This window comes from Streptococcus mitis, from assembly GCF_002860865.1.
In the GTDB taxonomy this organism is placed as follows: Bacteria; Bacillota; Bacilli; order Lactobacillales; family Streptococcaceae; genus Streptococcus; species Streptococcus mitis_AT.
Genome location: NZ_PKIE01000005.1, coordinates 1 through 57014, shown reverse-complemented (window position 1 = coordinate 57014; position 57014 = coordinate 1). Strand labels below are relative to the sequence as shown.

At 40.0% G+C, this 57014-nt stretch carries 56 protein-coding genes, 2 tRNA genes, 1 pseudogene, 1 riboswitch and 2 other annotated features; of the genes and pseudogenes, 21 read left to right on the top strand and 38 right to left on the bottom strand.

The genetic code is table 11. The features are described from left to right. The first annotated feature begins 185 nt into the window (after positions 1 to 185). From queC to queF, 4 genes are read left to right on the top strand one after another with little or no spacing between them, the layout of a single operon-like run. Positions 186 to 839, top strand: coding sequence for a 7-cyano-7-deazaguanine synthase QueC (gene queC, locus CYK18_RS07930; protein WP_023937251.1), 654 nt, complete (start codon positions 186 to 188; stop codon positions 837 to 839). After that, positions 839 to 1282, top strand: coding sequence for a 6-carboxytetrahydropterin synthase QueD (gene queD, locus CYK18_RS07925; RefSeq protein ID WP_000464573.1), 444 nt, complete (start codon positions 839 to 841; stop codon positions 1280 to 1282). The genes queC and queD overlap by 1 nt, the downstream gene beginning before the upstream one ends. Further along, positions 1275 to 1991, top strand: a complete 717-nt coding sequence (gene queE / locus CYK18_RS10845) for a 7-carboxy-7-deazaguanine synthase QueE (RefSeq protein ID WP_180948033.1) — start codon at positions 1275 to 1277, stop codon at positions 1989 to 1991. The genes queD and queE overlap by 8 nt, the downstream gene beginning before the upstream one ends. Positions 1992 to 2009: 18 nt before the next feature. Next, entirely contained in the window at positions 2010 to 2501 is a 492-nt protein-coding gene (gene queF, locus CYK18_RS10840) for a preQ(1) synthase (RefSeq protein WP_180948032.1), read from the top strand. A 254-nt stretch (positions 2502 to 2755) separates the two neighbouring features. On the opposite strand, the gene CYK18_RS07915 is transcribed toward queF, so the two are convergent. The 3 genes and pseudogenes from CYK18_RS07915 to CYK18_RS07905 all read right to left on the bottom strand — a co-directional run bounded on the left by CYK18_RS07915 (position 2756) and on the right by CYK18_RS07905 (position 4664). Continuing rightward, positions 2756 to 3424, bottom strand: coding sequence for an MIP/aquaporin family protein (locus CYK18_RS07915; protein ID WP_101786020.1), 669 nt, complete (start codon positions 3422 to 3424; stop codon positions 2756 to 2758). 105 nt (positions 3425 to 3529) lie between these two features. After that, positions 3530 to 4320, bottom strand: a pseudogene (locus tag CYK18_RS07910) (DUF2785 domain-containing protein). A gap of 11 nt (positions 4321 to 4331) precedes the next feature. After that, entirely contained in the window at positions 4332 to 4664 is a 333-nt protein-coding gene (locus CYK18_RS07905; RefSeq protein WP_033676499.1) for a winged helix-turn-helix transcriptional regulator, read from the bottom strand. 150 nt (positions 4665 to 4814) lie between these two features. Between CYK18_RS07905 and CYK18_RS07900 the strand changes: the two genes are divergently transcribed. Beyond that, positions 4815 to 5204, top strand: coding sequence for a nuclear transport factor 2 family protein (locus CYK18_RS07900; RefSeq protein WP_101786018.1), 390 nt, complete (start codon positions 4815 to 4817; stop codon positions 5202 to 5204). A gap of 168 nt (positions 5205 to 5372) precedes the next feature. Here the strand turns inward: CYK18_RS07900 and pepF are convergent, their stop codons facing one another. The 5 genes from pepF to CYK18_RS07875 form a co-directional block, all read right to left on the bottom strand. Next, positions 5373 to 7169 carry an oligoendopeptidase F gene (gene pepF, locus CYK18_RS07895; RefSeq protein ID WP_049551723.1) on the bottom strand — a complete coding sequence of 599 codons (1797 nt, stop codon included), beginning with the start codon at positions 7167 to 7169 and terminating at the stop codon, positions 5373 to 5375. Positions 7170 to 7179: 10 nt separating this feature from the next. Continuing rightward, a complete protein-coding gene (locus CYK18_RS07890) occupies positions 7180 to 7932 on the bottom strand; it encodes a 16S rRNA (uracil(1498)-N(3))-methyltransferase (protein WP_049551724.1) in 753 nt (250 codons plus the stop codon). Between the two features lies 1 nt (position 7933). Then, positions 7934 to 8884 (bottom strand): 50S ribosomal protein L11 methyltransferase, encoded by a 951-nt coding sequence (gene prmA / locus CYK18_RS07885; RefSeq protein ID WP_101786069.1) that lies wholly within the window; start codon positions 8882 to 8884, stop codon positions 7934 to 7936. A gap of 137 nt (positions 8885 to 9021) precedes the next feature. Further along, positions 9022 to 9450, bottom strand: a complete 429-nt coding sequence (locus CYK18_RS07880; RefSeq protein ID WP_045605870.1) for an NUDIX hydrolase — start codon at positions 9448 to 9450, stop codon at positions 9022 to 9024. Between the two features lie 9 nt (positions 9451 to 9459). Next, entirely contained in the window at positions 9460 to 9930 is a 471-nt protein-coding gene (locus CYK18_RS07875) for a DUF3013 family protein (protein WP_000257122.1), read from the bottom strand. A gap of 115 nt (positions 9931 to 10045) precedes the next feature. Between CYK18_RS07875 and CYK18_RS07870 the strand changes: the two genes are divergently transcribed. Next, positions 10046 to 11317 (top strand): replication-associated recombination protein A, encoded by a 1272-nt coding sequence (locus CYK18_RS07870; protein ID WP_101786016.1) that lies wholly within the window; start codon positions 10046 to 10048, stop codon positions 11315 to 11317. Positions 11318 to 11581: 264 nt separating this feature from the next. Continuing rightward, a tRNA-Lys gene (locus tag CYK18_RS07865) sits at positions 11582 to 11654 on the top strand. A 50-nt stretch (positions 11655 to 11704) separates the two neighbouring features. On the opposite strand, the gene CYK18_RS07860 is transcribed toward CYK18_RS07865, so the two are convergent. From CYK18_RS07860 to CYK18_RS07830, 7 genes are all read right to left on the bottom strand, one after another. Beyond that, positions 11705 to 12799, bottom strand: coding sequence for a tyrosine-type recombinase/integrase (locus tag CYK18_RS07860; protein WP_257960176.1), 1095 nt, complete (start codon positions 12797 to 12799; stop codon positions 11705 to 11707). A 90-nt stretch (positions 12800 to 12889) separates the two neighbouring features. Further along, a complete protein-coding gene (locus tag CYK18_RS07855; protein ID WP_101786014.1) occupies positions 12890 to 13222 on the bottom strand; it encodes a DUF771 domain-containing protein in 333 nt (110 codons plus the stop codon). A 1-nt stretch (position 13223) separates the two neighbouring features. Then, complete coding sequence (locus CYK18_RS07850; RefSeq protein WP_101786012.1) at positions 13224 to 14480, bottom strand: replication initiation factor domain-containing protein; 1257 nt, start codon at positions 14478 to 14480, stop codon at positions 13224 to 13226. Between the two features lie 110 nt (positions 14481 to 14590). Continuing rightward, positions 14591 to 15331 (bottom strand): type IV secretory system conjugative DNA transfer family protein, encoded by a 741-nt coding sequence (locus CYK18_RS07845; RefSeq protein WP_180948031.1) that lies wholly within the window; start codon positions 15329 to 15331, stop codon positions 14591 to 14593. Further along, positions 15315 to 15965: a hypothetical protein gene (locus CYK18_RS07840; protein WP_101786008.1), complete on the bottom strand. Its 651-nt coding sequence runs from the start codon at positions 15963 to 15965 to the stop codon at positions 15315 to 15317. The genes CYK18_RS07845 and CYK18_RS07840 overlap by 17 nt, the downstream gene beginning before the upstream one ends. 10 nt (positions 15966 to 15975) lie before the next feature. After that, positions 15976 to 16272, bottom strand: a complete 297-nt coding sequence (locus tag CYK18_RS07835; RefSeq protein ID WP_101786006.1) for a hypothetical protein — start codon at positions 16270 to 16272, stop codon at positions 15976 to 15978. 168 nt (positions 16273 to 16440) lie between these two features. Then, positions 16441 to 16872, bottom strand: a complete 432-nt coding sequence (locus CYK18_RS07830) for a sigma-70 RNA polymerase sigma factor region 4 domain-containing protein (protein WP_101786004.1) — start codon at positions 16870 to 16872, stop codon at positions 16441 to 16443. A 342-nt stretch (positions 16873 to 17214) separates the two neighbouring features. Between CYK18_RS07830 and CYK18_RS07825 the strand changes: the two genes are divergently transcribed. After that, entirely contained in the window at positions 17215 to 18252 is a 1038-nt protein-coding gene (locus CYK18_RS07825; protein ID WP_101786003.1) for a hypothetical protein, read from the top strand. Positions 18253 to 18445: 193 nt separating this feature from the next. On the opposite strand, the gene CYK18_RS07820 is transcribed toward CYK18_RS07825, so the two are convergent. After that, a complete protein-coding gene (locus tag CYK18_RS07820) occupies positions 18446 to 21115 on the bottom strand; it encodes an SEC10/PgrA surface exclusion domain-containing protein (RefSeq protein ID WP_180948030.1) in 2670 nt (889 codons plus the stop codon). A gap of 142 nt (positions 21116 to 21257) precedes the next feature. Between CYK18_RS07820 and CYK18_RS07815 the strand changes: the two genes are divergently transcribed. The 3 genes from CYK18_RS07815 (at position 21258) to CYK18_RS07805 (ending at position 22722) form a co-directional block, all read left to right on the top strand. Next, positions 21258 to 21593, top strand: a complete 336-nt coding sequence (locus CYK18_RS07815) for a helix-turn-helix domain-containing protein (RefSeq protein ID WP_101786067.1) — start codon at positions 21258 to 21260, stop codon at positions 21591 to 21593. Between the two features lie 478 nt (positions 21594 to 22071). Next, on the top strand, positions 22072 to 22587 hold the full coding sequence (locus CYK18_RS07810) for a DUF308 domain-containing protein (protein ID WP_000672739.1): 516 nt from the start codon (positions 22072 to 22074) through the stop codon (positions 22585 to 22587). Positions 22588 to 22649: 62 nt separating this feature from the next. Then, positions 22650 to 22722, top strand: a tRNA-Lys gene (locus CYK18_RS07805). A gap of 140 nt (positions 22723 to 22862) precedes the next feature. On the opposite strand, the gene CYK18_RS07800 is transcribed toward CYK18_RS07805, so the two are convergent. Beyond that, complete coding sequence (locus CYK18_RS07800) at positions 22863 to 23951, bottom strand: AI-2E family transporter (protein WP_049551477.1); 1089 nt, start codon at positions 23949 to 23951, stop codon at positions 22863 to 22865. Positions 23952 to 23960: 9 nt separating this feature from the next. Then, entirely contained in the window at positions 23961 to 25250 is a 1290-nt protein-coding gene (locus tag CYK18_RS07795) for a membrane protein (protein WP_001062783.1), read from the bottom strand. Positions 25251 to 26053: 803 nt separating this feature from the next. On the opposite strand from CYK18_RS07795, the gene CYK18_RS07785 reads away from it, so the two are divergent. From CYK18_RS07785 to CYK18_RS07765, 5 genes are all read left to right on the top strand, one after another. Beyond that, positions 26054 to 27199 carry a low temperature requirement protein A gene (locus CYK18_RS07785; protein ID WP_049551728.1) on the top strand — a complete coding sequence of 382 codons (1146 nt, stop codon included), beginning with the start codon at positions 26054 to 26056 and terminating at the stop codon, positions 27197 to 27199. 542 nt (positions 27200 to 27741) lie between these two features. Beyond that, positions 27742 to 28173: an Rrf2 family transcriptional regulator gene (locus CYK18_RS07780; RefSeq protein WP_000379854.1), complete on the top strand. Its 432-nt coding sequence runs from the start codon at positions 27742 to 27744 to the stop codon at positions 28171 to 28173. A gap of 91 nt (positions 28174 to 28264) precedes the next feature. Beyond that, positions 28265 to 29269, top strand: a complete 1005-nt coding sequence (locus tag CYK18_RS07775; RefSeq protein WP_101785999.1) for an NADP-dependent oxidoreductase — start codon at positions 28265 to 28267, stop codon at positions 29267 to 29269. Between the two features lie 13 nt (positions 29270 to 29282). Beyond that, positions 29283 to 30119, top strand: a complete 837-nt coding sequence (locus tag CYK18_RS07770) for an alpha/beta fold hydrolase (RefSeq protein ID WP_101785997.1) — start codon at positions 29283 to 29285, stop codon at positions 30117 to 30119. A 1-nt stretch (position 30120) separates the two neighbouring features. Then, positions 30121 to 30999, top strand: coding sequence for an SDR family NAD(P)-dependent oxidoreductase (locus CYK18_RS07765; RefSeq protein ID WP_101785995.1), 879 nt, complete (start codon positions 30121 to 30123; stop codon positions 30997 to 30999). Between the two features lie 64 nt (positions 31000 to 31063). On the opposite strand, the gene CYK18_RS07760 is transcribed toward CYK18_RS07765, so the two are convergent. The 6 genes from CYK18_RS07760 to CYK18_RS07735 form a co-directional block, all read right to left on the bottom strand. Next, on the bottom strand, positions 31064 to 32383 hold the full coding sequence (locus tag CYK18_RS07760; protein ID WP_101785993.1) for a glycoside hydrolase family 32 protein: 1320 nt from the start codon (positions 32381 to 32383) through the stop codon (positions 31064 to 31066). Between the two features lie 9 nt (positions 32384 to 32392). After that, the gene (locus CYK18_RS07755; protein ID WP_101785991.1) at positions 32393 to 34009 is read right to left on the bottom strand and encodes an ABC transporter substrate-binding protein; all 1617 of its coding nucleotides are present in this window, start codon (positions 34007 to 34009) and stop codon (positions 32393 to 32395) included. Positions 34010 to 34037: 28 nt separating this feature from the next. After that, the gene (locus tag CYK18_RS07750; RefSeq protein WP_101785990.1) at positions 34038 to 34928 is read right to left on the bottom strand and encodes a carbohydrate ABC transporter permease; all 891 of its coding nucleotides are present in this window, start codon (positions 34926 to 34928) and stop codon (positions 34038 to 34040) included. A 10-nt stretch (positions 34929 to 34938) separates the two neighbouring features. Further along, positions 34939 to 35856 (bottom strand): ABC transporter permease, encoded by a 918-nt coding sequence (locus tag CYK18_RS07745; RefSeq protein ID WP_045605839.1) that lies wholly within the window; start codon positions 35854 to 35856, stop codon positions 34939 to 34941. Positions 35857 to 36008: 152 nt separating this feature from the next. Continuing rightward, positions 36009 to 37010: a LacI family DNA-binding transcriptional regulator gene (locus tag CYK18_RS07740; protein WP_101785988.1), complete on the bottom strand. Its 1002-nt coding sequence runs from the start codon at positions 37008 to 37010 to the stop codon at positions 36009 to 36011. A gap of 179 nt (positions 37011 to 37189) precedes the next feature. After that, complete coding sequence (locus CYK18_RS07735; RefSeq protein WP_101785986.1) at positions 37190 to 37645, bottom strand: GNAT family N-acetyltransferase; 456 nt, start codon at positions 37643 to 37645, stop codon at positions 37190 to 37192. A 69-nt stretch (positions 37646 to 37714) separates the two neighbouring features. Here CYK18_RS07735 and CYK18_RS07730 point away from each other — a divergent pair, with 69 nt between their 5' ends. Further along, on the top strand, positions 37715 to 38374 hold the full coding sequence (locus tag CYK18_RS07730) for a prepilin peptidase (RefSeq protein ID WP_101785984.1): 660 nt from the start codon (positions 37715 to 37717) through the stop codon (positions 38372 to 38374). Here the strand turns inward: CYK18_RS07730 and trpA are convergent. The 14 genes from trpA to CYK18_RS07655 all read right to left on the bottom strand — a co-directional run bounded on the left by trpA (position 38346) and on the right by CYK18_RS07655 (position 53208). Beyond that, complete coding sequence (gene trpA, locus CYK18_RS07725) at positions 38346 to 39122, bottom strand: tryptophan synthase subunit alpha (protein ID WP_101785982.1); 777 nt, start codon at positions 39120 to 39122, stop codon at positions 38346 to 38348. The two genes, CYK18_RS07730 and trpA, sit on opposite strands and share 29 nt — an antisense overlap. Continuing rightward, entirely contained in the window at positions 39115 to 40338 is a 1224-nt protein-coding gene (gene trpB, locus CYK18_RS07720) for a tryptophan synthase subunit beta (RefSeq protein WP_101785980.1), read from the bottom strand. Before trpB (CYK18_RS07720) ends, trpA begins: the two co-directional genes overlap by 8 nt. Beyond that, entirely contained in the window at positions 40316 to 40915 is a 600-nt protein-coding gene (locus CYK18_RS07715) for a phosphoribosylanthranilate isomerase (protein ID WP_101785978.1), read from the bottom strand. Before CYK18_RS07715 ends, trpB (CYK18_RS07720) begins: the two co-directional genes overlap by 23 nt. Continuing rightward, entirely contained in the window at positions 40902 to 41669 is a 768-nt protein-coding gene (trpC, locus tag CYK18_RS07710) for an indole-3-glycerol phosphate synthase TrpC (protein WP_101785976.1), read from the bottom strand. The genes CYK18_RS07715 and trpC overlap by 14 nt, the downstream gene beginning before the upstream one ends. Then, a complete protein-coding gene (gene trpD / locus CYK18_RS07705) occupies positions 41666 to 42670 on the bottom strand; it encodes an anthranilate phosphoribosyltransferase (RefSeq protein ID WP_101785974.1) in 1005 nt (334 codons plus the stop codon). Before trpD ends, trpC begins: the two co-directional genes overlap by 4 nt. A 10-nt stretch (positions 42671 to 42680) precedes the next feature. Next, the gene (locus CYK18_RS07700) at positions 42681 to 43247 is read right to left on the bottom strand and encodes an aminodeoxychorismate/anthranilate synthase component II (RefSeq protein WP_101785972.1); all 567 of its coding nucleotides are present in this window, start codon (positions 43245 to 43247) and stop codon (positions 42681 to 42683) included. Beyond that, positions 43244 to 44605, bottom strand: a complete 1362-nt coding sequence (gene trpE / locus CYK18_RS07695) for an anthranilate synthase component I (protein WP_101785970.1) — start codon at positions 44603 to 44605, stop codon at positions 43244 to 43246. The genes CYK18_RS07700 and trpE overlap by 4 nt, the downstream gene beginning before the upstream one ends. Before the next feature lie 71 nt (positions 44606 to 44676). Then, positions 44677 to 44902, bottom strand: a binding site (T-box leader). Next, positions 44899 to 46077 (bottom strand): tryptophan synthase subunit beta, encoded by a 1179-nt coding sequence (trpB, locus tag CYK18_RS07690; RefSeq protein ID WP_101785968.1) that lies wholly within the window; start codon positions 46075 to 46077, stop codon positions 44899 to 44901. Its footprint overlaps the feature before it by 4 nt. 161 nt (positions 46078 to 46238) lie before the next feature. After that, positions 46239 to 46464, bottom strand: a binding site (T-box leader). Between the two features lie 40 nt (positions 46465 to 46504). Next, entirely contained in the window at positions 46505 to 47734 is a 1230-nt protein-coding gene (locus CYK18_RS07680; protein ID WP_180948028.1) for a DegT/DnrJ/EryC1/StrS family aminotransferase, read from the bottom strand. Positions 47735 to 47776: 42 nt separating this feature from the next. Beyond that, on the bottom strand, positions 47777 to 48469 hold the full coding sequence (locus CYK18_RS07675; RefSeq protein WP_101785962.1) for a sugar transferase: 693 nt from the start codon (positions 48467 to 48469) through the stop codon (positions 47777 to 47779). Positions 48470 to 48588: 119 nt separating this feature from the next. Beyond that, entirely contained in the window at positions 48589 to 50331 is a 1743-nt protein-coding gene (locus tag CYK18_RS07670) for an ABC transporter ATP-binding protein (protein ID WP_101785960.1), read from the bottom strand. Beyond that, positions 50321 to 52066 (bottom strand): ABC transporter ATP-binding protein, encoded by a 1746-nt coding sequence (locus tag CYK18_RS07665; RefSeq protein WP_101785959.1) that lies wholly within the window; start codon positions 52064 to 52066, stop codon positions 50321 to 50323. Before CYK18_RS07665 ends, CYK18_RS07670 begins: the two co-directional genes overlap by 11 nt. Positions 52067 to 52120: 54 nt before the next feature. Further along, positions 52121 to 52756, bottom strand: coding sequence for a DUF421 domain-containing protein (locus CYK18_RS07660; protein WP_000174447.1), 636 nt, complete (start codon positions 52754 to 52756; stop codon positions 52121 to 52123). Further along, complete coding sequence (locus CYK18_RS07655; RefSeq protein WP_000675328.1) at positions 52753 to 53208, bottom strand: DUF3290 family protein; 456 nt, start codon at positions 53206 to 53208, stop codon at positions 52753 to 52755. Before CYK18_RS07655 ends, CYK18_RS07660 begins: the two co-directional genes overlap by 4 nt. A 133-nt stretch (positions 53209 to 53341) precedes the next feature. On the opposite strand from CYK18_RS07655, the gene CYK18_RS07650 reads away from it, so the two are divergent. The 4 genes from CYK18_RS07650 to CYK18_RS07635 all read left to right on the top strand — a co-directional run bounded on the left by CYK18_RS07650 (position 53342) and on the right by CYK18_RS07635 (position 56868). Further along, positions 53342 to 54169 carry an exodeoxyribonuclease III gene (locus CYK18_RS07650; protein WP_101785957.1) on the top strand — a complete coding sequence of 276 codons (828 nt, stop codon included), beginning with the start codon at positions 53342 to 53344 and terminating at the stop codon, positions 54167 to 54169. An 11-nt stretch (positions 54170 to 54180) separates the two neighbouring features. Next, positions 54181 to 54567 carry a bleomycin resistance protein gene (locus tag CYK18_RS07645; protein WP_101785955.1) on the top strand — a complete coding sequence of 129 codons (387 nt, stop codon included), beginning with the start codon at positions 54181 to 54183 and terminating at the stop codon, positions 54565 to 54567. Positions 54568 to 54799: 232 nt separating this feature from the next. Next, positions 54800 to 54895, top strand: a riboswitch (purine riboswitch). A gap of 129 nt (positions 54896 to 55024) precedes the next feature. Beyond that, entirely contained in the window at positions 55025 to 55606 is a 582-nt protein-coding gene (locus CYK18_RS07640) for a xanthine phosphoribosyltransferase (protein WP_101785953.1), read from the top strand. After that, entirely contained in the window at positions 55606 to 56868 is a 1263-nt protein-coding gene (locus CYK18_RS07635) for a nucleobase:cation symporter-2 family protein (RefSeq protein ID WP_101785951.1), read from the top strand. The genes CYK18_RS07640 and CYK18_RS07635 overlap by 1 nt, the downstream gene beginning before the upstream one ends. The last annotated feature ends 146 nt before the right edge of the window (positions 56869 to 57014 follow it).

The window sequence follows — 57014 nt, the reverse complement described above, 5'->3', positions numbered from 1 at the left end:
GTACTTGCTTTGGTCTCTTTTTTCTTGCCCTTTGCCATTTTTCAAAAAATATGCTAGACTATAGGTAGAATATTACGATGTTTGGGACACGCCATCGCTAAAAAAAACCTCGATTTGGTATTTTTTAGCTCCCTCATGGGAGCTTTTTGCGTGCTCTAAACATTTCCCATTTTGGAAGGAGTACTATGAAACGTCAATCAGCCTTGGTCGTCTTTAGTGGCGGTCAAGATTCTACAACCTGCCTCTTTTGGGCTAAAGAACACTATGAAACGGTCGAAGCCGTTACCTTTGCCTACGGCCAACGCCATCATCTCGAAATTCAAGTTGCTAGAGAAATCGCTAAGGAACAGGGGATTCGTCATCATATCCTAGATATGTCTCTGCTGGGACAAATAACTGAAAATGCCCTGACCTCTGATATGGAGATCGAGCAAAAAGAGGGAGAGGTTCCCAATACCTTTGTTGACGGTCGCAACCACCTCTTTCTATCCTTTGCGGCAGTTCTTGCTAAGCAACGAGGTATTAAAGATATCGTGACAGGTGTCTGCGAGACAGACTTCTCAGGCTACCCCGATTGTCGAGATGTCTTTGTCAAATCCCTTAATGTTACCCTCAATCTTGCCATGGATTACGACTTTGTTATCCAAACACCTCTCATGTGGCTGGACAAGGCTGAAACTTGGGAATTAGCCGACCAACTCGGTGCTTTTGACTATGTTCGTGAAAAGACCTTAACCTGCTACAACGGAATTATCGGGAGCGGCTGTGGAGATTGCCCAGCCTGCCACCTACGTCAACATGGTTTAGATGTTTATCTCTCACAGAAAGGAGAGGCCTAATGTTTTTTGCACCCAAAGAAATCAAACAGGAGACTGGAGAGTCTCTGGTCTACAATCCTCACAGAACCTTGGTATCAAAAGAATTTACCTTCGATGCTGCCCACCACCTCTTTCACTATGAGGGAAAATGTAAGTCCCTGCACGGCCACACCTATCATCTGCAGATTGCTGTCAGTGGATTTTTAGATGAACGTGGCATGACCTACGATTTCGGAGACATCAAAGCGATCTACAAGAACTACTTAGAGCCCCACTTGGACCATCGTTATCTCAATGAGACTCTGCCTTATATGAACACGACTGCTGAAAATATGGTTTACTGGATTTTCCAAACCATGAACCAAGAGTTACCAGACGAACGTGGTCTCCGTTTGGAATACGTTCGCCTCTATGAGACTCCGACTGCCTTTGCGGAGTTTAGACGGGAGTGGTTAGATGACTAGGGAACGTGTCCTCAAACTACCAGTTCTAGAAATTTTTGGCCCAACCTTTCAAGGCGAAGGCCGTGCAATCGGGCAGAAAACCATGTTTGTCCGCACTGCTGGTTGCGACTACCACTGCGACTGGTGCGATTCTGCCTTTACTTGGGATGGTTCTGAAAAGCCAACTCGTATGACTGCTGACGAGGTCATTGCTGCCTTGGATAAATTGGGGAGCTACGACTATGTCACCCTGTCTGGGGGAAATCCTGCTATCCTAGCAGCCAACATGGCTGAGCTCGTCACTAAACTCAAGGAACGTGGTGTCACTCTAGCTGTTGAGACCCAAGGCTCCCGCTGGCAAAATTGGTTGAAAGACATCGACCAAGTCACCCTGAGTCCCAAACCTCCTTCATCCAAGATGGAAGTCAACTTTGAGACCCTGGACTTTATCGTTTCCCAACTTGATCCAGACAAGATCACCTTTAAAATTCCTGTCTTTGATGATGCTGATTTGGCCTTTGCCAAAGGGATTCAAGAGCGCTACCAACCAGATGTCCTTTTCTTATCGGCTGGAAACCCTGAGCCCAAGGCTAGAGGTAATATTGTCCAAGACCAACTAGACCGACTCAAAGAACTTTGGGAACGCATCGCTACTGACGATAGCTGGGGCAATGTCCGCGTCCTTCCTCAACTCCATACCCTCCTCTACGATAATCAACGTGGTGTTTAAGATTAGAAAGAAAAAATCATGTCACATCAAGAAGAAATGAAAAACCTAAGCCTGCTAGGCAACAAAGAAACCAACTACATTTTCGAATATCAACCAGAAGTCCTCGAATCCTTTGACAATCGTCATGTGGAAAATGACTATTTTATCAAATTTAACTGCCCTGAATTTACCTCACTTTGCCCAATCACTGCTCAACCAGACTTTGCGACGATTTATATTTCCTACATCCCTGACAAGCTCTGTGTCGAGTCAAAATCCCTCAAACTCTACCTCTTTAGTTACCGAAATCACGGAGATTTCCACGAAAACTGTATCAACACCATCGGGAAAGACTTGGTCAACTTGCTAGATCCTCGCTATTTAGAAGTCTGGGGAAAATTCACCCCTCGCGGTGGCATCTCAATTGACCCCTACTACAACTACGGTAAGCCAGGAACTAAGTATGAAGGCTTGGCAGAACAACGCCTCTTCCAACACGACCTTTATCCAGAGAAAATTGACAACCGTTAAACTCAAACTCAATGAAAATCAAATAGCAAACTAGGAAGCTAGCCGCAGGTTGCTCAAAGCACTGCTTTGAGGTTATAGACAAGACTGACGAAGTCAGCTCAAAACATGGTTTTGAGGTTGTAGATGAAACTGACGAAGTCAGTAACCATACCTACGGCAAGGTGAAGCTGACGTGGTTTGAAGAAATTTTAGAAGAGTATCATACGAAAAAGCCCTGTTCCTCAAGATGAGGAGCAAGGCTTTTTGAGTTTCAATTATTCTTCTGTTCCAAGACAGTTTTTAGCAACAAGTGCTGCAAGAACACCACCAACGATTGGGGCAAGGATGAAAATCCATACTTGTTGAAGGGCTGCACCACCTACAAAGACAGCTGGTGCCAAGCTACGAGCTGGGTTAACTGAAAGTCCAGTAATATTCAATCCAACAAGGATCATAGCCATCAATGACAAACCAATTACCAAACCAGCGATCGCGCCATTGCCCTTGCTTGCTGATGTTACAGTCATGATAACCAAGACAAACAAGAAGGTTGCGATTGTTTCAAACAAGAAACCACCAAAGACAGTTACACCGTTTGCCAAGGCATTTTCACCAAGACTTGCAGTTGACATACCTGAATTTGCCAAGAGGAAGAAGACAGCGCCAGAAGCGATGAAAGCTCCAACAACTTGTCCAAGGATGTAGTTTACAAGCTCAGAAGATGACAAACGTTTGTTAACAAACATAGCGATAGAAACAGCTGGGTTCAAGTGAGCACCTGAAACAGTTCCGATTGAGTAGGCTGCAACTACGATTGCCAAACCGAAGGCAAAGGCGATTCCTAGGTGACCAAGACCTTCAACACCATTTCCAAAAACAACAGCTCCTGTCCCAACGAACACAAGCATGAAAGTACCGATTAATTCAGCAACAAATTTTTTCATTTTCTTTCTCCTTTTTTCAAAAACTAGATACTAGTCTATCAAAAGAGGGAAAGGGTTTCAAGAAAATTGATTGGAAAGTTTTTTGAAAATCTGACTCGCTTTTTCTTAGTATTGAAAAGATTGGATAGCTTCTTTCAAGTCATCTTGTAAACTATTTCTCTGGTCAAGTTGGACATAGACTTCCAACAGACAGGACTTAAAGTTGGAAAATTTATAAAAATCTTCCCTTTCTTCTATCAGAAAGTCAACAGCTTTTATCCAAGAAGTCACTTGCTCTTGCTCCAACTTCCCTTGTAAAATCGGTTCATAAAGCACTCTGGCTAAACTCCAATCCTCATCATCTGTAAAGCGAATCGAAACTCTTTTAAATAGTTGGCCAAGTATCTCAAATACTTCATGAACTCTGTTTTTAGGAAAGTTTGGATGACAAACCACCTCTGTCAGTAAATCGGCTCCATGTGCAAAAGCATGAACCCAACCATACTGACTTGAAAAACCCGTTGTATCCTTTTCTTTTGAAAGATAATACAAACCTTGATTTAAAAGGACATTACGAATTCCTGCATTTAATTCCTGATAAAAAATCGATTGCTGATTGGCATCCGCAGACAAGAGATTTGCATAAATAAGCGCCCTAAAGAACGTTCAAGTGTTGACAAGCCTACCTTATCAATCTCTTTGTCTAGTCCTCCATCAGATGAAATCCCCTCAGCAATGAAATAAAATTGTTCCTGTGTAAATAGCTCTTCCTGAATCCCTCTAGCAAAGCTTGTAAAAACAAGATCATCGCGAATTTCTGGAGAAGGATCTCCCAAATGATCAAGCAAATACTGGATTTCCTCCTGATGATAACTTGGTTTTTCTTCTGCTATTTTTCTAAGTAACTCTTGATACATGGTCAATACCTCTACATTTCTAGCAACTTGATATAATCTAGACCCCATTTCTCGACAGCATCTAAAACAACTCTGAATTCCTGCCCCACTTCAGTTAAGCTGTACTCAACTCGTGGTGGAACTTCGGCATAGACCTTTCGTTGAACAATCTTATCCTTTTCTAATTGACGGAGATGACGGGTCAAAATAGTTTGAGTAATCCCAGGCAATAATCTCTGCAATTCTTTAAATCGTTTAGTACCCGTACTCAACTGATAAATGATTACCAGTGCCCATTTCCCCGTTAAAACCCTCTGCGTTGTCGCAAATGGACAAATACCATACTCACTCACTTTATTTGTCATAAAATATCTTCTTTCTATTTTTTTAAAAAAATTTATCTTTTAGTATCAATAAAAGTACCACTTTTGATACTAGCTATCAAAAAAGTGTCTACTTGTTTTTTTGTTTGTAACTGTTACAATTATATCATAAAAAAGAAATGGAGAATATATATGTCAACAAACTTAGAAATTTTCAATGCTTATAACCAAGCTTTAATTGCTGGTGACTTTCCTGGTGTCTTTGAAACTATGGCAGACGATATTGTCTGGCATCAACCTGGTAATCATAGTATATCTGGTTCAGTTGTTGGTAAGGACAAGCTAGGAACTCACCTGGCTACATTTGCTGAGAAAACTAATGGAACCTTTAAGGTGATAACAAATTGGGTTTCTGACAATAAGGATTTAATCGCAGCTAATGTTACTTTTCTTGGAACACGGGCTGATGGTACTGAACTCAATATGAACGGGATTGACCTCTTCCGTATTGAAGACGGAAAAATCAAAGAAGTTTGGCTCTTCTCTTCAGATCAAGCTGAAGAAGATATCTTTTGGGGATAATTAAAGAGGCAGAGACAAAAAATTCTGATTTTAGGAATTCTTTATTATAAATTTTTAAAATCGATAGATTAGAAAAAAAGCGAACAAGACAGAATTCTGAGTTTCAGATAACTCGTTTTGTTCGCTTTTTATATTTAAGGTTAGACTTTTGTTCCAGACTCTTTTAATTTACTCTCCCAACTGGGCACTGTAGGCGATGATCTGATCAACTGTGTCAGACAAGAATTGGATGGTATCACGGAGTGGTTTATCTGTTGAAATATCAGCACCGATAATCATAGCTGACTCAAGTGGTGTCTTGCTACCACCTGATTTGAGGAGATTGAGCCAATCTTCAGCTCCAGTTTCTGAATGTTTCAGATGAAGGTAACCTGCAGTCGAAATCACAAGTCCAGCTGAGTAGGTGTAACTATACAAGCCCATATAATAGTGAGCTTGGCGCATCCAAGTCAAAGCTGCATCGTCGTCGATTTCAATGGCATCGCCCCAAAAATCTGTCAAAACTTCCTTCATAATGCTGTTGAGCTTGCTTGCTCCAAAGGTCTCCCCTTCTTCAATCAGTGTATAAACCTTGCGCTGGAAGGCTGCTTCTAATAGGTGAGTGATAAAATTATGGAAATATGTATCTGTCAAACGGTGAGCCAAAGCGAAGCGTTTTTGACGTGGGTCGTCAGATTGGTGCTCCAAGTAGTCACTGAGGAGTAATTCATTGAAGGTTGACGGTGCTTCAACATAGTAGGTCGACATGTGGGCATTAAAGTAGCTTTGGTGATTGTCTGAAAAGATGAATTGACCAGAATGCCCGATTTCATGAATCAAGGTATAGACATCGCTCAAACGGCCTGTCCAGCTCATGAGAACATAAGGATGCACGCGATATGGATCCGCCGCATAACCGCCAGAATCCTTGCCACTGTTAGCAGCAAAGTCCACCCAGCGCTCTTCTTGATAGCGAGCAACTTCCTGACAATATTCTTGCCCCAAAGGTTCTACCGATTTCATGACCAAGTCATAGGCATCGTCAATAGTCACTGCAGGATTGAGGGCGCTATCCAAGTCCAATTTCCAATCTGCAAAGGTCATCTTTTCAAGACCATTTACCTTGGCAACATGCTTGAGGTATCTCTGAGCAACTGGCGCAAAATCCTTCATGATAAGGTCAATCTGACGATCAAACATGGCACGGTCCACTTCTTGCTCAGCTAAAAGATAGTCAAAGACGGAGTCATATCCCTTCATATCTGCCAATAGTTTTTCAGACTTGACTTGGGCTAGATAGGCCGCTGCAGCCGTATTTTGGTGCTTACGAAGACCTTCTGAGAAGGAACGGAAGGATTTCTCACGAACCTCAGCATCCTCATGATTTTGGTAGAAATTTTCATAGGTGACAAAGCTGTTTTTGTAGGTTTTACCATGAGCTTCAAAGTCAGCCATTTCAAAGTCCCCAGCACGCATCTTAGTATAAATATCCTGCGGACTGTAGAAAACTTCACCGAGATTGGTCAATGCCTTCTCCACATCAGCCCCTAGGTAATGAGCTTTTTTGATTTTTGCCTGACGAATAGCTGCCGTCAAATGAGGCAATTTACCCAAACGGTCCAAGACTTCCTTATCAGATGCCACCAAGGCATCGTCAAAGAAGGTCAGAGCTACGCTGGCGTCTGTTTCAAATTCCATCCCAGCTTGGGCAATGTTGGCAAATTCGTCATTGCTATAATCTGTCGTCTGAGGCATAAAACCATAGTTTCCAATATGGCTCATCTGAATGTAGATTTGCTCCAATTCCGCAAAGGCCTTTTCAAAATCCTCAAAAGTATAAAGATTGCCCTTATAGTCACGGCTAAACTGGTTGATGTCTTCGCGAGCTTTCTCGATTGCACGCAAGAAATCCTCACGGTCTTGGTATAGGGCTGTTAAATCCCAAAGTTCCTTCTCTGGAAATTCTGAACGGTGTTTTTGTTCCATTTTCTTCCTCTTATTTCTCTAATTCTAATAAAACACTAAGGGCTGATAAAGCGTAAAGTGGTGCTGTTTCTGCTCGCAAAATACGAGGACCAAGTCCTGCTAAGACTGATCCCTTAGCTTCGAAACTCTCAATTTCTGCAGGTGACAGACCACCTTCTGGACCAAAGATAAAGAGCAGTTTAGCTCCTGTTTCAAGACCAGTGACCGCTTGTAAGAGCGCAGCGGCTTCTCCTTCTTTGGCCGACTCTTCATAGGCTACTATGATACGGTCAAATTGGTCAAGTTGGTCAAGTTGGGCTAGAAAGTCTGCTTTTTTCTCAAAAAGCTTGATACTTGGAACAACATTACGCTTGCTTTGTTCTGCTGCTCCAAGGGCGATTTTTTCTAGTTTTTCAACCTTTTTGCCCAATTTCTTGCCATCCCACTTGGCAACCGACCAGTCGGCAGGAAAGGCCCAGATTTGGCTAGCACCCAGTTCGGTTACTTTTTGAGCGATGAACTCCAGCTTGTCCCCCTTGGGAAAGCCAGATGCGATGGTCACCTGGACTGGCAGTTCCACATTGTCATCTAGTTCTTCTACCAATTCAAACTGACGAGCTTCCACATCCAGCACGCGCGCCAATCGCTTAATCCCATCATCAAAGACTAAGGTAACCTCATCATCTTCTTTCAGGCGCATGACCTGAAACATATGCTTGCTGGTCTCCTTGTCCTCGATAGTGACAGGAGAGACTGCACTGCCTTTGACAAAATACTGTTGCATGCTAGCCTCCAATCACACCGGAAATATCCTTGGTTTTCTTAAAGACACAGGCATTCCATTCCCCTTGAACCATGTGAGTTTCGAGGAAAAATCCAGCTGACTCAGCTGACTCTCGCACCATGTCCCACTTGTCCTTGATAATCCCACTCATGATGAGATAGCCTTCATCCTTGACCAAGCGGTAAGCATCCTCCGTCAGATGAATAAGGATATCCGCCAAGATATTAGCCACGATGACATCTGCTTCAATCTCAACACCCTTGAGCAAGTCTCCAGCAGCTACATGGATATTTTCCATACCAGGGTTGAGTTCAATATTTTCCTGAGCAACACGAACTGCCACATCATCTAGATCATAGGCGAAAATTTCCTTAGCACCAAGTAGCGAGCTAGCAATAGAGAGGACGCCTGATCCAGTCCCCACATCTAGCACTGTTTCCCCACCACGAAGAATCTGTTCCAAGGCAAAGAGGCTCATCTTAGTTGTTGGATGCGTCCCAGTACCAAACGCCATACCTGGATCCAGCTTGATAATCTTTTCTCCCGCAGTCGCCTCATAGTCTGTCCAAGACGGCACGATGGTCAAGTCATGAGTGATACGAGCGGGTTCATAGTATTTCTTCCAATTGTCAGCCCAATCTTCCTCAGCCAAGGCAGTTGTCCCCATCTTGACCTCTCCCAAATCCATAAAATCTGTCAATTCTGCTAAGCGAGCCTGCAAGTCCGCCTCAACCACTGCTACATCAACCGTGTCAGGGTAGTAGGCAGTCACTACAATTTCTTCTTGCTGCTCGACCTCTGGGAAAATCTCACCAAAGCGGTCAACATTTCCCACATAGTCCATGCTGTCTTCAATCGCAACACCTTGCGCTCCCAGCTCAATCAAGAGATTGGAAACCAACTCCTCTCCCTCACGCTTAACCGTTACTTTTAACTCTTGCCATGTTTCCATATTTAAGATACCAAGCCCGTAAAACACAAAGCCAAAATAGAAACTTCTCTGAAGACGCTTGTGTCTATGAGAAGTTTATCTTTTTGGCACAGTGTTTAGGGCGGGTTCAGTTTAGAAATTTAACCGAACCATCCTTTCTAATCACTTACTTTTAAATAATCTTTTAATCTCTCTTGCAAATGAGGTACAACTTGACTGGAGCTAAGAAATTCCTTGACATTCATGAGCTGATAGCCCTGCCCTTCATCACCAAAGGTGATATTGTCAAACTGGTTCTGTGTTAACTGACCGACTAGAAATACAGATTGTTTATCCGCAAAAAGCATACTTGGATAAACCTTACTCCAAAGCAGACAATCCTCAGTCAAATGAATTCCCAGTTCTTCATAAACTTCACGCGCCACGCACTCAAAAGGACTTTCATCCTCCTCGCGTCCCCCACCGGGCAGTTCCCACATATTGGGCCAGGGAATGCTTGCCTTATCATCGCGTAAGATAGTCAAGAGACTATCCCCACAAAACAAAGCAATCTTACAGCCTGTGAAATCAGAAATCTCTATTTCCATGTCAAACTCCTAGTATCTCGGATATGGATAAAACTCTCCCTCTTCCAAGCCTACTTTTCCTTCTTCAAAGACTTCTTGGTTCCATTCCATGACGAATTCTTCTGCTTCTGGGTCTTCCAAAAAGTCCATGAGGGCATCTAGTCCAACCTCGGCAGTATCTTTAAGGAATAGCGCAAAATAAGCTAAGAATTCGCGGGAAAATCCTTTTTTAGGCAAGTAAGGAATGACAGTCAAATAGTCTTCCTCATTGACTGTTGATTTAGCAGGATTGTAAAAAAGCACTGCTTCTTCAAAGAGAATGTCATCTGACGAAACCTCTCCGTCTTCATCCACCATCTCCACGCCTGCAGCATTTTGCGCTTCTAACAAAAAACTCACTTCAACCGCGTGGTTGCGCTTGTCCCAACTAATCTCAAAGTCAAAGGGAAAATTCTTCTCCAACTCTTCCTCTAAAACATCTAAAAATCCATATGTTGCCATTTTGACCTCTTTCTATGCGACTCTTAAATCGCCCCGATTGCTCGGAAATATGCTAAAATAGATACTACCATCTTACCACATATACATCAGAAAATCCACGCTAGAAAGGACTGCTATGCCAGACAATCTCGCGCTTCGTATGCGCCCTAAAACCATCGACCAGGTCATCGGTCAGAAGCATCTGGTCGGCCCTGGAAAAATTATCCGCCGCATGGTAGAAGCCAACCGCCTGTCCTCCATGATTCTATATGGACCTCCAGGAATCGGCAAGACCAGTATTGCCTCAGCCATCGCTGGGACTACTAAGTATGCCTTTCGAACTTTCAATGCGACGGTTGATAGTAAAAAAAGACTCCAAGAAATCGCGGAAGAGGCTAAATTTTCTGGTGGCCTCGTCCTATTGCTAGACGAGATTCATAGACTAGATAAAACCAAGCAAGACTTCCTCTTGCCTCTCTTGGAAAGTGGACTGGTCATCATGATTGGCGCTACGACTGAAAATCCCTTCTTTTCTGTCACTCCTGCCATTCGTAGCCGTGTTCAGATTTTTGAGTTGGAACCTCTGTCTAACCAAGAAGTCAAAGAGGCACTCCAGATAGCTCTAAGTAACCCTGAGCGTGGTTTTGATTTTCCAGTAGAACTAGATGAAGATGCGCTGGATTTCATCGCAACCTCTACAAACGGAGACCTGCGCTCCGCCTTTAACTCACTGGATTTGGCAGTTCTCTCTACCCCTGAAAATGACGAGGGCATCCGCCACATCACCCTCGACATCATGGAAAATAGCCTGCAGCGGAGCTACATTACCATGGACAAAGATGGAGACGGTCACTATGACGTTCTATCTGCCCTGCAAAAGTCTATCCGTGGCTCAGATGTTGATGCCAGTCTTCACTATGCTGCCCGCTTGATTGAGGCTGGTGATTTGCCAAGTCTCGCTCGTCGTTTGACTGTTATCGCTTATGAAGATATCGGTTTGGCCAATCCTGAAGCCCAGATTCACACCGTGACTGCTCTTGATGCTGCCCAGAAGATTGGATTCCCAGAAGCCCGCATTCTCATTGCCAATGTCGTGATTGATTTGGCCCTTTCTCCAAAATCCAACTCGGCCTATGTGGCTATGGATAAGGCACTTGCTGACCTCAAAACATCAGGACACTTGCCTATTCCGCGACACCTGCGTGATGGGCACTACAGCGGAAGCAAGGAACTGGGGAATGCCCAAGATTATCTCTATCCACACAACTATCCTGGAAATTGGGTCAAGCAAGACTATCTGCCAGAAAAAATTCGCAATCATCACTATTTCCAAGCAGAAGATACTGGTAAATATGAACGGGCTTTGGCTCAAAGAAAGGAAGCTATCGACCGTTTGCGAAAAATCTGAAATCCTTTTCAAAAAATTGCACTTTCCTCTTGATTTTTTTTGAAAAAGTGGTATCATATAAACATAGAAACGCTGTGGTGTACGACTTCACACTTAAGTGTTGACCGACTATTTTTTGTATTATTAGGGAAACAAAAGTCTTCTAACAGCATGTAGGCCGTCTCACACGGAAACAGCTTCAGTTAGAGCGAGTTGCCCACCTGCTTAATTGCGCGGGTTCAATACAAACCGTGAAGTTTCGGCACCAATACAGCTTTTTTCTTTGCCTCCTTAGCTCAGCTGGCAGAGCAGCGGACTCTTAATCCGTGGGTCACAGGTTCGATCCCTGTAGGGGGCATAATTTAGTGCCTAAAAGCCTTATTCTAAAGGCTTTTTTTCGTATCTGTTCTACTTTTGTTCTACCAACGGATACTCACTTAAAAGATTTCGAATAATCTGATGTTCTTTTTCTTTCTTCTCTTTTAAAAGATGACCATATGTTTCTGTTACCTGTTTTATATTTTTATGACCCATTACATGAGCAACTACCCAGATATCAATTCCTTTTGCAAGCAACATACTAGCATAAGTATGTCTAATACCTGTAGCAGTTAAATTATATGGAAAAATTTCTAGTTTTTTTAGTAGCGATTGTAAACTTTGATTTACAGCATTGTTACTAGGAACTCCATACACAGTATCATAGAAAAGAAAATTTTCTTTTTCCTTAATCCCTTGATTTTTATAGACAATCTTTTGTTCTTTCTTTAATAATTTCAAAACCTCAGATGTTTCTTCATCTATAGGCACATCTCGAACAGATGTATCCGTTTTGGGTGGTCTCCATTTATAATTATAGTAGCGCCTATAAGTGTGAATTACTTGATTTTCAAAATCAATACAATCCCAAGTTAATCCTAAAATTTCTCCAAAACGCATCCCTGTTTTAAAGGAAACAAACAAAAGATAAGGAATCACCGACTTACTGTAATTGAGCTGACTTTTTAAATGAACTAAAATTTTATAATAGTCTTCAATATTGTCAATATATTTTTCGTCAGTTGTCTTGCTTTTCTTCATTCCTGAAATAATCGCACCATCAGTAAAATCAACTATATCTAGTTGGTCACGTTGAGCAAACTGAATGACTTTTCGGATTTCTGAATTTAATCGTGCTACGGTATCTTTTGTAACCCTTTCAGCATAAGAATTTAAAGCTCGTTGATATTGACTAAAACGAATAGAAGTTGCTGATCTATCTTGAAAAAGTTCCTTTATCAAGTCCCCTCTCTTCTTATGCTTAAAAAGCGTTGATTCACTTTTTCCAAGTGGTCTTACAACAACATCAAACCACTCTTCCCATAACTCATATAAACTTGCTTGCGAATTAATTTTTGCACCTGACATCAACTTTAATTCAATAGCTAAAGCTTCTTTTTCTGCTTCCTTCTTAGTTCTGAAGCCGCCTTTAGATGCAACAAGTTTTTTGTCATTATCTACAATTCTATAATCCTATGTACCACCTTTTGTACGTTGTCTAAAAGTTGCCATTAGTTACCTCTTTCATAGATAACCAAGGTTTTGCCAAGGCTATTATACCATAATTTCTCTGAAGTTATCTTCAAACCATTGTTTTGTTTTACTGGCTAAAAAGAAATAGCGTCCACCTTGGTTTTCAGGATATTTAACAAATCCGTTAGGATTTAATTCAACATCAATTTCTCTCCGAATTTTGGGGTTATATAATACATTATCAAGAAGCCAAGGACGTGATACTGATAATAATGTGAGCAATTGTTTCAAAGTCATATATTTACCTTTATCCGCATTGCTCTTCAAATCATCATATTCATCACGATTAACGATAACATAAGAATTAGGAAGCTGTATAACTACCCCTTTTAAATCGACAACCAGTTTATCCATCTTATTTCTCCACTACCTCAAAACGATTTTTTCCTTTTTTCGTCTTCGTGTTTTTATAATATACTGACAAAGAATCCTCTAGAAAACTATCAAATGGTATTTTTGATAATTCTGTAGCAAATTTTTTTAACCACAATTCTACATCCTGATTAGCATTATAGTGACGTTCATATTCTTGTATCAAGCGAATAATGAATTTATTTCTTGCTTCAATCCCCCAAATACTCTCAACTTTTTTTATCAGTGGAAAAAAACCACTTCCTTTCATTATGTGAGAAATTGTAGACATTAAGTCATTATTCCTACTAGATAGCGACTTCAACCCTGCGTATAACGATTGTGTATGCTCAAGATACTTAGTAAACTCAATTGGTTCATTTGTCTCGGCATCATAAAATGAATATTTGTCAATCATTTTATTTGCAACTAACTCTCCTAACTCCTCTTCATTATTCACAGTCAATAGTTGCTTCAAAATCTGGTTAGAAAAGTTTCCTCTATAACTTGCCTCAAACCTAACCCACGAATTGCAAAGAGTTAGTAAATGTAAAAACCTTCCATGCTTATCAAGTTGCTCTTGTTTTTTGTTATAAACCCTCAATAATGCATTACTATTCTTCTTTTTTGAACCAAAGTAAATAGTGTTAACTACATTATCTACTTCAGTCGCAACAATCTTAGAAGTGTTTTTTATTCCTCTATGATTTTTTAAAATAATGCTACTGCCTTTAATGCCCTTGTATAACTCATCAACACTCATATCAAAATTGAAGTAATCAATCGCTAAATCAATCCTACTTATTCTTAATTCCCAGTAAGGTTCATCAAGTAGTCTAGACATCACATGAACGTCAATACTTTCTCCAAAGTACTCTTTGAAAGCATCGCGATAGTATGCTAATGATGCTGCAGAAAATTTTATAACTATCCCCATGACAAAATTTGTCTCATGAAATGCAATTGAAAAATAGTGTGGTAAGTTTTTAAAACTAACTGCATTTGTATAACCTGCAGGTGGTGTAGATACATTTATTACCTCTCCAAATAAACTGTCCAATGACAACTTATCAATTACTGTTCCCACTAATTCAGTTGCAATCTGATACCAGTGCGAGGGATAATCACCAATTGTGTCTTCTGTTGGTTTTATCACAAATGTTACTTCATCAATAGAAGCAATTACAACAGGATTTCTCTCTCCCGTATTACTAGCTGAGTCCTGTTCTTTTAAAACGTCTACAATGTTAAATATACCCATCTTATAAATCCTCTCTTTTCTTTAATAATTACGGAACGGGGGTCATTACATATCCCCCTACTGCTCGGCAAAGCCGAGCGAGGCAGTAAGACATTCTGCTTCGCCAAAGGCTACTCAGAGTCAACTGCCTCACTATTTCCACTCTTATACATACCCTCCAGAATTTTACTCTGCACTTTAGCAACATTATAACGAGGAACTACAATCTCTTTAGTTGTTTCTCCAGAACTAATTAAGTAACCTTTACCTCGACTCTGTCTACGACTGACTACATCTTTATCATCACTTAGTAACATACTTAATACTTCTTTACTGAATGACCCCAGAAGTAGAATGTTATGTATATTTTCTCTCGACTTACCAAAGTATTCGGCATCCGGTCTTTGCTGACTAATCCAAACATGGATATTAAAAGACCTACCAAGCATCAAAATTCTTGAAAGTTGTCTAATCCTAATATCACGTTCTTTCTTTTCTAGCATCGTAAAATACGCACTCATTTCATCAATAAAACATATGATTAGACTTCTGCTTTTGTCTTGTCCAGACTGTCTGTTTTTCAGCAAAGTATCAGATACAAAATCAAAGAACAATCCTACTCTTTCAAATCTATAAAAGTGCTCCTGATTTTCAAGAAATGAAAATTCCAAATCCCCTTTAAAATCTGCTACAACTAATTTTGCAGAGTTCAAAACTGCTTTTGCAAGAAATAACTGACTTGCATATGTCTTACCACTTCCACTCGAACCAAAAATCGCTAAATGTGGTTTTTTTAGATCTATCGAGCGAGGAAAATAAATTCCTCGACTCAACAACTCAGTATCTAGTACAGCATTAATTACTGAAGTCACTATCTTCTACCTGCTCAATTGTCTTTTGCTCAGCTTTATATACATCTAGTTCTTCCTTGAAAGAACTAGCTTCATTCTCATTAACAGCAATCAAAAAACGTATAAATAGATAGTTCACGTTATTATACTCAGCTACTGCTACTGATTGACACGAAAAGCTTTCAGCGTTTGTCGAAGTCATACCATGATTTTCAAGAAACTCCGACAAATAAATACTTATTTGAGCTTCAACCTCATTAGAGTTGAAATCTTTAACATTTGAATCTGTCACGCACACTACTTCAATAACTTTTGCGGTTTCTTTCTTGTTCGCTCGAACTGCTTGCCAATTTTGAAGAAGATAACGATTTTTTGAATCTGAATCCAGTCTCCTCACGAGTTGGCTAAAACACAACGACATTTTGCTGGTATCATAATACACTCCCTCTGGTTTATTATAATACCTCCAAAAACAAATCCCAAATATCATTACAAGTATCAAAGTAAATACTTTAAATGAAATATCTAGAAGAGTGGGTAAAGCATAAATAAATGCAACAAACAAAGCTAATGACACAAGAATTAGTAGAAACTTCTCTAACTCTGTACATTTTTTGAAATAATCTACTGCTATTCTATACTTATTTTTAAACATATTAAATACCTCAACTAGCTTGAGAGACTTTTACAGACTCAGCTTTAATTGACAAAGAAGCACTATTACCTGAGCTGTACGCGCTAATTGTAGCATTTGAAAGTGCCAACGTAACTACACTATCCAGATACTTCATAAAATCGCTAGCATTTACATTCATAACTTTTATTGAATGTGTTGTAAATCTTCCATTAGCCGTACGACTACCAATTTGAAAAGTCGCACCAACTATAATCCCTGTCTCAAAATCTTTACTATCTGAGACACCAAGTAGTAAACCTGCTGTTTGTAAAGTTAAACAATTCATGATTGTTCTCGTTTCTATCTCTATTCATCGACATTTCTACTAATATATGTAGAGAATCACATAGTAGTGAAAATATTTGGTTTTTATTTCATATAAATTCCTCCCTTATCTATAAGGAGAAAAAAAGCAGGAAGTTGGTACTTCCTGCCAAAAATTTTTTAACTTTTTTTAGAAATAATCTTTGAGCTCTTTCTGTAAGAAAAGTACTGCTTTCTCATAGTGACGTTGTATAGTCTTGTGACTCTTATATGAAGTCTCTTTCGTTAATTGTAAAGCTGATGTCCCCTTCAAAGCCACTTCTAAGAAAATATGTAAATCGTCTTCTGAAAGTTTTTGAAGAGCCTTATCAAGATATTCACTCCTTTCTTTTCTTAGCAAATCCTTTTCAGGATTGTAAGTATCATCATCTATAAAATCAATTAGCTCTGTTGTCTTTCCTTCTGTTACAGTTAAAGAGTTAAGACTACTAAGACCATACTTCCTACCTTTTCGCTCTAAATTTTGAAAAGGTTGCTCCAACAAACGACTGACTTCTGACCATTTGCCAGTAGCAGCAGCTGAATCAATTTCTCGATTTCTTCGACTTTCAATTTTTGACATATAAAATCCTTCCTGTCCTCGGACGGAAAGAAACATATATGAGCAATTCTTGAACGCCAAAGTAAGCAGTGAAAAAAGCACACCAAAAACACGGCGAAACAATTTTACGCAAGACATAACCGTTATCGTTATGTCATCATACTTGTTTCATTCCGTCCTTTTGATGGCCATCATTTGGGACTAAAATTATATTTGTAAGTTTCTTACTTACATTCTAAGTATATAGAAAAATAATAGTTACATATAAGCAATTTTTGTTGAAAAAAATTTATTTAATTTGTACCTAAAATCTTAAAAATATGGTATAATAGTATAATTTATATAAAAAGGAAGTATCTTTATATGGAAAGCAATTCCTACTTAATTGAAAAATTTTTAGAAGAAATACATACATCTGAAACTATCATTGATATCTATAAAAAAAAATCAAAAACTATCGACTCATTAAAAATACAAAAGATTAATGATAATAAAATCATGGAATTATTTCAAAATTTCATAAAAAATGATGCAGTTTTTTGTACTATAATCAAAATGCAATGGGAAAAGCACAAATCCTTAAAAACTACTAGGGGGGCAACTAAGAAACGTACTTTTTTATATAAGTACTTTGGAGATGATGCTCCTGAAGATGATAGAGTTTTGGATAAATGGACTTCTTCTAAACTCACCAAATCCCAAAAGCAAATAGATGAAAAATACAAAAAACATTTAATCGGTATTCCTGCAACAGAACAATTATTTAAAGATTTTTTAATTTTTGTGGATATGGAGAATACAAAACATAAGATTCATCAGCCACTAACTCAAAAGCAAATTATTATAGAAGGAATGAAAACTTTATCAGAATTAGATGAAAAAACACTATATTTAATTGATTGCACCTTTGCTGAAAGTGCTTCAAATTTTAAAATTAGAGAATTAACTTTATCTGATTTAATGAACTATAAAATAGATTCCCTAGAATCCCCTCAATTCTATATTGATTGTATTATGCATTCCCTTAACAAAGTAATTGAAGATTTTACGAAAATTGAATCTAAGTATGAACTTGAAGTAATTAAAAACAAAGAATTGTATTTATATCGAATAGAAAAATTTCTTTATTTACTTAATATCGAAACAACTAGTGTCTTTTTAACTACGTTTCGGAAAGTATTTAACGCTGAGAATATTCTTAAAAAGAATATCGATATTCCACAGTATAATAAAATAGATAAAAGAAAATATAGGACTAGTTTATTTACTAATTTAGTAGCTCAAGAAGTTAATCACAAGTTGAAAATGAATATTAACTTTCCCACCGTACGCCAACTATTCATTGAATTAAGAAAATCACTAGAAGAATATTCAACATTCATCAAAAATTTCACTCAATAATAAAATGCTTAGGATAATTACTAATCCTAAGCATTATTTTTACTATATTTATCAAAAAAGAGGCTGAATAAATTCAGTTTAAAGAGAAATTTGAGTAAATCTTTCCATTACAAAACGCATAGTATCAAGGTTTTTCAACACCTGATAATATGCGTTTTTCTTATTTTAAATACTTTTGCCCAACCTATTCGTTTTATCTATATTTTCGTTTTCCTACTAAAGCAAGTAGACCAACACTTGCTCCAAGCAATGCTAGGAGACTTGATTCTTTCGTTCCAGTATTTGGAAGTTGTTTCTTAGGTTCTGCTTTTGTTTGACTAGCTTGTGCAGGTGCTTGATAGGTTTTATCGTCTTTAGTGCCTACCGTTACTTTTTCTGCTTTGTAGTCCACAATGTTACCCTTTTGATCCATAACTGGAACTGGTTTATACCCCAAGTGTTCAAGCTCTTTACGTTTAGCATCTGCAAGAGCTACCAAGCGTTTTGTTTCGGCTTCTTCAAACTTCGCTTTGGCAGTTTCATAAGCAGTCTTAGCTTGGTCTGCTGCAAGGCTCTTCACTTCGTAGTCTACTTTCGCTTTGTTTTGTACTTTGTAAGCATCTTGAAGTGCTTTTTCGGCTTGTTCAAGCTCTGCTTTCACTTCATTCAAGCGAGCTTTCGCACCTTTAAGGTCGGCAAGTTCTTTCTCAGCTTGTTTAACTTGGTCTTTGGCATCTTGAAGATTTTTCTTAGCAGTAGATACCGCTTGGGCTTTATTTGAAGCGATTGCTTCAAGAGTTGCCATCTTATCTTCTTCTGCTTTAAGTTCATCTTGTGCAGTTTGAAGAGCTTTCTCAGCGTCTTTAAGAGTTGCTTGGGCTTGTGTAAGAGCTTCCTCTTTTGTAGCCTTAGAAGCAGTCAAATTATTGACAAGGGCATTAGCATTTGCAAGTGTCACAACTGCTTTATCATGACGGTCTTTCGCTTCGTTGAAAACCTTTTGAGCGTTTGCAAGTGGGTTTTCCCCATTGTTCAAGGCTTTCAAAGTAGCTTGAGCGTTTTGAAGAGCAATTTGGGCATCTGATACCGCTTTGCTTGTTGCTTCGAGTTTGTCTTGAGCGTCTTTACGAGCAGTCATAGCATCAGCAAGCGTTTGGCGAGCTTTGGCAAGTTCTTGCTCTTTGTTTGTGTTGCTTAGTGGGTTCACAATAGGAGTTTTATCCCATTTTGAGCCGTCTACGTTAGTTGTGCGGATGCTTGTGAGGAAGTGAGTTGTGTAATAATCATCAGTTACACTTTGTGCTACACCTCCGAAGTACACAGTTTCATCAGCATAGTCGAATTGAAGAATACCTTGTGTATGTAGGTAGTCATTCTTATGAGAAACAAGTTCAATGAGGTTGTTGTACAATTCCTCTTTCATTTCTCCTACAGTCTTACGAAGAACTTGGTCAGCATCAGTTGAAAGTTGTTTTGGATCGTATGTTCCGACTGCACTTTCGTAAGGTTGCAACCCTTTTTCAGCGTACTCTTTAATAGTTTCTTCTGAGAATGTACTATTCAAACCGTACTCTTTAGCGACTTTGTAAATACCTTTAGCGTAGTGACCTGAACCACCTTTAGCAAAGTTCGCATCACGCATAGCGTTTGACCAATTTGCTTTGACATACTCTTTAGCGATTTTGTTGGCAAACTCAAGGCTTGATTTTGAAAGAACCACATCTGGCAAACCAAGTTGGCGGCGCATTTGGTTGATGAGGTCTGCTACGAAATAATTAAGTTCATCTGTGACTTCTTTAGGAAGATTGTTAATGTCGTAACGAGTTTCATCTGCTTGGTCTTTGGCGGATGGTGTGTACTTGTTGAGGGTGCGGTTTTGGAGTTGAGATTCTACGATTTTGTTGTAAAGTTCACGCCCTTTATTAGAAATGTAGTCCTCACTCAAAGTTTCATCTGTACGAAGTTGTTCACGGAAAGCAATTTTATCTTTCACAGCCTTGATAAAGTCTGGGGCAAGAGTGATGGTTGCTTTAGTATCCTTTTGAAGTGCGTTGAGCATAGATACCGCTTGGTTATAAGTGGTATTTGCTTGATCTGCATTTGTTTTTGCAGTTTCTTTTTCTTGAGATTTGCTTTCAAGGTTTGCTTGAGCAGATTTAACTGTTTGTTCTGCTTGTTTGACTTGTGTAGCATGGTCTTGGTTTTGTGCTTTAGCTTCATCAAGAGCCTTTTGAGCATCTGCTTGAGCTTGTTTGCTTGTAGCTTCTTCTTTGATAGCTTCCGCTTGTTTTTCTTTAGCGTCAGCAAGACCTTCGCCATTGAGAGCCTTTTGTGCGTTTTCTACTTCTGCTTTAGCATCATTAACTGTGTTTTGTGCTTGAGTCACTTCTGCTTGTTTTGTACCTACAGTTTTGCCTTGAATAGCGACATTACGGTCAGCATCATCTTGGTCAGCTTGCGCAGTTGATACCGCTTGTTCTTTGGTAGGAACACTTGCTTTTGCAGTTTCCACTTTCTTCTCTGCATCTTTGATAGCTTCAGGTGTTGCTTTGTCAGCAGTCTTCTGAGCATCTGCTTGAGCTTGTTTCAAATCAGTAACTTTCTTTTCTGCTTGGTCAGAAGCGTCATTTGCTTGATCCAAGACTTCTTTTGCTTTGTCAGATGCTTCTTGGGTTTGTTTAGCAGTAGCACCAAGTTCAGCGACTTCTTCCTTAGTAGGAGTTTTCACTTCCACTTTCTTAGGTGCTTCTTTCTCTACCAAAGCGGGTTCATTTTTAGCAGTTGTAGGCAATGGAAGCTCTACCTCATTTGCATTAGCAGTTCCGATTGTGCCGAAAAGACTCGCAGTTGCGATGGCTGTTGTTGCGATTAGTTGTTTTTTCATATTAATCCTCATTAAATTTGTTTGTAATTTCATTATATCATAACAAATAACTTTTGGGAGTTATTTTATATAAAAACAACCCTTAAAAGTCTAAAAAATGTAATCGTTTGTATGTATCATGTAATTAGCGAGGTGCTAAATGATAAATAACAAAACCAATCTTCAAGATTACATCTCTAAAAGAATCCGTCTATTACGCTTAGAAAGAGGATATACTCAAGAACAACTAGAAGAGATGGCTGATTTAGGTACTAATTATATCTACAAATTAGAAAATCTTTCAACTAACTTAAAGATTCAAACTCTAGAGAAAGTAATGGAAGCATTAGAAGTAGATTTAGATACATTCTTTGATATACAATTAAAAGAAGAAGATCCAAAAATTACTCTACTTGTTGATGAATTAAAAACTCTTCCAACAGAACAACGCTCCCGTGTCTTAGATGCTTTGATACTCATCCTCAAAGAAGTAAGATAAAAAGTGTTCTACTTTTGTTCTACCTTTTATTTTTACATACGATTTAGAGAGTGGCAAAACCTTGATTTATCAATATTTTTGTTACTCATGTTTACTTATTTCAACTCTAAATCGACTGTAGGGGGCATCTACATACAACAGGAAAAGCCTTGATAACCAAGGCTTTTTTGCTTATCTATAACTGATTTGCCTCATCATTTGCCCCACTTTTAAATCTATCTTTTCTTTTTGAATCAAATTACATCTTTACAAATAGTGTAAAGCCAGTTACTTTTGCTTTGATGCCATACAATATTTTCATGTAGAGAAGACAAATTTTATCTTCTCTTTTTATTTTCAAAATAATAAAAACTGATTTTCTTTTCATAAATCAGACTGAAACTTCCAAATTTTCCATTTTGTTTATTGACATTTCCTCTAAAAAGGTGTATAATATTTTTATTATCAAACTATACTATACTATATAGGGGGTATTGAAATGAAATTTTCTAATCGTTTACTGCTATTCCTTGCAGGAGTTGTTTTTGTCCTTTTAGGACTTTTCCTATTTACAAACCCAGTAGCTAATCTTGTTGCTTACAGCTGGTGGATTGCATTTGGTTTACTGGTTTCTTCTATAGCAGCTATTTTAGGCTATTTCTCTGTACCAAAAGAGCTTCGCTCACCAGCTCATCTTTTCCAAGGGATTGTTAATCTTCTCTTAGCTCTTTACCTCGTTGCCTATGGCTTTGTGACGCTGCCAGTTGTCATTCCAACTATTTTAGGAATTTGGTTAATTGTAGAAGCCATTATAGCTTTCTTTAAAGGCAATCGTCTGGGATTGATTTTCCCTATTATTGGCAACCATATCATGTGGATAGCGTTGCTTGCATTTTTACTAGGTCTAGTGATTTTGTTCAATCCAGTAGCTACAAGTGTCTTTGTCGTTTATGTCGTTGCCTTTGCATTTTTAATTGTTGGTTTCACCTATATCCTTGATGCCTTTCGTAAATAATCTAGCTGCCATTTTGGGCATATTAAAATAGCTGGGAAGTTACATTCTCAGCTTTTTCTGTTGCCTCCTTAGCTCAGTTGGTAGAGCAGTAGACTCTTAAGCTATGGGGCGCAGGTTCGAGCCCTGCAGGGGGCACATCTAAATCAACAGAAATAAGCCTTGAAACCAAGGCTTTTTTTAACGTCTAATAGCTTTTTGTAGAAAAGTATTTAAAAATAAAAGAGAAGAGAATCTCTCACTCTCTTCTCAGTATATCTTATTAAATTTAGTTTTTCTTAATCTACCTGATTTTCCTTTGCAACGACAAATTCCTTAACCAGTCGATAGATAACAGCAAATATCGGTGTAAAGAATATCATCCCAAGTAAGCCAAAGAGATTGCCTCCAATACTAGCAGCCGCAAGCGTGAAAATAGCTGGCAAACCAATAGACTGACCTACAACTCTAGGATAAATAAGGTTTCCTTCAATCAGCTGTATAACTTGATATAGAAGAAGAGAAAGTAAGGCTTGAGTAGGACTCACTGTGAAGATAAAAATCGCTCCCACAACACAAGCAATCATAGGCCCTACATAAGGAATGAACGATAGCACTCCTGCAAAGATACCTGTCATTACTCCATAGGGTATCCCAAACACGCTGTAACCAACCGCTATCATAACTCCTATGATAACTGCTTCAATCAGCTGACTCATCAAAAATTGGTCATAAGTCTCTAGTGCTACTTGTCCAATGTAAGTCAACTTTATCACCACCTTCTCTGGAAGAAAAACTTTTAGAAGTCGACTCGTCATCGCTGCCAAATGTTCCTTACTGGATAAAAATAAAAAGGTGAAGACTATAATCAAAAAGGCATTCATCAAACTTGAAAAAATATTGCCGATATTACTAGTCAGACCTGATAAAAAACCTATCAAAGCTTGGCTAATAGAACTAGATTGTCCCTGTATGCCTGATACGATAGTTGACAACATGTCTTTGGTTACAAATTCCGAGCTGCCTAGCAATTTCCCAAGTTGAGTAAGGACTGTTGAAAGGACTGTTCCCAGCTGACTAATAGTCTGGGCTAGGGTTGGCAGCACCAAAACCAAAAGAGCAATCACGATTAAGATAAGAGCTAGGAAAACAAGTACCATGGCAATCGGACGACGCAACTCTGCCTTTACCTTCAATTTAACTAAGTACTGTTCAATTTTTTTCATAGGAACATTAAGCACAAAAGCAATAACAGCACCATAAATCAAGGTTGATATTACATCAAAGAGAGAGATTGCTCCTGATATAAAGCTCGATGCATTCAGAATTACAAGAGCAACCAGCCCTATAAAAAGTATTAACGGGGTGTATTTTTTTACTAAGTTCATAAATTCTCCTTAATAAACATGTTTAGATACGACTATACTATTTGGTTTTTCAAACTCTCGATTAAGGTAGGCTTGGTAAGTTCCTGGAGCGATAAATCCTTTGGGTGAGAGGATATCGGTGCCAGCCTGACCGACTATGGTATCAGCCAAGAGCACACAGTTTGTAGATAAGACAAAGTAGGATTTAAACTTAGATTTGATAAATTTATAAAGTTCCCCATCTGTCTCATGTCTGATTTTATAAGCGTAGGTGTAGTCTTCCTTACCATCACCTGTCATGATTTTATCTGCACTTGGCTCCCATGGAATCGTCAGTTGTTTCAATTCAGCCAACTTTTTCTGAACTGCTTTTTCCATTTCAGGCGTCAAATCTATCCCATAACCAAAAAGCGTTTTTTGACTCTCACGTTTACATAGGTCAATGTACTTGTCACGATCACAGAAATATAAGACACCATCTCCTACCATGCCAAATAAGGTCTCAGAAGACGGATCATAGTTGCCATAAGAAATAACACGGCCTTGATAGCAGATATCCACATGACCAATTGCCGAAAACAGAGAGGTCTCAGCTGTATGAACAAAAATTTCAAGCTCCGCTGTCTTACCAGACTTCACCATTCCAAGATGGATATCCTCTCTCTCATCAGCATTTTCCTGCATGAATTTGTTGATTTTTGCTAAAGTTCTTGCAGGGATGAGAGCGGCTAGGACAATAGGTAAGCTAATTCTAATGCGACGTTTGAGATGGTTTTTCCCAATTTCCTCCTCAAACAAGAAACCATCACGGATATTGGACACACCATAAAGGAAAAAATAAGCCCCTAATACAAAGAGTTGAAAGACAGAATTTCCTGTAGAGGACAAAAGACTAGTCCCACCAAGAAAAACTAGTACGAGTCCATCTAGTAAGAGACGAAAACGAGGTCGAATTTTGTTTTTGCGGTAGAGAACATAGGTGACAAGGTTAATACTAGCATGAAAAATCTGATAAACTCCAATCACAAGAGCCAAAATATAAATCGGCACATCCGTCGCAAGATTGGAGCCAAGCAAATATCCCAGCACTAACAATTTAACCAGTGCAACTCCCAAGGTGTCCGTTGACTGACTTTTTTTGAAAATACGTAATACTAAATCTAAGACCGTTGCTATCCAAGCTAAAAACAGAACCAGTCGAATAACCTTTACTGGCAACCAAGTCCCCGTGACCATCAAGATGAGACCTAGCAGAACAAACAAGAACCCCTGAGCAAGTAATTTCTTACCTGTCAGACCTAAAGATAGAATTTTCGCCATATAAAAACCTTTCAACAATAAAAATTAAACACTCCGATTAAACTGACTAGTAAATAGCCAACACTACAAACAGCCTGTGCCAGCAACATATGGTGACTAGAAATGACTGTAGTAATGTCACCATCTTGTCTTATGCACTTCTAAAATTTGTTATATTGATTAGAAACCAGAGCTTATAAAAACTAGCTAAACTCGAGAGATAGACACAATTGCGACGAAAAAATGTATAACCAATTCAACTTGTTAAGGTAAGAAAGCATTATTTCCAATCTATTAATTATTCATCTATTACCTATTATGACACAATATTCCCTATAGTTCAACTTTTTACTTGTTTTTATATTACACGGACTAAAAAGTTTTCAACAGTTGATTGCATTTGTTTTAATAAGTTTTAACCTTTCTTGGTTAGATAAAAAAAGAACCATACAGTTTAGAATCTGTATGGTTTTTGCCCCACTTTTGTCCCATTTTTAAATCATGACATTGAAAATACCTAAAATCACTTATATTTCAATATTTTTAATTGCTCTCAATATGAAAGTCCTTTCCAAATCCCTGTAGGGGGCATCTAAATCAACAGGAAAAAGCCTTGGAATCAAGGCTTTTTTGTGTAGTCTTAGCACTAAAAAACGATAGAAAAAACACCCCTTCTGAACTGCACCCCAAAAGTTAGACAGAAAAAACCTAACTTTTGTGGCGCAGTTCATTCGCGTCACATGAAGTTATTTAAGCATCTCCTTTTTTTTTATTACCATTTTCTGTTATAATAAATTGTACTTCTAAAATAGAAAGGTCTTAAGATGACAACTCTTGTTAAACATAAACGTGTAAATTATTCAGAACTTTTTTATGATCTAGTTTTTGTTTTTGCGATTTCAAAAGTAACTGCTTTAATTCACCATCTTCATAACGGTATTTTGACTTGGAATTCTTTGCTTGATTTTTTCATGTCTGTCTTGCTTCTCATCAATGCCTGGATGATTCAAACCGTTTATACCAATCGCTATGGAAAGAACTCTTTATTTAACATGCTAATCATGTTTATCAATATGGGACTTTTACTCTTTATATCCAATTTGATTAAAGATGATTGGCAACAATATTTTCATTATGTCTGTTGGGCTATTGGTACATTAACCCTTACCTTATTTTTTCAATATTTGGTTGAGTTTTTTAAAAAATCAACCGATAATGTTCATAGGGAAAGTATCAAAGGTTTTCTATGGATAACAGGTCTACGAAGTTTAGAAATCTATCTAGCAGCTCTTCTTCCTATTTACATTGGAGTCTATATCCTTTATGTTAGTATTCTGCTAACATTTATTACGCCAATTACCTCGATTAGTAAAGATGATCATTTCCAGATAGTTCTCCCCCATTTAATCGAGCGCATCTCCCTTCTTGTCATTATTACGTTTGGAGAGATGATTATGGGGCTAGTTAGCTTCTTTACAATCGAGAATTTCTCGATTTATTCGGTTCTTTATTTCATTATTATGCTTTCTCTGTTCTTGTTTTATTTTGTTCAATTCGACCATGCTATTGATGAAGAATCTAATCAAAAGGGACTATTTCTAATTTACAGTCACTATCCTATTTTCATTGGACTTCTTATGATGACCGTTTCGATGAGTTTTCTTCTGAATCCTGAAACTAATCTTCTCTTTGCAACCAGCTTCTTTTATATCGGAATTGGCCTCTTCCAAGCTGCTGTCCTAGCAAATGGGCCCTATAACAAACACTATCTTCGCTATTCGAAAAGTTACTACTGTGTCCAAGCTACACTCTATCTGGCTGCCTTGATTCTCTCTTTAATCTTTGCTTCTAATCCTATAATAGTAGTAAGTATTACAACCATTTTAGCTCTAGCTATAGCTATTCATTCTATTTATTTTTATATGACACAGACTAAAAAACATTCCACACCTTACTGGGAGTTGTTTTAATGAGTTTATAAGATTAAAAAGCTTTGGGAACCAAGGCTTTTTTTTCATTAATTTGTTTTTCCATTTTATCCTCCAATTTGATCTCGCACTGACATTTATTTATAACAAAACTATATATCTAGAATAGCATAATCATTAGGTATTATAGGTTTTCAAACCAAATACGAGTCATTCGTTTTTGCCCCACTTTTGCCCCATTTTTAAATCCTGACATTGAAAACACCTAAAAGTATTTCCCTAAAATCAGCTATATTTCAACATTTTTGTTTATTTTCAATATGAAAAGTTCTTACAAATCCATGTAGGGGGCATCTACATACAACAGGAAAAGCCTTGGAATCAAGGTTTTTTTCGTATCTGTTCTACTTTTGGTCAACCAATGGATATTAAAGATATAATTTTGTAAACACCCTTTCCAGACAGCTCTAATCTGATTGCACTTAAATTTTTAAAAAATTTAAAACAAAAGTCTTGCTATGGAGTTTGATTTACGATATACTTGTTCTTGTACCTGATACAAGTTTATCAAAAGAGGAGTTCAGATGGATACAAAATTCTCAGTTGCTTTGCATATCTTAACAATGATTAGTGAGAGCAAGGAAACCTTAAGTTCTCAAGCACTAGCTATTAGTGTTGGGACTAACGCTAGTTACATTCGAAAGGTGATTGCTTTATTGAAAAATGCAGATTTGATTCATTCCCAGCAAGGAAAAACAGGCTATCAACTCAGTAAGTCTCCAAAGAAAATGACTTTACTAGAGATCTACTATGCTACTCAAGAAATCAATCACATTAGTTTATTCCCTGTTCATCAAAATAGTAATCCCGATTGTCCCGTTGGAAAACATATCCAAGGAGCAGTTTCACCACTTTTCGCTAGTGCCGAATCTCAATTAGAGAAGGAATTAGCAAATCAAACTTTAGAAGATGTCATTGACAATCTATACAAACAAGCCAAACAAGTCCGAAACTGATTTGATAGCAAGTCAGTTTTTACTGGAAACAACATGAACTTGTATCAAATACAAGTCATTTAATTATATAAAAAAAGAAAAGAGAAAACACATGAAAGTTGCACAACACACTACTTATAACAAAAACAATATCACACTGAACATCACAGAAATCGCTAAACCAAGTATTACAGACAAACAAGTCTTGGTGAAAGTCACCGCAGCTGGAGTTAATCCTCTCGATAACATGATCTCTCGTGGTGAGGTTAAGATGATTGTTCCTTACAAACTTCCTCAAACTGCAGGTAATGAGGTCGTTGGAATCGTTGAAAGCATTGGCAAGAAAGTTAACAACTTTCAGGTAGGAGATCGTGTCTTTGGCCGTCTGCCACTTGATTATATCGGTGCCTTTGCAGAATACGTAGCTGTCGATAGCCAAGCCTTAGCCAAGGTTCCAGACTATCTATCAGACGAGGAGGCTGCTGCTGTTCCGCTTACTGCCTTGACCATTATGCAGGCTCTTGACCTCATGGGCGCTCAAGCTGGGAAAACAATCTTTATTTCTGGTGGTACTGGAGGAGTTGGTGGAATGACCATTCCGATTGCCAAGGCCAAAGGTTTGAAGGTCATTACCAACGGTTCTGGAGATAGTGCTGAGCGTGTGTTGAAACTAGGAGCAGATAGATTTATCGATTACAAAACAGAGGATTATACAAAAACTGTTAGCCAGGTTGATTATGTCCTCGATACTCTTGGTGGGGCTGAAACTGAAAAACAAATGTCTATCATGAAAAAAGGTGGTCATCTTGTTTCCCTTCGTGCCATGCCAAACGGTGCCTTTGCCAAACGCATAAATCTACCAAAATGGAAACAGATTATTCTTGGCTTAGCAGGTCGCAAATTTGATAAGATGGCGGAAAAATATGGCATCCACTACCATTTTATCTTTGTAGAAAGCAATGGTGATCAATTACAAGAGGTAGCTGACCTCTTTAGCAAATTAGAAATCAAACCCTCTATCGATACAGTTTATCCATTTGAACAGGTAAATAGCGCCTTAGACAAAGTCGCTAATGGTCGCTCTAGTGGAAAAACAGTTCTCAGCTTTAAGAAATAAAAAGGAAAACACAATGTCATATCTTACTACAAAAAATCAATTCATCACAGTAGACGGGAACAAAATCGCTTATCGCGAACTTAGTAAAGACAAATCTCAACTCCCTCTCATCATGCTGGTTCATTTGGCAGCAACTCTCGATAACTGGGATCCTAAACTCTTAGACTTGATTGCTGAAAAGCACCATGTCATTGTAGTCGATCTTCCTGGTGTTGGAGCCAGTCAAGGCAAAGTTGCTCCGACTATTCCTGGAATGGCTAAGCAGACAATTGACTTTGTAGAAGCGCTTGGTTACGATAAAATCAATCTTCTTGGCCTTTCTATGGGAGGTATGATTGCCCAAGAAATCGTCCGAATAAATCCTACTCTAGTCAATCGTTTAATCTTGGCTGGCACAGGACCTCGAGGTGGAAAAGAAGTCGATAAGGTCACAGGGAAAACCTTTAACTATATGTTTAAAGCTGGACTCGAACGCATCGATCCTAAACGCTATATCTTCTATAATCATGATGAACAAGGGAAAATTGAAGCTTTGAAAGTCCTAGGACGAATGGGGATGAGAACAAAGGAATTTGCGGATAAAGACATGAACCTACCAGGATTCCTAACTCAACTCAAAGCTATTAAACGTTGGGGAAAAGATTCGCAGGACGACCTTCAATTCATCACCCAACCAACCTTAATCGTCAACGGGGATAAGGATATGCAGGTTCCAACGGAGAATTCTTATGATATGCATGCAAAAATCGAAAATAGTAAGCTGATCATCTATCCAAATGCTGGACACGGTTCGATTTTCCAATATGCAGAGGAATTTTCAAAAGAACTACTGGCCTTCTTGGAGGACTAATATGGTCAAAACGATTCTGATTACAGGTGCTACTGACGGTATCGGTAAACATTTGGCAAAGAAATTGGCCAGTGAAGGCCATCATGTCATCCTCCATGGTCGAAATCCCCAAAAACTTGAGCTGGCGCTTCAAGAGGTTCGGGCAGTTTCCTTGAGAGGCAGAGTTTCTAGCTACCTTGCAGATTTTTCAAAATTAGATGATGTTTATCGATTTCTGGAGGAAATCAAGCGAGACTTTCAAAGTATTGATGTCTTGTTTAACAATGCAGGACTGTATGCTGGAAAAGAACGAAAAGCGAGTGCTGAAAATGTCGAGTTGACCTTGATGTTATCTGTTCTGGTTCCCTATATTTTAACAACTGAACTAAGTCCCTTGTTAGAAGAAGCGGCTGACGGCCGTGTCATTAATACTTCTTCCTATATGCATCATTTTGCCAAGGTCAAGGATTTAGACTTTGGATTTGAGAACAACTATAATCCAGGATTGGCCTACAATAATTCCAAACTTTACACTATTTGGATGACACGTTATCTGGCAAGAGACTTCTTTTTAAGAGGTTCAAATATCACCATCAATTCTTACCATCCTGGCTTAATTTCAACAAACTTAGGGAATTATTCCAGTGATGAAAAGACGAAAAAGTCTCTCTTCGGACGCTTGATGAAGTCATTTTCCAAAAATCTAGATGAGGGGATTGAAACAGGCTACTACCTTACCTTTTCAGAAGAAATTACTGGTTTGACTGGCTACTATTTTGATGAGAAGAAAGTGAAATCTGTATCTGAAAAAAGCTATACTTTTGAGAAAACTCGAGATTTAATCGCTTATTGCGATGATAAGATTGAGATGTTTAAACAGAAACATTCTCAGATAAATTAGAAAAAAATTCTCTTTCCATTTTGCTAGAAAGAGAACTTTTTCTTTAGGAGAAATAACTTATTTTTTAATCGATTCGTGATAGCTCAGCTGGCACTGTTAAGTAATAAGTTGCAGTCAAGCTTGCTTCACCTTGATTGACAAAAATTTCGATGGAATTTTTATCTAGAATAACTTCCAATTCTTTAGCTTCAAGATCTACATACCGTCGACTAGTGTCCTGTTCTTCTTCACCTAGAATTTTTTGAACAAGATGGCTACGATCAATGTAAACTTGCTGCGCATTACTGTCATAACCAAATTCAAGATAATCTGTATCATTTCCTAAGCGGTAATGACAATCTTTATCTATTTGGATTTGATATTGGCCTTTTTTAACAGGGAATTGTCTTAGTTTGCCATTTTCCAATCTTAGAATTCTAGGTAAAGTCATGGCACATGCCCACTTGTGTTCTTGATCATGGGTTGGAAGGGTGCGCCCCCATGTCTGCATCCAAGCAATCAAGACACGACGATTTTGATCGTCCAACAATGTTTGTGGCGCATAGAAGTCTTGGCCATGATCAATTTCTTGAACTGATTCTGGGATAAAACGTTTTTCTCCCCAATCTACCTTACCCGTGAACAAAACCGATGAGTTGATGTTATGATATGAGTCTCCCTCACGTTGATAACGCATGGGTGACATAATAAGGCAATCCTTCCCATCTAACTCAAAGTAATCTGGGCATTCCCACATAAAGCCTTGGTGTTCTATCCCTTTTAAAAAGATGGATTCGAACTGCCATTCTACTAGGTTATCGGACCCTAGTAGAACGATACAGCCCACATTATCCTTGTGTTTGGCAGCTACTACGGAGTAATGGCGTCCATATTTTTCAAAGAGTTTTGGATCACGGAAATCAGCAGCAATCAACTCATCTGGCAGGTCTGCTCCAGTTGCAACTGGATTTTGTTCAATCTTTTCAAAGTGAATCCCGTCGTCTGAAAATGCCATATTTTGCACTTGACGAACACCTGTTTCTTCTTCGATATGTCCAGTATACATGAGCCATAGGCGATCATCCTTGACAATTGCAGAACCTGAGAAACATCCATTGCGGTCATAATCTTGGTCAGGAGCAAGTGCCACTGGCAAGTGCTCCCAAGTCACCAAGTCCTTACTTTTAGCATGTCCCCAGTGCATAGGCCCCCAAACACTATCATAAGGATAGAATTGATAAAAGAGATGGTATTCTCCACGAAAATAGACAAATCCATTTGGATCATTGATCCAACCAATCTCAGCTGAAAAATGTTCTTCAGGCTTATACTGAGTATTTACGAGATGTTTATTTTCTGCTATAAAACGATTTGCTTTTTCTACTGTGTATTTCTTATCTCCCATAATCAACCTCTAGTTTTTGTTTGCTTGGTATTGGTCGTAGTATTTTTGTTTAATAGCGAGGTAATCTGAAAGTCCGTATTTTTCAAGTTCTTTCTTGTAATCATCCCACTCAGCATCAATATTGCCATTTACAATCCATTCAGCGCGCTTACGGTAGATATAGTCATTCATATCTGCCTCGATGTGGGCAATCTTATCCAGATCTTCCTGTGTCATAAAGACTCTTGGATAGTTATTGTCATTGCTCATGTAAGGAACATAATATTCTTTGATAAGATCCAAACGCCATTTGGCATCATCTGGCATAGTTGTCACTTTACCATAGTATGAATCTAGAATAGCTAGTGGTCCCCCTACTTCAGTCTTTTGACGAAGTTCTGCTGGTGCAGTTCCGTTTAGTGGTAAGTGTTTTAGACTATTTGACGCTTGATCCAATTCAAAGATGTTTTGTTGTTTGTCATCTCCGTAAGTTCCCCAGTTATTTTGAACAGATTGGAGTGGAGCGTATTGTGCATCAATCCATTTAGCTGTCAATTCTAGGTTTTTGTTTACACTGGTAATAACCATCTTGTCACGTGCAAATCCCATACCGTTTGTACGAGCTACGTGTTTTTGACCACTTGGTCCAGCAAGTACTGGTAAAACATCATAACTTTCATTACTTCCAGTAACATTACTCTTATCCCATGTAAAGTAAACACCAAATTTCTGATCATGACCTTTAGCAATGTAACTATTCCAATCATGTTCGAAGGCTTCCTTATCGATCAAGCCTTTTTCTTGTAATTGACGGATGAATTTCACACCTTCTTTATAGTCGTCGTTATCTGCTGTGAAGTCAACTTTACCGTCATTTCCAACTACTAAATGATCATCGTTATCCCCTATACCAAATGCAGCAAATAGGAATTTAAAATCTTCGTTTCCGTTACCACTAATAAATGTAAATGGAATTTCATCAGCCTCTCCATTTCCATTTGGATCCCCGTTTTTGAAAGCTTCTAGGACTTTAATCAAATCATCAGTAGTTTTTGGCATTTCAAGACCAAGTTTCTTAAGCCAATCTTTGTTAATCCAAGCCATATCGTTGACGCTATGAATAGACTCTTTACCAGCTCCAAGTTCTTCAATCCATGGAAATGAGTAAATATGGCCATCAGGTGCGGTCATTAAAGCCTTGTATTCTGGTTTCTCATCCAAAATTTTCTTAAGATTTGGCATGTATTTATCAATCAAATCTTCAACTGGAATAATAACACCTTTTTTAGCCCAGTTCATCAAGTCCACATCTGAAGCTCCGTCATTGTGGATAGCATCTGGTAGATCGCCACTAGAAATATCCAAGTTACGTTTTTCTGCAAAGTCGGATTGGTAGTTGGTCCAATCAATATGAACTCCTGTTTCCTTTTCCAAACGTTGCAAAATTAGCTTTTCATTTGGATCTTTAGGAGCTAACGGTGAACTGGCTGTCATAAACTTCAATGTTTTCTTTTCTTGAAGCGGGAATGTTACACCTTCCAACTTATAATCGGGACTTGAAGCTGTATTTTTTGAGCCACAGGCTGCAAGTACTGCTAAACTAGCTGTCAACAAAACTGCTGATTTTGAGAATGTTTTGAATTTCATGAGAAAACTCCTTTTATTTTTTCTTTTTTTATCCTTTAAGTGAACCAGCCATAATTCCTTTATCAAAGTATTTTTGGAAGAATGGATACATAACAATCAATGGCAAGCTGGAAATGACAATAGTTGCGTATTTAATCAATTCAGCTAAACGTTTCATTTCATTCATAGCCGCTTGTGCTCCAATCATGTCTTGACCTGGTTGGCTCTGAATGAGAATTTTACGAAGTACAAGTTGCAATGGTTCCAAGTTTGGATCCTTGATATAAATCATTGCATCAAAGTATGAGTTCCACTGTCCTACAAAAGCATAGAGGAAGAGAACAAACATAATTGGTTTTGCAAGAGGAAGCATGATTTTGAAGAAAATCTGTAAATCATTTGCACCATCAATGACGGCTGCTTCTACCAATTCTTCAGGCAATCCTTGGAAATAAGCCCTAGCAAGAATAATATTCCAAACATTGACAGCACCGGGAATAATGATAGCCCATGGAGTATTTAGCATTCCCAATTCTTTTACGAGCAAGTAAGTTGGGACTAAACCACCACCAAAGAACATGGTTACAATCAAGAAGTAGTTAATCCAACGGCGCCCTACCAAATCTTTTTTGGAAAGAGGATAAGCTGTAAACACAGATAGCAATACTGTTAAAGCTGCAAAGCCAAAAGAATAAAGCAGGGAATTGATAAAACCTCTTAGAATAGATTGGTCACTGAATACACGCTGGTAACCTTCTACCGTCCAATCGGATGGATTAAAGCTAATCCCTCTACTAACCAGAACCTTAGGATCCATAAAGGATGCTACGACGATATAAAGTAAAGGAAGTAAGGTTATCAAAACGATAAAGACAATAATGATTTTATTTAAGAGTAAGATACGTCTATCAAATTTGGTATCCATAATCGAATTTTTCATGCTTCCCTCCTTAAATTCCTTCACCATTATTCATGCGTTTAACGATTTGGTTAACTGCAACAAGCAATACTACGTTAATCACTGCATTAAACAAACCAACCGCTGTTGAGTAAGAATAGTCTCCTGATACAAGACCAACTTTATAGACATACGTAGAGATAATTTCAGAAGTTGGCAAATTTAACGATGTCTGCATTAAGAATGCTTTTTCATAACCGACATTCATAATTCCACCTGCAGCTAAAACAAATTGGATAACCATAATGGGCTTAAGAGCTGGAATATCAATGTGCCAGATTCGTTGGAAGATATTGGCTCCATCCAGTCTTGCTGCTTCTACTAAAGCTGGATCTACATTTACTAATGTTGCTGTGTAGAGCGTTGAAGCCCAGCCCATTCCTTGCCAGATACCACTAAAGATGTATAAAGGTCTAAAGAAGTCTGGATTTGTCAAGAAGTCAGCCTTTATTCCAAACATAGAGAGAAAATTGTTGATTGGCCCTCCCACTGAAAAGAAAAGGAAAATCATACCAACGATAACAACGACTGAGATAAAGTTTGGTGCGTATAAAATGAGCTGAATTCGTTTTTTGACTTTTTCACTCAAGAGTTGATTGAGCATAATAGCAAGAATGATTGGTGGTAAAAAGCCAAGCAATAAACCATAGATACTTAATTTTAAAGTATTGGCTAACAAGATACCAAAGTTGGGAGAGGATATGAATTTTGTAAACTCAGAAAAACCAATCCAATCACTCCCTAAAATTCCTTTTAAGGGATTGTAATCTTTAAATGCGATTAAAACCCCATACATAGGAATGTATTTAAAGATAAAGGTTAAAACTAAACCAGGGACAGTCATCAATAACAAGAGTTTTTGTTTCTTGATTCTTTCCCAAAGAGAAACTTGCTTCGCTTTGCTATTCATAGCAACCTCCTTTTTTGAAACGTTTCATTTTTTGTTTTAAAAAGATAACGCTTGGCGCTGTCTATTTATTTTATTTTTGAAACGTTTCATTTTTGTTCTAAAAAATAAATCTTTTTTATCTGAATTTATTCTATCATTGATAGCGCTTTCTGTCAAGACTTATTTTCATTTTTTGTTGTTTTTCCTTCAACAAATTTCACTGGTAGGATTGTCTGCAAATTAACAGCCTTTCCTTCTATGATATCAAATAGGATTCGTACAGCTTCTCTAGCCATTTCCTCCAGGGGTTGCTCAATTGTTGAAAGTAGATAATCTCTGTCTCCAGCCATTTTAATTCCATCGTATCCAATAATTTGGACATCATGAGGAATACGTTTGCCATTCTTTTCTAGAATTTCAATCACATCCAAAGCTGTAAAATCGTTGATTGTAAAAATTCCATCTATAGAAGAATTTTCTTCCAAGAAACTCTCTAGCTTCCCATGATAGTCAGTAACTGTCTCATCCAAATCAAAAATACTAAGAGGTATTTTATGCTCTTGGACATACTTTTCAAATGAAATTCTACGACGTTTGGTTTCATTAATGGTTGTATTATGTCCACCCACAAAGGCTAAGTGCTGACATCCTTTACTAATTAATTGTTTAGCTGCTTCTCTTCCACCTGCATCATTATCTGATGAAACACAAGGAATGGCAATATCTGAGTATGTACGGTCAATACTGACAAAGGGAATTCCTGACGACAGGTAATGTTCAATTGGACTATAGGTAATGGCAACCACTCCATCAACTTTATTATGACGCAACATCTCCAGGTAGTCTTGCTCTCGATTTGTACCATTTATAGAACATAAGAGTAATTTATTATTCCTCTTATAGACTTCATTTTCCACATGCATAGCAAATTCTGAAAAGAAGGGATGCCAGATACTTGGTACAATGATTGCAATCGTTTCTGTTCGATTTTTCTTCATTCCTCTAGCATAGTAATCTGGAATGTAATTCAAAGTTTTAATCGCTTGTTCCACTTTTTTCAAAGTTACTTCTTTAATGCCTTTTTCTTTATTAATCACACGTGAAACTGTTCCAACACTAACTCCTGCTTCTAAAGCAACATCTTTCATGGTAATTGATTTTCTTTGTTCTACCATATTATCACCTCCTTTCAATATATAGTATCATGCAAACGCTTTTTTAGCAACTATTTCTCAATCATTTTTATCCAGATCATTTCCCCATCATGGATAAAATCACTCCAATTGGCTTTCTAAAATCCCTTCAATTTCATATATAGGAATCTACCTACCACAGGAAAAGACTTTGTTTCTTCCTATCTCAACTTTTTCATGATGTATTTTCGTACAGGTTCTTCAACTATTTGAACGATTTCAAATCCTTCTTTTTGGTAAAGATTCTGAGCTCTTTGATTTGCCTCGAAGACATTTAGAGAGATGCTGTCTATATCTCTATTTTCAAAGACCAAACTAACAAATTTCCTTAAAGCCTGCCTACCTAAGCCTTGCCCCTGTTTCTGAGGATTGATAAAAAATCTTCCAATATGAAGATTACTGTCTTCTAGCCTGATTTTCTGGATAAGCCCGACAAACTCTTGTCCTTCAAAGATTGAAAAGATTCCTTCCAACTCTTGCAAAACTTGAATTGTCAAGGGAAAAGAAATCCTTGGTCCCATCCATTGTTCTTGAAAGGATTTGCCAAGGGAGTTGGACCATTGGCATACGAGCTGAGCGTTTTCTGTGCTCACCTTTTCTTCAAAACGAATTATCATCTTTGCCTCACCATCTTGTTTATGTTTCTACATTATACTACTTCTCCAATTTTTTACGAATAGATAAGTATGATTGATATTTATTTTTTTCTTGTCGGGAGCATTCTCGCTTCCTTTCTTGGTTTGGTCATTGACCGTTTTCCTGAGCAATCCATTATCCAACCTGCTAGTCACTGCGATTCCTGTCAGACTCGCTTGCGCCCCTTAGATTTGATTCCTATTCTCTCGCAGGTCTTCAATCGCTTTCACTGTCGCTACTGCAAGGCTCCTTATCCTGTCTGGTATGCCCTCTTTGAACTAGGCTTAGGACTCCTCTTTCTGGCTTGGTCTTGGGAATTGCTTTCCTTGGGGCAAGTCGTCCTAATCAATGCTGGTTTGACCTTGGGCATCTACGATTTTCGCCATCAGGAATATCCCTTACTGGTCTGGATGACTTTCCATCTAATCCTAATGGCCGGCTCTGGCTGGAATCTAGTCATGGTCTTCTTCCTTGTCCTTGGAATTTTGGCTCATTTTATCGATATCCGCATGGGCGCAGGGGATTTTCTCTTTTTGGCTTCTTGTGCTCTCGTCTTTAGCGTAACGGAGTTACTGATCTTGATTCAATTTGCTTCTGCAACAGGAATTCTAGCCTTTCTCCTGCAAAAGAAAAAGGAAAGACTTCCTTTCGTGCCTTTCCTCTTACTCGCTGCTTGCATGATTATTTTTGGTAAGCTACTGCTTGTTTGATAAAGTCCTGAATCGGCTCTCCCTTGTGGAGAGCTTTTACAATTTTCGAACCAACGATAACGCCATCTGATACCGCATTGAAGCGTTCTACATCGGCTTGACTAGATACGCCAAATCCTGTCAAGACTGGGATGTCAGCCACTTGATGTAATTGTGCCAAGTGCTTATCCAAGTCTGCACGGTAATTGCCAGATTTCCCTGTCACCCCATTAATAGCAACGGCATAGACAAATCCTTCTGCCCCTTCAATCAACTCTTTCTGACGCTCAATCCCTGTGGTCAAGCTTACTAAAGGAATCAAAGCAATGTCTGTATCTGCCAAAAATGGTTCTACAAAGTTGGCATGTTCATGAGGCAGGTCTGGGATAATCAAGCCCTTAACAGCTGTATCAGCCAAATCTTTGACAAAATTCTCCACACCGTACTGAAAGAGGGGGTTGAAGTAGGTCATAATGACTAGTGGAACCTCTGTTTGAATGCTTTTCAAGGTTTCAATCAAAGCCTGGGTAGAGGTCCCGTGGGCTAAACTGCGCAAGCCAGCTTCTTCGATAATAGGTCCATCTGCAACAGGGTCTGAAAAGGGAATGCCCACTTCAATGGCAGAGACACCCAAATCTTCTAAAAAGTGGATTGTTTCAGCTAGGCCATCCAAACCTTTCTCGTGGTCTCCAGCCATGATATAGGGAACAAAAATTCCTTTTCCAGCTGATTTTATAGCGTTTAATTTTTCTGTTAGTGTCTTAGGCATGAGCTTCTCCCTTCTTTGCTGCATCTGCTTCCAAGCGGTCTTTGACTTGAACCACATCCTTGTCCCCACGACCTGATAGACAGACAATCATGGACTTGTCTGGGCCGAGTTCTTTGGCCAATTTCACCGCAAAGGCGATAGCATGGCTAGATTCCAAGGCTGGGATAATCCCTTCAACACGAGACAAGAGTTGGAATCCTTCCAAGGCTTCTTCGTCTGTCACAGGGACATAGCTGGCACGTTTAATATCGTGGTAGTGAGAATGTTCTGGACCGATACCAGGATAGTCCAAACCTGCTGAGATAGAGAAGGCTTCAAGAATTTGACCATGGGCATCTTGGAGCACATCCATGAGGGAACCGTGAAGAACACCTGGACGCCCCTTGGTCAAGGTAGCTGCGTTGTGCTCTGTATCCACACCAAGTCCAGCCGCTTCAGCCCCATACATGGCTACTGACTCATCTTCTACAAATGGATGGAAGAGTCCGATAGCATTAGAACCACCGCCAACACAGGCTACTAGGGCATCTGGTAAATCTTGACCTGTTAAGTCACGGTACTGTTGTTTAGCTTCTCTACCGATGACACTTTGGAAGTCACGAACGATTTCTGGGAATGGATGAGGTCCTAAGGCAGAACCAAGGATATAGTGGGTATCGTCGATATTTGCCACCCATGAACGAAGGGCTGCATTGACCGCATCCTTGAGCACGCGCGAACCGTCTGTTACTGCCTCAACCTTGGCTCCCAAAAGCTCCATACGGAACACATTGAGGGCTTGGCGTTTAACATCCTCCTCACCCATGTAGATGGTACATTCCATGTTAAAGAGGGCTGCAGCAGTTGCAGTTGCCACACCGTGCTGACCAGCACCTGTTTCAGCAATAATTTTCTTTTTGCCCATGCGTTTAGCCAGAAGAACTTGTCCCAAGGCATTGTTAATCTTGTGAGCCCCTGTATGGTTAAGGTCTTCACGTTTAAGATAAATCTTGGCTCCGCCGATATGCTGGGTCAAATTTTTTGCGTAGTAGAGGGGAGTTTCGCGTCCCACGTACTGACGCAAAAGTTGGTTTAATTCCTCTTGGAAACTTGGGTCTGCCTGACTTTCACGGTAGGCCTTCTCCAACTCCAAAACTGCTGTCATCAATGTTTCTGGGACAAAACGTCCGCCGAATTTTCCGTAAAATCCATCTTTATTTGGTTCTTGATATGCCATTCTTTACCCTCTCTATAAATCTTCTAATCTTTTCATGATCTTTTTGTCCATCTGTCTCCACTCCGCTCGATACATCTACTGCATAGGGAGTAAAGTATTGAATTGCTTGTACTACATTGTCTTCATTAAGCCCACCTGCGATAAAGAAAGGCTGAGTTAGTCCAATCGTATCCAGTTGAGCCCAGTCAAAGGTCTGGCCACTCCCAGCCACAGGGGCATCAAAGAGTAGATAGTCTGCCTGAGAATTGGGCACATGACCCTCTCCATCCACCTGCACAGCCTGAATACTGTCACAAGGCAAATTCTCAAACAAATCATCTGCCACCTGACCGTGAACTTGAACCAAGTCCAAACCAACTTTGTCAATGACTTCTAACAGTTCTGCCCGACTTGGTGAAACAAATACACCAACCTTTTTGACACCTGCAGGAATAAGCTTTGCCAGCTCAGCAGCCTCTTCCAAGGTCACCTGTCTTTTACTAGGTGCGAAGACAAAACCGATGTAGTCGGCTCCTGCTGACACAGCTGTCTCCACCGCTTCTTTGGTCGATAATCCGCAAATTTTAACCTTTGTCAATCTGCAACTCCTTGATTCTCTGGGCTACATCTTCTGCCTGCATAAGAGCTGTCCCTACCAAAATTCCGTTAAAGTATGGTGCTACTCGTTCCGCATCCTGCCCTGTGAAAATAGCAGATTCAGAAATGTAATAGCGTCCTTCCTTAAAGTGCTGGGACAAGTCTACACTGGTCTGCAAGTCGACTTCAAAGGTAGTCAAATTGCGGTTATTAACCCCGATAATTTGAGCTCCAAGGCGGTGTGCTACCTCTAGTTCAGCTAGATTGTGAGTCTCCACTAAAACTTCCAGACCAAGCTCTGTCGCATAGTCATACAGTTCCTTGAGGCGTTCTTCGGACAAGGCTGCCACAATGAGCAGGATGACTGTCGCACCTGCATTGCGAGCGCGGATGATTTGCTTTTCATCGATGATAAAGTCCTTGTTGAGCGTTGGAATCTGTACCTGACTGGAAATCTCCCGTAGATAATCCAAATGTCCTTTAAAGAAAACTTCATCTGTCAGAACAGAAATCATCACTGCTCCGTTTTCTTCATAAGTCTGGGCCTGTTGCACAATATCCACATCTAGATTGATATCTCCCAGACTAGGGCTAGCCTTCTTGACTTCAGCGATTACCTGTAAACGGTCTTGGTGTTGTTTTAGATAGTCAGCCAAGCGATAGGTCTGGCGCAGGGGCTGGATTTCCTCCAACTTCATCTGCTCAACCTCACGCGCCTTCTGCTCCAAAATTCGTGCTAAAAATTCCTGACTCATTTTTGGTACTCCTGTAACAGTCTGAGTTTTTCAAGGGCCTTGCCACTAGCAATGACTTGACGAGCTAAGGCAACTCCTTCCTTGATGCTAGCTACCTTACCATTAGCATAGAAACCAAGACCAGCATTCAAGACTGTCGTTTCCAAGAATGGACTTGGTTCGTTTTTAAGAACGCTAAGCAAAATTTCTGCATTTTCCTGAGCATTGCCTCCACGAATATCTTCGATAGCGTAGCGCTCCATCCCTAAATCCTCTGGAGTAAAGCTTGACAAGGTGATTTCGCCATTTTCAAGAAGTGCAATCTTGGTTGTTCCATTCAAACCAGCTTCATCAAGACCTTCTGGTCCAGCAACCACGATGGCACGTTTGCGACCCATGTTTTTCAAAACCTGAGCTGTACTTTCTAGAAGTTCTGGACGACTAATTCCAAGAAGCTGTGTTTCCAAAGCCATTGGGTGAATCAGTGGACCAGTCAAGTTCATAATCGTTGGAATCCCCAATTCCAAACGAGCTGGCATGATGTATTTCATGGCTGGGTGCATATTTTTTGCAAAGAGAAAGACGATTCCAGTTTTATCAAAGATCTTACCTAGTTCAGCTGGTTTGAGGTCTAGGTTGATGCCCAAGGCTTCGAGAACGTCTGCAGAACCAGATTTAGAAGAAATCGAGCGGTTACCGTGTTTTGCCATATGAACACCACCACCAGCCAAGACAAAGGCTGCAGTTGTGGAGATGTTAAAGCTGAAAGACTTGTCCCCACCTGTACCACAGTTGTCCATGGCATCATGAATCTCAGTTGGAATATGTTGGGCATGCCCTCTCATGACTTGGGCAATGGCTGTGCGTTCTTCAGGTGTTTCCCCCTTCATCTTAAGGGCCAAAAGGAGAGAAGCAATCTGCGCTTCGGTTACACGTCCAGTAACGATACGCTCAATGACATCCGTCATTTCCACACCTGATAAATTTTCAAATTTTGCTAATTTTTCAATAATCTCTTTCATCCTAGTTTCCTCACTTTACAACATTCTCGATAAAATTCCGAATAGAAGACAAGCCGTCAGGCGTTCCAATACTTTCTGGATGGTACTGGAATCCATAAATTGGAAGGTTTTTGTGTTGAATTCCCATAATGGCCTGGTCATCAGTTGAACGAGCTGTCACTTCAAAGTCTTCTGGCATTTCTTCAATCAAAATACTGTGATAACGCATGACCGCACGGCCATCCTCAATGCCTTGATACAAAACAGATGGCGCTTCAAAGCTGATATTGCTCTGTTTCCCATGCATGACTTTTGGAGCCAAACCTAACTTCCCACCAAAGACTTCTGCAATGGCTTGGTGCCCCAAACAAATTCCAAGAATCGGCTTCTTGCCAGCAAAATCACGAATCATGTCTTCCATCTTTCCAGCATCAACTGGCCAACCAGGACCAGGAGAAAAGACCAGACCATCTGCTTTTTCAGCTTCTTCATACAGCTTGGGATCATCATTTCTCAAGACCTGTACTTCTGCAAAATTCCCAATGTATTGGGCCAAGTTATAGGTAAAAGAATCATAGTTGTCAATCAATAAAATCATGGTCTTAGTTCTCCAATTCTAGTCATAGATTTAGCCTTGTTAATGGTTTCTTGGTATTCGTTTTGGGCGATGGAGTCGTAGACAATCCCTGCCCCAGCCTGCACATAGGCTGTTTGATTTTTGAGAATCATAGTTCGGATGGCAATGGCAAAATCCATATCGCCCGTCGCAGACAAGTAGCCAATTGCTCCAGCGTATACGCTCCGTTTTTCCGTTTCTAGTTCATAGATGCGTCTCATCGCTCGAATCTTTGGTGCTCCTGAAACTGTTCCAGCAGGAAGTGTAGCTTTCAAGGCATCCATGGCAGTGAGTTCTGGAAGCAAACGCCCCTTGACCACACTGGTCAAATGCATGACATAACGGAAAAGCTCCACTTCCATATACTTAGTGACTTGGACACTTGCCGTTTCAGAGATGCGGCCAATATCATTACGACCCAAGTCTACTAACATTCGATGCTCTGCTGTTTCCTTCTCATCCGAAAGCAGGTCTGTCGCCAAAGCCTTGTCTTCTTCATCCGTAGCTCCTCTTGGTCGTGTCCCTGCAATCGGATTGGTTGTCACGATGCCATTTTTGACAGAAACCAAACTTTCAGGACTGGCACCGATGATTTGATAATCACCAAAATCATAGAAATAAAGGTAATTAGAAGGATTAGTCACGCGGAGATTTCTATAGAAGTCAAATGGATTTCCAGTAACTTCTGCTGAGAAACGCTGGCTGAGTACACATTGAAACATATCCCCGTTACGAATCAAGTCACGAGCGGTTTCCACCATTTCCTCAAACTTCTGAGGAGCAATATGGGGTTTGAAGTCTAACGGAGATAGATCCAAGTCTTCAAATTCATTTGGAGCAGGAATGCGTAATTCCTCAAGCACTTGGTTCAAGGCTTTTTCCAAGTCGTCTTGACTACGCTCACTATAGAGAGCATCCTCGATGACATGGATTTTTTCCTTCTTGTGGTCAAAGACCATGTAACTCTCATAGACAAAGAAATGCATGTCTGGCGTCCCAATCGTATCCTCAGGGATTTGACCGATTTCCTCATAGAGCGAAATCATATCGTAACCAACAAAACCAATTGCCCCACCACCAAAAGGGAGGTCTGAATGGTGCTGACTCTTATGAGTCACTTCATAAAGGAAATCCAAGGGATCCCGATCAATCACTTGCCCATTTTGATAGAGAACTCCATTTTCAAACTTAATCTCAAAAACTGGATTATAAGCTAAGATAGAAAAACGAGCTGTTTCCTTGTCTCTCGGAATACTCTCTAAGATAACCTTGTGTTTCCCCTTTAGGCGCATATAAGCCAAGATTGGTGATAAGACATCTCCATGAATGATTCGTTCCATTGTAATTTCCCTTTCAGTTCTACTTCTAGTCCGTGGTGACTGTATGAAAAGTCCCCACGCAAAATAACTTGCGTGAGGACGAAATTCGCGGTGCCACCTCAATTATAGGATTTCTCCTATCTCTCATTCCTGTCTCAGAAACCTCCTGTAACAGGTTGTGCGATAAAGGGCACTCCCTTGAGAATTATGTTTTCTTCTCTCGTTTCAGATGGACCCAACTTTACAGCTTTCTCTGCTTGTTTCCAGCAACCACAAGCTCTCTGTGAGAGAAAGGACTGTAATTTTTCCATCTATTATTTTTTAGCTTCTAGGTAGTCCGCAATTGCAGCTACGTCCTTGTCTCCACGACCAGAGACATTGATGATGATAATGTCGTCTTTACTTAGTTTCGGTGCACGTTTAACTGCTTCTGCGATAGCGTGTGAACTTTCAATCGCTGGGATAATCCCTTCAGTCTTGCTGAGAAGGAGGAGAGCCTGAACAGCTTCTTCATCCGTCGCAGCCACATATTCCACGCGACCTGAATCTTTGAAGTAGGCGTGTTCTGGGCCAACCCCTGGATAGTCCAATCCAGCTGAGATAGAGTAAACTGGAGCCAGCTCTCCATCTTCCTTAAAGACTGCATAGGTCTTCATACCGTCAACAATTCCGATACTACCTTTTGTCATAGTAGCTGCGTGCTTGTCTGTGTCAAGTCCGTGACCAGCAGCTTCAACCCCAACCAATTTAACTTCTTCATCAGCCACATACTGAGAAAAAGCACCGATGGCATTAGAGCCACCACCTACACAGGCAATAACGTAGTCTGGTAAACGACCTTCTTTTTCTAAGATTTGACGGCGAGATTCTTCACTGATGACCTTTTGGAACTCATGAACAATGGTTGGATATGGGTGAGGACCCACAGCAGATCCCAGAACATAGAAGGCTTCAAGGTCATTCATCCATGCTCCAAAGGCTGCATCAACCGCATCTTTGAGGGTGCGAGTCCCTGTTTCAACTGCGTGAACAGTTGCTCCCATCATCTCCATACGGAAAACATTGAGACGTTGACGTTCCACATCCTCTGCTCCCATGTAGACATCACAAGCCATACCAAACTTAGCTGCAGCCGCTGCTGTCGCAACACCGTGCTGACCAGCTCCTGTTTCTGCGATTACTCGTTTTTTGCCCATGCGTTTGGCCAAAAGAATTTGTCCTAAAACGTTGTTGAGTTTGTGAGAACCAAGGTGGTTAAGGTCTTCACGTTTGAGATAAATCTTAGCTCCACCTAGGTGCTCTGTCAAACTTTCTGCAAAATAGAGCGGTGTTTCGCGACCTGAATAGTCCTTCAAATAATGACGAAATTCTACCAAAAATTCTGGATCATCCTTGTACTTGTCAAATGTCACTTCCAACTCATCCAACAAAGCCTGAATCGGCTCCGGTACAAAACTACCACCAAATTGTCCAAAATAACCTTTAGTTGTCATAAAATTTTCCTCTTTCTATATTAATTCGGCTTTTTGTTTGCTTCTAGTAGTAGGCAAGGAGCTGCAGATAGAACCTAAGTTCATCAAAGCGACTTAACGCCCTAATAAAAGAAAAACAAAATGACCGAAAGAAAAAAGCCCACACACAGAATATACTTCCATGTGAGGGCGTTGGTAACGCGGTGCCACCTCAATTATAAAGGGACTATTCCCCTTTACATCTCTGTCTTGTCTAACAACAAGTTGCACTGTAAGGTGTGCGCACCGAATTTTCATTGTTTCAAATTCATTTTTAAAATCAGCCCACTTTCACTACTTCCAACCACCTGTTCACAATCACCACAGGCTCCCTGAAGATCAAAAATAGTTACTTTTCTGATTTGTTGAACTTATTTTAATACTTTGTTTTTTCTTTGTCAAGACTTTTTTATGATTTTTTTGATAAAGTTAGTACTTTTTCAGAAACTGTTTTGAAAGTCTCAATGATATAATCCACTTCTTCATCGCTTAGTTTAGTATGAAGAGGAAGCGTAATTTCATTTTCAAAGAAGGCATAGGCCTTAGGATAGTTCGCCATATCAAAGCCAAGGTTCTTATAGGCTGTCAAGAGCGGAAGCGGTTTGTAGTGTACGTTACTTGCAATGCCTGCTTTGGCCAATTCTTGGATGATAAGATTGCGATCCTCTAGGGTAGCACCTTCTACATGGGTGATGTAGAGGTGGCGTGAAGATTCAACAGTATCAGTCTTGTGTGCCAATGGATGGATACGAGAACCTGCAAAACCACGATCATAGCGTTCCACAATGTCCTTACGACGTTCTAGCAAACCAGAGTAACGGTCCAATTGTACCAAACCAAGTGACGCCATGATATCGGTCATATTGCACTTGTAGGCTGGTGTGACGATATCGTATTCCCATGAACCCAGTTGCATCTTGGCTAGGGCATCCTTAGTTTGACCATGAAGGGAAAGAATTTGGAATTCCTTGTACATCTCTTCGTCATCAATCGCTGGATTGGCTTTCCAAGTGGCACTTCCTCCTTCTGCCGTTGTAAAATTCTTAACGGCATGGAATGAGAAGGAGGTAAAGTCAGCGATAGAACCAGCTGGTTGCCCTTTATAAGTAGATCCCAAAGCATGGGCACTATCAGAAACAATCACAATACGGTTAAAGGCCTTTTGCCACTTGCTTGAAGCGGTAAAGAGATCACGTTTTTTCTCCACGACTTGGAACAAACGGTCATAATCGCAAACAATCCCTGCAAGTTCTACTGGGATAATCACTTTAGTCTTTTCAGTAATGGCTTGCTCCAGCAGGTCATAGTCCATTTCAAACGTATCTGCTTGGATATCCACCATGACAGGTGTTGCTCCTACGTGCGTGATGACACTACATGAAGCTGTATAAGTCATAGCTGGAACAATGACTTCATCACCAGGCCCAACTTCCAAAACGCGCAAAATCAACTCAAGCGCGGCAGTCGCAGAGTTAAGACAGACAGTCTTGGGCGTCTGTGTATATTGAGACAAGCGACGCTCTAGTTCTTTTGTCTTAGGACCTGTTGTGATCCAACCAGAACGCAGGGTATCCGCTACTTCAGCAATTTCTGCTTCCGTAATATCGGGTGGTGAAAATGGAATATTGTAATTTGGCATTGATTTGCTCCTTTTATCTGTACTCATTTTCTAATGACTACTTTATTTTAGCACTTCAAACACGGTTTGAAACATGATTTTGATGTCTCCAAGGAAACTAAACTCTCGGAGATAAGAAAGGTTATAGCGCATCTTTTCAGGAAGAACATGCTCTACATAGGCTTGGTCAACTGACAGGCCTTTTTCGGTCATTTGACTGATAATAGTGTCCTCATCCTTGTAGTTGATGCTGGCTGGAGAGGTAATCCCTGCTGGCAAAAGCAAGGTTGCCATCATTTCAGGGCTATACTGCTCTGTGTAACGAGGCACTTCAGGTCGCGTACCGACAAAGGACATTTCGCCTTTCAGGACATTGACCAGCTGAGGCAGTTCATCCAAACGGACACGGCGGATAAAATTGCCAACCTTGGTAATGCGGCTATCGTTAGCAGAAGTCACCAAACTTCCTTTTTTGTCTGCATCCGTCACCATGGTACGGAACTTCCAAATCTTGAAAGGTCGATTATACTGGGTCACGCGCTCTTGCTTATAAATCACTGGCCCCTTGCTATCCAACTTGATCCAAATGCTCAAGATGAGAAAGATGGGAGATGCCAGAACCAGTAAGACCAAGGCCAAAACCCAGTCCAAGCAACGCTTGAAAATCAGCGAACCCTTCCTTTTAGAGACAAGCTGGTAGTAAGACTCAACCTCGCTTGATTTCATTTCCACGGGCAAGTCTTCCCATTTCAGCATGCTGTTTCTCCTTTGTTTTTATTATACTATTTGTCAACATTTTTCATTATACCACAAAATGTAAAAGGCGGTGAAAGAAATCTGTAATTTGAAGGATTTCCTTCTTATACTAAAGAGTATTAGGACATTGCCCCTGCCTGCAAGCTATACATCTTGTGATAGGTTCCTCCCAAGTCCAAGAGTTCCTCATGAGTTCCACTCTCGATAATGCGCCCCTTATCCAAAACATAGATACAGTTGGCATCCTGGATTGTAGAAAGACGGTGAGCGATGGCAATGGTTGTCCGTCCCTGTCTCATCTTAGCTAGTGAAGCTTGAACCAAACTTTCTGTTTCAGAGTCAATATTGGCTGTCGCTTCATCCAAAATCAGGATTTTAGGCTGACTGGCGACTGTTCTAGCAAAAGCAAGAAGCTGACGCTGTCCAGTTGAAAAACTAGAACCACGCTCAGAAACAGGGGAATCATAACCCTGAGGAAGTTCTTGAATAAAGGAATCTGCATCCACGAAAGTTGCCGCAGCCTGAACCTGCTCATCACTGATCTCTTGGTACATGGCGATATTGGACTTGATGGTTCCATGATAGAGGAAGGGCTCCTGCAAGACCAGCCCGATATTTTTTCTCAGTTCTTCCTGACTGTAGGCCCTAATATCCACACCATCCAAGAGAACTCTCCCTGACTGGAATTCATAAAAACGCATGAGAACATTGATAATAGACGATTTCCCTGAACCTGTATGGCCTACAAATGCAATGGTTTCACCCTTATTAACGGAGAAGGAAATGTCATCCAGAATCGGATGTTTCCCATCATATGAGAAGCACACATGTTCAAAACGAATATTGCCTTCTTTTACCACAGCCTGGCCATCTTCTTGAAGCGGCTCATAAGTCCTCTCATCAATCAAGGCAAAGACACGACCTGCAGAAACCATGGACGTTTGAAGGGTTGAGAAGTTTTGCGTTACTTCAATCAAGGGGTCAAAAAGGCGGTTGATGTACTGGATAAAGGCATACATGGTCCCTGCTGTTATTCCCAGATAAAGGCCACGATAGCCAAAGTAGGCCATCAAGACCGCATAACCTAAGAGTTTCAGCAAACTCATGGCAGGGCGCAAAAAGAGGGCATCCAAGGCTACAGAACGGTTGGCATAGACAAAGTGTTCTTGGTTGATTTCATCAAACTCTGACTGTAGGCGCTTCTCTTGATTAAAGGCCTGAATAATCCTGATTCCTTCGATATTTTCTGCCAACTTGCTATTGATATCTGACAAGAGACTTCTGGTTTTCTCAATGATTTTCACTGATTTTTTCCGATAGAGATTGACCAAAAGGAAAATCAAGGGGAGAAAGAGCAAGACCAAAGCTGTCAAACGAAAATCCAACACCAACATGGTATAAAGGGTTGTCAGAAAGATGAAAACTGCTGAGATAAAGCTGGACAAAATTCCCGAAAACATATCACTGATGGTTTCGGTATCATTTGTCAAACGAGAAACGATGGAGCCTGCTGGTGTCTTATCAAAATAAGACATGCCCAGCTTCTCCATATTGGCAAAAGCATCCCGACGAATATCTCTAACGATGCTGTAGGATACGCGCGCAAAGAGAAGATTGCCGACATACTGAACTAGAGTTTGTAGGATATAAAGGCCATAATAGACCAGCAAAACGGTCACAGCGAGTTGGTTGAGATTGCTGAGATACTGGTCGATAAAGTGGGAAGCCACAAGGGGAATGACGCTTTTAATGACCGTAGTCGCTAGGAGAAAACTGAGTGCCAAAAAGGTCAGGAGTCCATAGGGCTTGAGATAGGACATCAAGCGCTTCAATACAGCCCATTGTTCTTGTTTATTCTGCATCTTCTTCTCCTTTCATTTCCAACTGCTGAGACTGGTAGGTCTGGGCATACCAGCCATCCATGGCTAGCAGGTCTTCATGCGGACCCCGTTCGATAATTTGACCATTTTGCAGAACTAAAATCAAATCTGCATGGACAACAGCACTGAGGCGATGGGCCGTGATGATGGTTGTCTTGTCCTTTCGCGTTTCCTTTAGATTGTCAATAATGGCATACTCTGTCTTGGCATCCACGGCCGACAAGGAATCATCTAAAATCAAGATATCAGGGTCTAAAATCATGGCCCGACTCATGGCCAGACGTTGCTTTTGACCACCTGAGAGACTGACTCCCTTTTCACCAATCAACGTATCAAATCCTTGGGGCATGGCTACAATATCTTGATAAACTTGGGCTAACTTGGTCGCTTCCTCGACTGCTGAAAGAGGCAAATCAGGATTTCCAAAGCGAATATTGTCTAAGATAGAGGTCGCAAAGAGAAACTGGTCCTGAGGAACATAGCCCATAAGACTACGAAGGTCTGTCAGACGATAGTCCCGAATATCGTGACCATTTAGATAAATGGCTCCCTTGTCCACATCGTATTCACGTAATAGAAGTTTGATCAAGGATGTTTTCCCAGAACCTGTCTGCCCAACCAAGCCCAATGTTTGCCCTTTTTCCAAACTAAAATGGATATCCGTCAATGTTTCATCATCTTCAAAAGCAAAACTATCAATATTGTACTCCAAGCGCCCATTTTCAATGCCATCTAAAGGAAACTCAGGATCTTGTACAGATGATTCCTGAGACAAAAGTTCCTCAATCCGCTGGTAAGAAACCTTCCCTCGCTGAGTAATATTAAAGAGGAAGCCGATGGCCATAAGAGGCCAAACTAGCATATCCAAATAGCTGATAAAGGTGACCAGATTTCCAACGGTGATTTGCCCTTTCTGAACCATCAAAGAACCGACCAAAAGAGTTAAAACGTAGGACGAACCAACAAACAATAGAACCATGGGATCAAAGAGGCTATCGTATTTCATGGTTTGGAGGTTCTTTTGGAAGGTCAATTCATTGACTGCCTGAAAGGACCTCAACTCGTCTGCCTGATAACCGAAGGACTTGGTTACTTTGATACCTGATACAGACTCCTGCACCTTGTTATTGAGTTCAGAAAAGGCAGCTTGCGATTCGCCAAAAGCCTTGTGAGTCTTTCTGCCTAAACGACTAGTCGCATAAGCCATTAAAGGTAGGGGTAAAATGGCAACTAGAGTCATCTGCCAGGAAATGCTAAAGAGCATGGTCAGCAAAGTCACCAAAGCCGTGATAGAGGCATCAACCGCTGACATGACACCTCCACCTGCGAGACGAGTCAAGGCATTGATATCGTTGGTTGCGTGCGCCATCAGGTCCCCCGTCCGATAGGTCTGATAAAAGGCTGGAGACATTTTTGTGAAATGCTCAAACAAGCGAGACCGCATAATCTGTCCCAAACGGTAGGAAGTCCCAAGGATATACATACGCCAAACATAGCGCAGATAATACATTCCAAAGGCTGCAAGAAGCAAATAAAATAAGTCAAGAAGGAGGTCCTGCTGGGTTAATTGTCCCGATGTGATAGCATCAATGACTCGTCCCATTACCATGGGGGGAATGAGATTAAGGACGGAAACCAAGACCAGGGCCACAATTCCGACTAGATAACGGCGTTTTTCTAACTTGAAAAACCACCAAAGTTTTTGAATAATGGACATAAAATCCCTTTCTGATTGCAAATAGAAACCTGAGGCCAAGACCCCAGGTTTTTCTTATTCATAGGTTACGACTGTAACGGCACCCTTGTCATACTCAGCGATAAAGATATTAGCTACATTGTCATGTCCTTGCTTGTTGAGGTTATCAAGCAACCACTCTTCGCTACGACCAATCGATTCCAAAACATCTACTTGGATCACACCGTCAGTCACAACTGGATACTTAGGATTTTCATCTCCCATTTGGACCACGATGAGTTGGCCATTTTGCTCTTGCACAGCTCGTTTAACTTGCTTCATCTGGAAAATTCCTTGGCTACGAAGTTTGAGAGCAACATCTGCCGCAGACAAACCAACTGAACGACAGGCTTCTGGGTCAATCTGCCCATTTTTGATGAGCAGAGTCGGTTTACCATCAATCAAGCGTTTGACAAAACGAACATTGTTATTGAGCCATTTGAGGGTCAAGACCAAAATCGTCCACATCATCAAAATCACTGCATACTGGAGAATACTGATAGAACTATTGTAAATCACCCCACCAATGATACCACCGAGAACATAGTTCTGAATTTGGTCTGTAGCAGAGTTAGGTGCTAGATTCCCCTTTCCTGTCACATTGATAACAAAAACAAGCGAGAAAAGACCCAAGGCCAGTTTGATTAAAATTTCCATGTAGTTGAGTGTCATTTGTTTACCTCCACCAATTCAATAGCGTCTGTTTGATGCAATTCTAATTTCTCTAAAAGATACTTGTCTGGTTGGCTCCCGTTCATGGCACGATAGAAATTTGAACCTACCTTGATAAGTGCTCCATCAGTGGCAGCTGAAGTATTGACATAAACTTCTGATTTATCCACTCCCAAGTCTTTAGAAATGACCTCTATGAAATGAAGGGAAGTTTGAAATTGATTGTTAGAGGCTTGATTGGTCTGGTATTTTGAGATTGTTACCAAAAGCATGGCTACCAAAGTCAAGGCCAAAATCATGACCAATTCACGAAACTTAGTTCCCTTTTTATCACGATAAGCCTTAAAAGCAAAAAATCCTGTGATAGCTAGGAGCACAATCCCAAAGCCAATCATGATGCCATTTTGCTGACTGATTTGGCTAAGTACATAGTCATATGAGTAAAATTTCATTTATTTTCACTCCCTTTCATAAAATCATTCTTCATTATAAACGAAAGAGAGTGATTTTTCAAGCCATACGTTGGGGAAATAGACCTTTTTTTGGTATAATAAAATCTATAATCTGAATGAAAAAGGTAACTTTATGAAACTTATCTCATGGAATATTGATTCCCTCAATGCTGCCCTAACTAGTGACTCAGCTCGTGCCAAATTGTCCCAAGAAGTCCTACAAATCTTGGTCGCTGAAAATGCTGATATTATCGCTATCCAAGAAACCAAGCTTTCTGCCAAGGGTCCTACAAAGAAACACGTGGAAATTTTAGAAGAACTCTTCCCAGGCTACGCAAACACGTGGCGCTCTTCTCAAGAGCCCGCCCGCAAAGGCTATGCTGGAACCATGTTCCTTTATAAGAAAGAACTCACACCCACTGTCACTTTCCCAGAAATCGGTGCTCCGTCTACCATGGACTTGGAAGGCCGCATCATCACCTTGGAATTTGATGAATTTTTCGTGACCCAAGTTTACACTCCAAACGCTGGCGACGGCCTCAAACGCTTGGAAGAACGTCAAGTCTGGGATGTCAAATATGCGGAGTACTTGGCTGAACTAGACAAAGAAAAACCAGTCCTTGCGACCGGTGATTACAACGTGGCCCACAATGAGATTGACCTTGCAAATCCTGCTAGCAACCGCCATTCACCAGGATTTACCAACGAGGAGCGTGCTGGATTTACCAACCTTTTAGCAACTGGATTTACGGATACCTTCCGCCACATTCACGGCGATGTTCCAGAACGCTACACTTGGTGGGCACAGCGCAGCAAGACTTCTAAAATAAACAATACAGGCTGGAGAATCGACTACTGGCTGACAAGCAACCGCGTGGCTGACAAGGTGACCAAGTCTGATATGATTGACTCCGGTGCGCGCCAAGACCACACACCCATTGTCATGGAGATTGAACTCTAAGGAGAAAACGAATGGACTATCAAGCTGTCATTCCTGAATTTGTAGTATCTGACCTCGAAAAGTCACGCCACTTCTACTGCGACTTGCTGGGATTTTCTGTCGAATACGAGCGTCCAGAGGAGAAATTTCTCTTCCTCTCGCTTGAAGACTGCCAACTTATGCTAGAAGAAGGCAGCACAGAAGAATTAGCCCAACTAACCTATCCTTTCGGGCGCGGAGTCAATATCTCCTTTGGCATAAAGGATGTTCCTCGACTCTATCAGAAAGTAATCGAGTCTAACTATCCTATTCATCGTCCTTTGACTAAAAGAGAATTTCGAGTAGGAGATAGCTTTATATATCCCCATGAATTTGCGATTTTGGATCCAGATGGTTATTTTTTAAGATTTAGCGAGTAGAATAATAAAGATTGGGAAAAGTCTTTAAAGTTAGAAAGAGGCATATTGTCAGGTCTTGAAAAATTTTGATAATATGCCTTTTATGATGGAAAAATCGTCTAAATTTTAGCCTATAATTGATAATTTGTCTACTTTTCTTCTATTTGTTCGTTTTTTAAATCAAAAAACGAACAAAATATTTGATTTCTAAAGCTATTTAGTGTAAAATAAAAACATTGGCACAAGCCTATGTTAAATTGAATATCGTTTTACTTGTTTATGTCGTGAATTGGCACGACGTTTCTACAAGGTGCCGTAACACCTAACAATAAGTAAGTCAGAAGTGAGGTATGGTCGTCTTTGCCATGCCTATTTTGGGGACTTACTTAGAGATTAAGTAGGTCCTTTTTCTATCAGTTTTACTGGATAGAAATCTGAAACAAGCAAATGGATTAGCTTTTAGACTTTAGGAGGTCTTATGAAATTATTAGAAGAGCGCATCCTCAAGGATGGGCATATCTTGGGTGACAACATTCTCAAGGTGGATTCCTTTTTAACCCACCAAGTTGACTTTTGCCTGATGCGAGAAATTGGTAAGGTCTTTGCGGAAAAATTTGCTTCTGCTGGCATTACCAAGGTCGTAACCATTGAAGCGTCAGGTATTGCCCCAGCCGTTTTTACAGCTGAAGCCTTAAATGTCCCTATGATTTTTGCTAAAAAAGCTAAGAACATCACTATGAACGAAGGCATCTTAACTGCCGAAGTTTACTCCTTTACCAAGCAAGTGACCAGCACCGTTTCTATCGCTGGAAAATTCCTCTCACCAGAGGACAAGGTTTTGATTATCGACGATTTCCTTGCTAATGGCCAAGCTGCTAAAGGCTTGATTCAAATCATCGAACAGGCTGGAGCCACAGTCGAAGCTATCGGTATCGTGATTGAAAAATCCTTCCAAGATGGCCGTGATTTGCTTGAAAAAGCAGGCTACCCAGTCTTATCACTTGCTCGTTTAGATCGTTTTGAAAATGGTCAGATCGTATTTAAGGAGGCAGATCTCTAATGCAAACTCAAGAAAAACACTCACAAGCAGCCGTTCTCGGCTTGCAGCACTTACTAGCCATGTACTCAGGATCTATCCTGGTTCCCATCATGATTGCGACAGCCCTTGGTTATTCAGCTGAGCAGTTGACCTACCTGATTTCTACAGATATCTTCATGTGTGGGGTGGCAACTTTCCTCCAACTCCAACTCAACAAATACTTTGGGATTGGGCTACCAGTCGTTCTCGGAGTGGCCTTCCAGTCGGTCGCTCCCTTGATTATGATTGGGCAAAGTCATGGTAGTGGCGCTATGTTTGGTGCCCTTATCGCATCAGGGATTTACGTGGTTCTTGTTTCAGGCATTTTCTCAAAAGTAGCCAATCTCTTCCCATCTATCGTAACAGGATCTGTTATCACAACAATTGGATTAACCTTGATTCCTGTCGCTATTGGAAATATGGGAAATAACGTTCCAGAGCCAACTGGTCAAAGTCTCTTGCTTGCAGCCATTACTGTCCTGATTATTCTCTTGATTAACATCTTTACCAAAGGGTTTATCAAGTCTATCTCTATTTTGATTGGTCTGGTTGTTGGAACTGCCATTGCTGCTAGCATGGGCTTGGTGGACTTCTCTCCTGTTGCAGCAGCACCGCTTGTCCATGTCCCAACTCCACTCTACTTTGGGATGCCAACCTTTGAAATCTCATCTATTGTCATGATGTGTATCATCGCAACGGTGTCTATGGTTGAGTCAACTGGTGTTTACTTAGCCTTGTCTGATATCACGAAAGACCCAATCGACAGCACACGCCTTCGCAACGGTTACCGCGCAGAAGGTTTGGCCGTACTTCTCGGAGGAATCTTTAACACCTTCCCTTACACAGGATTTTCACAAAACGTTGGTTTGGTTAAATTATCAGGTATCAAGACTCGCCTACCAATCTACTACGCAGCTGGTTTCCTAGTCCTCCTTGGACTCCTTCCTAAGTTTGGTGCCCTCGCCCAAATCATTCCAAGCCCTGTCCTTGGAGGGGCCATGCTGGTGATGTTTGGTTTTGTTTCCCTTCAAGGGATGCAAATCCTCGCCCGCGTTGACTTTGCTAACAATGAACACAACTTCCTTATCGCAGCTGTCTCCATCGCTGCAGGTGTCGGACTCAACAATAGTAATCTCTTTGTCAGCATGCCAACAGCCTTCCAAATGTTCTTCTCAAACGGAATTGTCGTAGCCAGCTTACTAGCCATTGTTCTCAATGCAGTATTAAACAGGAAGAAGAAATAAGAAAAAGAGGTGTGAGCCCAATGTCATTAAGTTAAGAAATTCAAATACAATTCTGTATTTGGGTTTCTTTTTTATGTGATAAACTTATAGTTAAGGAGGGATTTTCCATGATAAAACAAATAAAAGCCCACTTGAATAATAGTATT

What these genes read in the sequence shown, in the direction of transcription:
- queC (WP_023937251.1), top strand. Translation starts at nt 186, where the DNA reads ATGAAACGTCAATCAGCCTTGGTCGTCTTTAGTGGCGGTCAAGATTCT.
- queD (WP_000464573.1), top strand. Translation starts at nt 839, where the DNA reads ATGTTTTTTGCACCCAAAGAAATCAAACAGGAGACTGGAGAGTCTCTG.
- queE (WP_180948033.1), top strand. Translation starts at nt 1,275, where the DNA reads ATGACTAGGGAACGTGTCCTCAAACTACCAGTTCTAGAAATTTTTGGC.
- queF (WP_180948032.1), top strand. Translation starts at nt 2,010, where the DNA reads ATGTCACATCAAGAAGAAATGAAAAACCTAAGCCTGCTAGGCAACAAA.
- CYK18_RS07915 (WP_101786020.1), bottom strand. Translation starts at nt 3,424, where the DNA reads ATGAAAAAATTTGTTGCTGAATTAATCGGTACTTTCATGCTTGTGTTC.
- CYK18_RS07905 (WP_033676499.1), bottom strand. Translation starts at nt 4,664, where the DNA reads ATGACAAATAAAGTGAGTGAGTATGGTATTTGTCCATTTGCGACAACG.
- CYK18_RS07900 (WP_101786018.1), top strand. Translation starts at nt 4,815, where the DNA reads ATGTCAACAAACTTAGAAATTTTCAATGCTTATAACCAAGCTTTAATT.
- pepF (WP_049551723.1), bottom strand. Translation starts at nt 7,169, where the DNA reads ATGGAACAAAAACACCGTTCAGAATTTCCAGAGAAGGAACTTTGGGAT.
- CYK18_RS07890 (WP_049551724.1), bottom strand. Translation starts at nt 7,932, where the DNA reads ATGCAACAGTATTTTGTCAAAGGCAGTGCAGTCTCTCCTGTCACTATC.
- prmA (WP_101786069.1), bottom strand. Translation starts at nt 8,884, where the DNA reads ATGGAAACATGGCAAGAGTTAAAAGTAACGGTTAAGCGTGAGGGAGAG.
- CYK18_RS07880 (WP_045605870.1), bottom strand. Translation starts at nt 9,450, where the DNA reads ATGGAAATAGAGATTTCTGATTTCACAGGCTGTAAGATTGCTTTGTTT.
- CYK18_RS07875 (WP_000257122.1), bottom strand. Translation starts at nt 9,930, where the DNA reads ATGGCAACATATGGATTTTTAGATGTTTTAGAGGAAGAGTTGGAGAAG.
- CYK18_RS07870 (WP_101786016.1), top strand. Translation starts at nt 10,046, where the DNA reads ATGCCAGACAATCTCGCGCTTCGTATGCGCCCTAAAACCATCGACCAG.
- CYK18_RS07855 (WP_101786014.1), bottom strand. Translation starts at nt 13,222, where the DNA reads ATGGATAAACTGGTTGTCGATTTAAAAGGGGTAGTTATACAGCTTCCT.
- CYK18_RS07850 (WP_101786012.1), bottom strand. Translation starts at nt 14,480, where the DNA reads ATGGGTATATTTAACATTGTAGACGTTTTAAAAGAACAGGACTCAGCT.
- CYK18_RS07840 (WP_101786008.1), bottom strand. Translation starts at nt 15,965, where the DNA reads ATGTTTAAAAATAAGTATAGAATAGCAGTAGATTATTTCAAAAAATGT.
- CYK18_RS07835 (WP_101786006.1), bottom strand. Translation starts at nt 16,272, where the DNA reads ATGAATTGTTTAACTTTACAAACAGCAGGTTTACTACTTGGTGTCTCA.
- CYK18_RS07830 (WP_101786004.1), bottom strand. Translation starts at nt 16,872, where the DNA reads ATGTCAAAAATTGAAAGTCGAAGAAATCGAGAAATTGATTCAGCTGCT.
- CYK18_RS07825 (WP_101786003.1), top strand. Translation starts at nt 17,215, where the DNA reads ATGGAAAGCAATTCCTACTTAATTGAAAAATTTTTAGAAGAAATACAT.
- CYK18_RS07820 (WP_180948030.1), bottom strand. Translation starts at nt 21,115, where the DNA reads ATGAAAAAACAACTAATCGCAACAACAGCCATCGCAACTGCGAGTCTT.
- CYK18_RS07810 (WP_000672739.1), top strand. Translation starts at nt 22,072, where the DNA reads ATGAAATTTTCTAATCGTTTACTGCTATTCCTTGCAGGAGTTGTTTTT.
- CYK18_RS07800 (WP_049551477.1), bottom strand. Translation starts at nt 23,951, where the DNA reads ATGAACTTAGTAAAAAAATACACCCCGTTAATACTTTTTATAGGGCTG.
- CYK18_RS07795 (WP_001062783.1), bottom strand. Translation starts at nt 25,250, where the DNA reads ATGGCGAAAATTCTATCTTTAGGTCTGACAGGTAAGAAATTACTTGCT.
- CYK18_RS07785 (WP_049551728.1), top strand. Translation starts at nt 26,054, where the DNA reads ATGACAACTCTTGTTAAACATAAACGTGTAAATTATTCAGAACTTTTT.
- CYK18_RS07780 (WP_000379854.1), top strand. Translation starts at nt 27,742, where the DNA reads ATGGATACAAAATTCTCAGTTGCTTTGCATATCTTAACAATGATTAGT.
- CYK18_RS07775 (WP_101785999.1), top strand. Translation starts at nt 28,265, where the DNA reads ATGAAAGTTGCACAACACACTACTTATAACAAAAACAATATCACACTG.
- CYK18_RS07770 (WP_101785997.1), top strand. Translation starts at nt 29,283, where the DNA reads ATGTCATATCTTACTACAAAAAATCAATTCATCACAGTAGACGGGAAC.
- CYK18_RS07765 (WP_101785995.1), top strand. Translation starts at nt 30,121, where the DNA reads ATGGTCAAAACGATTCTGATTACAGGTGCTACTGACGGTATCGGTAAA.
- CYK18_RS07760 (WP_101785993.1), bottom strand. Translation starts at nt 32,383, where the DNA reads ATGGGAGATAAGAAATACACAGTAGAAAAAGCAAATCGTTTTATAGCA.
- CYK18_RS07755 (WP_101785991.1), bottom strand. Translation starts at nt 34,009, where the DNA reads ATGAAATTCAAAACATTCTCAAAATCAGCAGTTTTGTTGACAGCTAGT.
- CYK18_RS07750 (WP_101785990.1), bottom strand. Translation starts at nt 34,928, where the DNA reads ATGAAAAATTCGATTATGGATACCAAATTTGATAGACGTATCTTACTC.
- CYK18_RS07745 (WP_045605839.1), bottom strand. Translation starts at nt 35,856, where the DNA reads ATGAATAGCAAAGCGAAGCAAGTTTCTCTTTGGGAAAGAATCAAGAAA.
- CYK18_RS07740 (WP_101785988.1), bottom strand. Translation starts at nt 37,010, where the DNA reads ATGGTAGAACAAAGAAAATCAATTACCATGAAAGATGTTGCTTTAGAA.
- CYK18_RS07735 (WP_101785986.1), bottom strand. Translation starts at nt 37,645, where the DNA reads ATGATAATTCGTTTTGAAGAAAAGGTGAGCACAGAAAACGCTCAGCTC.
- CYK18_RS07730 (WP_101785984.1), top strand. Translation starts at nt 37,715, where the DNA reads ATGATTGATATTTATTTTTTTCTTGTCGGGAGCATTCTCGCTTCCTTT.
- trpA (WP_101785982.1), bottom strand. Translation starts at nt 39,122, where the DNA reads ATGCCTAAGACACTAACAGAAAAATTAAACGCTATAAAATCAGCTGGA.
- trpB (WP_101785980.1), bottom strand. Translation starts at nt 40,338, where the DNA reads ATGGCATATCAAGAACCAAATAAAGATGGATTTTACGGAAAATTCGGC.
- trpC (WP_101785976.1), bottom strand. Translation starts at nt 41,669, where the DNA reads ATGAGTCAGGAATTTTTAGCACGAATTTTGGAGCAGAAGGCGCGTGAG.
- trpD (WP_101785974.1), bottom strand. Translation starts at nt 42,670, where the DNA reads ATGAAAGAGATTATTGAAAAATTAGCAAAATTTGAAAATTTATCAGGT.
- CYK18_RS07700 (WP_101785972.1), bottom strand. Translation starts at nt 43,247, where the DNA reads ATGATTTTATTGATTGACAACTATGATTCTTTTACCTATAACTTGGCC.
- trpE (WP_101785970.1), bottom strand. Translation starts at nt 44,605, where the DNA reads ATGGAACGAATCATTCATGGAGATGTCTTATCACCAATCTTGGCTTAT.
- trpB (WP_101785968.1), bottom strand. Translation starts at nt 46,077, where the DNA reads ATGACAACTAAAGGTTATTTTGGACAATTTGGTGGTAGTTTTGTACCG.
- CYK18_RS07680 (WP_180948028.1), bottom strand. Translation starts at nt 47,734, where the DNA reads ATGCCAAATTACAATATTCCATTTTCACCACCCGATATTACGGAAGCA.
- CYK18_RS07675 (WP_101785962.1), bottom strand. Translation starts at nt 48,469, where the DNA reads ATGCTGAAATGGGAAGACTTGCCCGTGGAAATGAAATCAAGCGAGGTT.
- CYK18_RS07670 (WP_101785960.1), bottom strand. Translation starts at nt 50,331, where the DNA reads ATGCAGAATAAACAAGAACAATGGGCTGTATTGAAGCGCTTGATGTCC.
- CYK18_RS07665 (WP_101785959.1), bottom strand. Translation starts at nt 52,066, where the DNA reads ATGTCCATTATTCAAAAACTTTGGTGGTTTTTCAAGTTAGAAAAACGC.
- CYK18_RS07660 (WP_000174447.1), bottom strand. Translation starts at nt 52,756, where the DNA reads ATGACACTCAACTACATGGAAATTTTAATCAAACTGGCCTTGGGTCTT.
- CYK18_RS07655 (WP_000675328.1), bottom strand. Translation starts at nt 53,208, where the DNA reads ATGAAATTTTACTCATATGACTATGTACTTAGCCAAATCAGTCAGCAA.
- CYK18_RS07650 (WP_101785957.1), top strand. Translation starts at nt 53,342, where the DNA reads ATGAAACTTATCTCATGGAATATTGATTCCCTCAATGCTGCCCTAACT.
- CYK18_RS07645 (WP_101785955.1), top strand. Translation starts at nt 54,181, where the DNA reads ATGGACTATCAAGCTGTCATTCCTGAATTTGTAGTATCTGACCTCGAA.
- CYK18_RS07640 (WP_101785953.1), top strand. Translation starts at nt 55,025, where the DNA reads ATGAAATTATTAGAAGAGCGCATCCTCAAGGATGGGCATATCTTGGGT.
- CYK18_RS07635 (WP_101785951.1), top strand. Translation starts at nt 55,606, where the DNA reads ATGCAAACTCAAGAAAAACACTCACAAGCAGCCGTTCTCGGCTTGCAG.